The 57671-nt window shown below is 73.8% G+C and carries 47 protein-coding genes and 1 pseudogene; 36 read left to right on the top strand and 12 right to left on the bottom strand.

The window, feature by feature from the left end:
* Nucleotides 1–114 precede the first annotated feature (114 nt).
* The gene (locus ACIQIB_RS21280) at nt 115–795 is read right to left on the bottom strand and encodes a Tat pathway signal sequence domain protein (RefSeq protein WP_363612028.1); all 681 of its coding nucleotides are present in this window, start codon (nt 793–795) and stop codon (nt 115–117) included.
* A 463-nt stretch (nt 796–1258) separates the two neighbouring features.
* Here ACIQIB_RS21280 and ACIQIB_RS21275 point away from each other — a divergent pair, with 463 nt between their 5' ends.
* The 4 genes from ACIQIB_RS21275 (at nt 1259) to ACIQIB_RS21260 (ending at nt 5100) form a co-directional block, all read left to right on the top strand.
* Nucleotides 1259–1972, top strand: coding sequence for a TetR/AcrR family transcriptional regulator (locus ACIQIB_RS21275; protein WP_400759728.1), 714 nt, complete (start codon nt 1259–1261; stop codon nt 1970–1972).
* 181 nt (nt 1973–2153) lie between these two features.
* The gene (locus tag ACIQIB_RS21270; RefSeq protein ID WP_363612032.1) at nt 2154–2813 is read left to right on the top strand and encodes a DUF6230 family protein; all 660 of its coding nucleotides are present in this window, start codon (nt 2154–2156) and stop codon (nt 2811–2813) included.
* Nucleotides 2814–2992: 179 nt separating this feature from the next.
* Nucleotides 2993–3460 carry a DUF6114 domain-containing protein gene (locus tag ACIQIB_RS21265; protein WP_400759824.1) on the top strand — a complete coding sequence of 156 codons (468 nt, stop codon included), beginning with the start codon at nt 2993–2995 and terminating at the stop codon, nt 3458–3460.
* Between the two features lie 347 nt (nt 3461–3807).
* Nucleotides 3808–5100: a globin domain-containing protein gene (locus tag ACIQIB_RS21260; protein ID WP_400759725.1), complete on the top strand. Its 1293-nt coding sequence runs from the start codon at nt 3808–3810 to the stop codon at nt 5098–5100.
* Between the two features lie 39 nt (nt 5101–5139).
* Here ACIQIB_RS21260 and ACIQIB_RS21255 read toward each other — a convergent pair whose 3' ends face one another.
* From ACIQIB_RS21255 to ACIQIB_RS21245, 3 genes are all read right to left on the bottom strand, one after another.
* Nucleotides 5140–6588, bottom strand: a complete 1449-nt coding sequence (locus ACIQIB_RS21255; RefSeq protein ID WP_400759723.1) for a selenium-binding protein SBP56-related protein — start codon at nt 6586–6588, stop codon at nt 5140–5142.
* Between the two features lie 235 nt (nt 6589–6823).
* Nucleotides 6824–14389: a LamG-like jellyroll fold domain-containing protein gene (locus ACIQIB_RS21250; protein WP_400759721.1), complete on the bottom strand. Its 7566-nt coding sequence runs from the start codon at nt 14387–14389 to the stop codon at nt 6824–6826.
* A 548-nt stretch (nt 14390–14937) separates the two neighbouring features.
* A complete protein-coding gene (locus ACIQIB_RS21245) occupies nt 14938–15897 on the bottom strand; it encodes an alpha/beta hydrolase (RefSeq protein ID WP_363612040.1) in 960 nt (319 codons plus the stop codon).
* A 127-nt stretch (nt 15898–16024) separates the two neighbouring features.
* On the opposite strand from ACIQIB_RS21245, the gene ACIQIB_RS21240 reads away from it, so the two are divergent.
* From ACIQIB_RS21240 to ACIQIB_RS21190, 11 genes are all read left to right on the top strand, one after another.
* On the top strand, nt 16025–16153 hold the full coding sequence (locus ACIQIB_RS21240) for a hypothetical protein (RefSeq protein WP_400759719.1): 129 nt from the start codon (nt 16025–16027) through the stop codon (nt 16151–16153).
* A gap of 56 nt (nt 16154–16209) precedes the next feature.
* Nucleotides 16210–17004 (top strand): spermidine synthase, encoded by a 795-nt coding sequence (locus tag ACIQIB_RS21235; RefSeq protein WP_400759822.1) that lies wholly within the window; start codon nt 16210–16212, stop codon nt 17002–17004.
* Between the two features lie 151 nt (nt 17005–17155).
* Nucleotides 17156–17992: a class I SAM-dependent methyltransferase gene (locus ACIQIB_RS21230; RefSeq protein ID WP_363612042.1), complete on the top strand. Its 837-nt coding sequence runs from the start codon at nt 17156–17158 to the stop codon at nt 17990–17992.
* Between the two features lie 182 nt (nt 17993–18174).
* Nucleotides 18175–18438: a hypothetical protein gene (locus tag ACIQIB_RS21225; RefSeq protein ID WP_400655453.1), complete on the top strand. Its 264-nt coding sequence runs from the start codon at nt 18175–18177 to the stop codon at nt 18436–18438.
* 6 nt (nt 18439–18444) lie between these two features.
* A complete protein-coding gene (locus tag ACIQIB_RS21220) occupies nt 18445–19080 on the top strand; it encodes a SigE family RNA polymerase sigma factor (protein WP_363612046.1) in 636 nt (211 codons plus the stop codon).
* Nucleotides 19070–20281: a hypothetical protein gene (locus ACIQIB_RS21215; protein WP_400759716.1), complete on the top strand. Its 1212-nt coding sequence runs from the start codon at nt 19070–19072 to the stop codon at nt 20279–20281. The genes ACIQIB_RS21220 and ACIQIB_RS21215 overlap by 11 nt, the downstream gene beginning before the upstream one ends.
* A 365-nt stretch (nt 20282–20646) precedes the next feature.
* Nucleotides 20647–21333 (top strand): DedA family protein, encoded by a 687-nt coding sequence (locus ACIQIB_RS21210; RefSeq protein WP_363612050.1) that lies wholly within the window; start codon nt 20647–20649, stop codon nt 21331–21333.
* An 89-nt stretch (nt 21334–21422) separates the two neighbouring features.
* The gene (locus ACIQIB_RS21205) at nt 21423–22091 is read left to right on the top strand and encodes an O-methyltransferase (RefSeq protein ID WP_363612052.1); all 669 of its coding nucleotides are present in this window, start codon (nt 21423–21425) and stop codon (nt 22089–22091) included.
* A gap of 85 nt (nt 22092–22176) precedes the next feature.
* Nucleotides 22177–23076 (top strand): Gfo/Idh/MocA family protein, encoded by a 900-nt coding sequence (locus ACIQIB_RS21200; RefSeq protein WP_400759713.1) that lies wholly within the window; start codon nt 22177–22179, stop codon nt 23074–23076.
* A gap of 176 nt (nt 23077–23252) precedes the next feature.
* Nucleotides 23253–23936, top strand: coding sequence for a TetR/AcrR family transcriptional regulator (locus ACIQIB_RS21195; RefSeq protein WP_400759711.1), 684 nt, complete (start codon nt 23253–23255; stop codon nt 23934–23936).
* Nucleotides 23933–24718, top strand: a complete 786-nt coding sequence (locus ACIQIB_RS21190) for a carotenoid oxygenase family protein (protein ID WP_400759709.1) — start codon at nt 23933–23935, stop codon at nt 24716–24718. The genes ACIQIB_RS21195 and ACIQIB_RS21190 overlap by 4 nt, the downstream gene beginning before the upstream one ends.
* A gap of 22 nt (nt 24719–24740) precedes the next feature.
* On the opposite strand, the gene ACIQIB_RS21185 is transcribed toward ACIQIB_RS21190, so the two are convergent.
* Nucleotides 24741–25838 (bottom strand): hypothetical protein, encoded by a 1098-nt coding sequence (locus tag ACIQIB_RS21185; protein ID WP_400655465.1) that lies wholly within the window; start codon nt 25836–25838, stop codon nt 24741–24743.
* A 144-nt stretch (nt 25839–25982) separates the two neighbouring features.
* Between ACIQIB_RS21185 and ACIQIB_RS21180 the strand changes: the two genes are divergently transcribed.
* The 3 genes from ACIQIB_RS21180 (at nt 25983) to ACIQIB_RS21170 (ending at nt 29194) form a co-directional block, all read left to right on the top strand.
* The gene (locus tag ACIQIB_RS21180; protein WP_400759707.1) at nt 25983–27032 is read left to right on the top strand and encodes a phosphotransferase family protein; all 1050 of its coding nucleotides are present in this window, start codon (nt 25983–25985) and stop codon (nt 27030–27032) included.
* Nucleotides 27033–27035: 3 nt separating this feature from the next.
* Nucleotides 27036–28289 (top strand): acyl-CoA dehydrogenase family protein, encoded by a 1254-nt coding sequence (locus ACIQIB_RS21175; RefSeq protein ID WP_400655470.1) that lies wholly within the window; start codon nt 27036–27038, stop codon nt 28287–28289.
* 125 nt (nt 28290–28414) lie between these two features.
* Entirely contained in the window at nt 28415–29194 is a 780-nt protein-coding gene (locus ACIQIB_RS21170) for an SDR family NAD(P)-dependent oxidoreductase (protein ID WP_400759705.1), read from the top strand.
* Here ACIQIB_RS21170 and ACIQIB_RS21165 read toward each other — a convergent pair.
* Together ACIQIB_RS21165 and ACIQIB_RS21160 are read right to left on the bottom strand one after the other, a co-directional pair.
* Nucleotides 29167–29355, bottom strand: a complete 189-nt coding sequence (locus ACIQIB_RS21165; protein ID WP_400655475.1) for a hypothetical protein — start codon at nt 29353–29355, stop codon at nt 29167–29169. The two genes, ACIQIB_RS21170 and ACIQIB_RS21165, sit on opposite strands and share 28 nt — an antisense overlap.
* Nucleotides 29352–30110, bottom strand: a complete 759-nt coding sequence (locus tag ACIQIB_RS21160; protein ID WP_363612068.1) for an SDR family oxidoreductase — start codon at nt 30108–30110, stop codon at nt 29352–29354. The genes ACIQIB_RS21165 and ACIQIB_RS21160 overlap by 4 nt, the downstream gene beginning before the upstream one ends.
* A gap of 184 nt (nt 30111–30294) precedes the next feature.
* On the opposite strand from ACIQIB_RS21160, the gene ACIQIB_RS21155 reads away from it, so the two are divergent.
* The 5 genes from ACIQIB_RS21155 to ACIQIB_RS21135 all read left to right on the top strand — a co-directional run bounded on the left by ACIQIB_RS21155 (nt 30295) and on the right by ACIQIB_RS21135 (nt 37440).
* Nucleotides 30295–30927 carry a TetR/AcrR family transcriptional regulator gene (locus ACIQIB_RS21155; RefSeq protein ID WP_400759701.1) on the top strand — a complete coding sequence of 211 codons (633 nt, stop codon included), beginning with the start codon at nt 30295–30297 and terminating at the stop codon, nt 30925–30927.
* Nucleotides 30928–31296: 369 nt separating this feature from the next.
* Nucleotides 31297–31797: a GNAT family N-acetyltransferase gene (locus ACIQIB_RS21150; protein WP_363612116.1), complete on the top strand. Its 501-nt coding sequence runs from the start codon at nt 31297–31299 to the stop codon at nt 31795–31797.
* 139 nt (nt 31798–31936) lie between these two features.
* Complete coding sequence (locus ACIQIB_RS21145) at nt 31937–33208, top strand: RNA ligase family protein (protein ID WP_400759699.1); 1272 nt, start codon at nt 31937–31939, stop codon at nt 33206–33208.
* Between the two features lie 110 nt (nt 33209–33318).
* Nucleotides 33319–35046 (top strand): glycosyltransferase family 2 protein, encoded by a 1728-nt coding sequence (locus ACIQIB_RS21140; protein WP_400759697.1) that lies wholly within the window; start codon nt 33319–33321, stop codon nt 35044–35046.
* 165 nt (nt 35047–35211) lie between these two features.
* The gene (locus ACIQIB_RS21135) at nt 35212–37440 is read left to right on the top strand and encodes an acyltransferase family protein (RefSeq protein ID WP_363612076.1); all 2229 of its coding nucleotides are present in this window, start codon (nt 35212–35214) and stop codon (nt 37438–37440) included.
* 154 nt (nt 37441–37594) lie between these two features.
* Here ACIQIB_RS21135 and ACIQIB_RS21130 read toward each other — a convergent pair whose 3' ends face one another.
* Nucleotides 37595–38125, bottom strand: a complete 531-nt coding sequence (locus tag ACIQIB_RS21130; protein ID WP_400759695.1) for a hypothetical protein — start codon at nt 38123–38125, stop codon at nt 37595–37597.
* Nucleotides 38126–38465: 340 nt separating this feature from the next.
* Here ACIQIB_RS21130 and ACIQIB_RS21125 point away from each other — a divergent pair, with 340 nt between their 5' ends.
* From ACIQIB_RS21125 to ACIQIB_RS21095, 7 genes are all read left to right on the top strand, one after another.
* A complete protein-coding gene (locus ACIQIB_RS21125; protein WP_363612080.1) occupies nt 38466–38696 on the top strand; it encodes a hypothetical protein in 231 nt (76 codons plus the stop codon).
* A 143-nt stretch (nt 38697–38839) separates the two neighbouring features.
* The gene (locus tag ACIQIB_RS21120) at nt 38840–39487 is read left to right on the top strand and encodes a class I SAM-dependent methyltransferase (RefSeq protein WP_400759692.1); all 648 of its coding nucleotides are present in this window, start codon (nt 38840–38842) and stop codon (nt 39485–39487) included.
* A 199-nt stretch (nt 39488–39686) separates the two neighbouring features.
* Nucleotides 39687–41681 (top strand): glycerophosphodiester phosphodiesterase, encoded by a 1995-nt coding sequence (locus ACIQIB_RS21115; protein ID WP_400759690.1) that lies wholly within the window; start codon nt 39687–39689, stop codon nt 41679–41681.
* A 366-nt stretch (nt 41682–42047) separates the two neighbouring features.
* Nucleotides 42048–43283: an MFS transporter gene (locus ACIQIB_RS21110; protein ID WP_400759688.1), complete on the top strand. Its 1236-nt coding sequence runs from the start codon at nt 42048–42050 to the stop codon at nt 43281–43283.
* Between the two features lie 201 nt (nt 43284–43484).
* On the top strand, nt 43485–44162 hold the full coding sequence (locus ACIQIB_RS21105) for a DUF6308 family protein (RefSeq protein ID WP_400759685.1): 678 nt from the start codon (nt 43485–43487) through the stop codon (nt 44160–44162).
* Nucleotides 44163–44229: 67 nt separating this feature from the next.
* The gene (locus ACIQIB_RS21100; RefSeq protein ID WP_400759682.1) at nt 44230–45189 is read left to right on the top strand and encodes a D-2-hydroxyacid dehydrogenase family protein; all 960 of its coding nucleotides are present in this window, start codon (nt 44230–44232) and stop codon (nt 45187–45189) included.
* A gap of 50 nt (nt 45190–45239) precedes the next feature.
* The gene (locus ACIQIB_RS21095) at nt 45240–46331 is read left to right on the top strand and encodes a hypothetical protein (protein ID WP_400759681.1); all 1092 of its coding nucleotides are present in this window, start codon (nt 45240–45242) and stop codon (nt 46329–46331) included.
* A 66-nt stretch (nt 46332–46397) separates the two neighbouring features.
* Here ACIQIB_RS21095 and ACIQIB_RS21090 read toward each other — a convergent pair whose 3' ends face one another.
* Nucleotides 46398–47990: a M4 family metallopeptidase gene (locus ACIQIB_RS21090; protein WP_400759678.1), complete on the bottom strand. Its 1593-nt coding sequence runs from the start codon at nt 47988–47990 to the stop codon at nt 46398–46400.
* 156 nt (nt 47991–48146) lie between these two features.
* Here ACIQIB_RS21090 and ACIQIB_RS21085 point away from each other — a divergent pair, with 156 nt between their 5' ends.
* The 5 genes from ACIQIB_RS21085 (at nt 48147) to efeU (ending at nt 53390) form a co-directional block, all read left to right on the top strand.
* Entirely contained in the window at nt 48147–48548 is a 402-nt protein-coding gene (locus ACIQIB_RS21085; RefSeq protein WP_400759675.1) for a GNAT family N-acetyltransferase, read from the top strand.
* Between the two features lie 248 nt (nt 48549–48796).
* The gene (locus tag ACIQIB_RS21080; RefSeq protein ID WP_363612098.1) at nt 48797–49621 is read left to right on the top strand and encodes an ATP-binding cassette domain-containing protein; all 825 of its coding nucleotides are present in this window, start codon (nt 48797–48799) and stop codon (nt 49619–49621) included.
* A 263-nt stretch (nt 49622–49884) separates the two neighbouring features.
* Nucleotides 49885–51030: an iron uptake system protein EfeO gene (gene efeO, locus ACIQIB_RS21075; protein ID WP_363612100.1), complete on the top strand. Its 1146-nt coding sequence runs from the start codon at nt 49885–49887 to the stop codon at nt 51028–51030.
* A 134-nt stretch (nt 51031–51164) separates the two neighbouring features.
* Nucleotides 51165–52490 carry an iron uptake transporter deferrochelatase/peroxidase subunit gene (gene efeB, locus ACIQIB_RS21070; protein WP_363612102.1) on the top strand — a complete coding sequence of 442 codons (1326 nt, stop codon included), beginning with the start codon at nt 51165–51167 and terminating at the stop codon, nt 52488–52490.
* Nucleotides 52491–52538: 48 nt separating this feature from the next.
* Nucleotides 52539–53390, top strand: a complete 852-nt coding sequence (gene efeU, locus ACIQIB_RS21065; protein ID WP_363612104.1) for an iron uptake transporter permease EfeU — start codon at nt 52539–52541, stop codon at nt 53388–53390.
* Nucleotides 53391–53473: 83 nt separating this feature from the next.
* On the opposite strand, the gene ACIQIB_RS21060 is transcribed toward efeU, so the two are convergent.
* The gene (locus tag ACIQIB_RS21060; protein ID WP_363612106.1) at nt 53474–53752 is read right to left on the bottom strand and encodes a hypothetical protein; all 279 of its coding nucleotides are present in this window, start codon (nt 53750–53752) and stop codon (nt 53474–53476) included.
* Between the two features lie 374 nt (nt 53753–54126).
* Between ACIQIB_RS21060 and ACIQIB_RS21055 the strand changes: the two genes are divergently transcribed.
* Complete coding sequence (locus ACIQIB_RS21055; RefSeq protein ID WP_363612108.1) at nt 54127–54774, top strand: HNH endonuclease family protein; 648 nt, start codon at nt 54127–54129, stop codon at nt 54772–54774.
* Nucleotides 54775–54868: 94 nt separating this feature from the next.
* Here the strand turns inward: ACIQIB_RS21055 and ACIQIB_RS21050 are convergent, their stop codons facing one another.
* On the bottom strand, nt 54869–57427 hold the full coding sequence (locus ACIQIB_RS21050; RefSeq protein ID WP_363612110.1) for an FtsX-like permease family protein: 2559 nt from the start codon (nt 57425–57427) through the stop codon (nt 54869–54871).
* 83 nt (nt 57428–57510) lie between these two features.
* Nucleotides 57511–57671, bottom strand: a pseudogene (locus ACIQIB_RS21045) (ABC transporter ATP-binding protein); the annotation flags it as partial.

The following is a 57671-nucleotide window of genomic DNA, read 5'->3' as shown; positions in this document are numbered from 1 at the left end:
GGGGGGGGGGGGGGGCGGGGGCCCCGCCCCCCCCGCCCGGCGCGGGCCGCCCGCCGCCCCCCCCCCCCCCCGCCGCTCGGTCCGTTTCGGTCCGCTACCGCTTTCCGGGGAGGGTCAGTTGACCCAGATGGGCGGGTTGCCCGGGCGGGAGATGTCGAGGACTTGCCCGTAGGTGGCGGTGAAGTAGCCGGCGGCGAAGCAGGTGCTGGGGCCGGAGTACTTGCTGAAGGCCTGGGAGGCGAAGCCGATGGTGTTGCCGGTGTTGTTGGTGGTGCCGGAGAGGCTGCCGGGCGCGCGGTAGACGCAGGTGATGGTGCCGAGGATGGTGTTCAGCACCATGGTGGTCTGGATCGGCGCGGCCGCGCTGGACGGGCTGAGCGTCACGGGGTTGCCCGCGGCGTCGCTCACCGAGTTGGTGAACGGCAGGTTGTTGACCGTGATGCTCTGCACGCCGGTGAGGCCGAGCACGTTGGACGTGCAGGAGGCGAAGGTCTGGCTGTTGAGCTGCTCGGTGGCGACGCCCGGCGCGGCCGGGTTGGCGGTGACGGTCGCGGAGAAGGAGGAGCCGGCGCACTTGATGCCGCTCGTCCCGGTCGCGCTGGAGTAGAAGCTGGCGTAGGTGCCGGGGACCAGGTTGGCGCTGAGGACGTCGCCGACGGGGACGTCGGTTCCGGCCGAGCCGGCACCGCCGTAGGTCAGCACGGCGGAGCCGGCGGCCTGGGCGGGGGTGACGGCGGCGGTGGCCAGGGCCACGGCGGCCAGGGCTGCGGTACCGAGGGTGCGGCGGATGCGCATGAGGGTGTGCCTCTCTCCGTGAGGAGCCGGGTGGGGTGCCCGCCGGAACGCGTGGAGGTGCGCGCGGACGTGGGCGGGGGGCGCGCCGACGTGAGCACGACGTGAGCACGGCGGGTGCGGTGCGGGTGTGCGTCGTTCGTGCGTCGTTCGTGCGCCGGACGGGCGTTGGGCGTGCGGCACGGTGGACGGCGACTCGGCGGGCCCGGCGCCACGGGCCCGCCCGTACGGCGAGAAGGTGCTGGCGGTGCAGGAAGGTGCAGGAAGGTGCAGAGAGGTGCGAGGTGGTGCGGGGAGTGCGGTGGGGGTGCACGTCGACGGCTGCCACCGCCGGGTATGCGTTCGCCGTACTGAACAGCCGGAACGCGTGGAGGTTTCCGGCGGCTCGTCGCCGTCCGATTGGAAACCTGCGAGTGTTGTAAACCAGCCCCTGCTTCAATGTCAAGGCAGAGAACAGGAGTTGGCCATGGACCTGAACACCGTCCGGAGTGACGGGACGCCGCTGCTGCCCGGTGCCCGCACCGGGCGTGACCCGGCCCGGTCGATCAAGCGAGGCCCGAGCCGGCTGCCGCCGGACGTGGTCGCCGCCACCCAGCGGGAGCGCCTGCTCGACGGCCTGGTCCACACCGTCGCCGAACACGGCTACCAGCGCGCCACGGTGAGCGACATCTGCCGCGCCGCCGGGGTGACCAGGCCGGTCTTCTACGAGCTGTTCAGCGGCAAGGAGGATGCCTTCCTGGCCGCCCACCGGCACGGCACCGGTGTGGTGATCCGGCGGATGGCGGCCGCCTTCGCGGCGGCGCCCGACTGGTGCTCCGGCATCCGTGAGGCGCTGCGCGCGATGCTCTACCTGCTCGCCGGCGTACCGGCGTTCGCCACCATGGCGGTGATCGAGATCGACGCCGTCGGCCCGGCCGGGCGTCGCGAGCGCGACCAACTCCTCACCCGATTCCGGGCGTTCTTCGCCGAGGTGCCACAACCTCCGGGCGGGGTACCGGTGGAGGCGTTGGTGGATGCGGTGGTCGGCGGTGTCTACAGCGCGCTCCACCGCCGCATCGATGCCGACCGGACGGATGAACTCCCTGATCTGCTACCGGCCTTGAGTCTGTTCTGCCTGGCGACCTTCCTCGGGCCGGCCGAGGCCGCCCGGCGGCTGGGCGGTGCCGTCGGCGGACGATGATCCTTCGTGCACCCGTATTGACCCGTCGGATACCGGGCAGTAGCTTCCCAGTTACCCAACTGCGGTCCGTCCGGCCCGCCCCGCTGCCGAGGGGCGTCCGAACCGGTCGGGCCCGCAGAACGCTGTCCGCGCCAGGACAACGTGCCAGTGCCTGCCCATCCCACTCATCGAGGGAGCACACATGGCCACGTCCGAGGACGCAGCCCCCACGCCCGAAACCGCCGGGACGCCCGCCGGGACACCTGCCGGGTCCAGAGGCCGGGTCCGGCTGCGGCGTACGGCCCTGATGGCGGTACCCGCCGTCGTTGCCGGCGCCGTGCTGATGACCCTCACCGCGCAGGGTGTACTCGCCGCCCAGTTCTCCATCTCCGGAATGCCGTTCACCGTCACCGCCGACAGCCTCGACGGTGTGGGCTTCGAACAGTTCGGCAGCCTGGACCACATGATCGACGACAGCCCGAACGCCGGGGACACCGGCGGGCAGGTCCTGGTCGCGGTCTCGGCGATCAAGAACGCCTCGCTCACCAAGCTCTGCCAGAGCGTCGACCTCGGCGGCATCAACCTGCTGATCAAGGCCGGCGACGCGGGCACCCCCGTCACCGCCACCGACCTCACCACCGACTCGGACCTGTTCTCCGGTGACGCGTCGTTCACCAACATCGAGATCGGCGGCGACGCCAGCACCTACACCAAGGCCGGGGTCAAGGGCCTGCCGGGTGTGTTCGGGCAGCAGGCCGACACCGTCACCGTCCACAACCTGCGCCAGCACAACTATGCCACCACCGCAGGGGCGTTCAGGCTGCCCAACCTGCGGCTGAGCTTCAGCTCGGAGGGCTGCTGACGGTGTCCGATCCCGTACCCGACGGCGCGGTGCCCGGTGCGGCCGAGGCCGTCGAGCCGGTGGTTCCGGTGCCTGACGCCGCCGTGCCCGAAGCCGTCGTGCCTGAAGCCGCCGTGCCGAGCGCTGTCGTGCCGAGCGCCACCGTGCCGGGTGTCGCCGGTGCCGAGGCCGTCGAGCCGGTGGCCGTCGAGCCCGGGGCCCCGGCGTCCGCTGGGGCCCCGGCCGGCCGAACGGGCTGGCGTGGCTGGCGGGGCCGGCGGCCGTTCTGGGGCGGTCTGCTGGTGCTGCTGGGCGGCGCCGAGATCCTCTTCACCTTGCGGGCCCCGCTGCCCGTCGTCCTGCACATCGGGATGCAGGGGCTGACCGGCTACCTGGTACCGGCCCTGATGGTGGTCTGCGGCGCGCTGATCCTGTTCAACCCGGCCCAGCGGCTGTTCTACTCGGTCCTCGCCGTGCTGAGCTCGCTGGCCAGCTGGATGACCTCCAACCTGGGCGGCTTCCTGCTCGGCATGCTCATCGGTGTGGTCGGCAGCTGCCTGGCCTTCGGCTGGCTGCCCGACCAGCCCCCGCGCCGCCGCCGGCTTCGGCGCGCCGCGCGCGGCAAGACCGCCGGACCGGCCGAGGTGGGGCCGCCGGCCAGGGCCTGAGCTCCGGCCCCGGCGTCACCCGGCCCCGGCGGGCGACGCGGGCCGGAACCCGACGCGGCGCCCCGCCGCCGGTGATGGGAGAGCACCGGCGGCGGGGCGCCGTACCGGGCGGCGGCCTCCGCCGGCCCGCCCCCAAGGGGCCGTGGGTCCTCACCACGAGCCCCCCGTTGGGCCGGTGGTCCCGGTCTTCCCGGGACCACCGGCCCTTCTCCGGGCGGTGCGGGCGGCCGTTTACTGGACCTGTCAGCCCCAGGGCCCGACCCTGCCCGGAACCGGTCCGGAAGTGGACGGCGAACATGAACATCCGCTTTCCAGAAGGTGTCTGATGAATGGTTAGGCTGCTGGCCATGGAGATCACCAGCACCACCACCGAGTACGACCGGTTGATCGCGCGCCACCACGCCATGCGCCTTCGCCGGCAGATCCTCGCGCCGGCGTCGTCCTTCCAGACCGGGCCGGACCAGTCGGCGCCCGCCGGCCCCACCGGCGACCCGGCCGGACCGCAGGGCGGCTACCCGGACGGCTTCGACGCGGCCGCCGACCAGCGGCTGATCCTGGACACCCTCGGGCTGGTGACCCCGCTCGCCGACCTGATCGACCACCTCTACGCGTTCATGTTCCGGCGCCGGCCCTACCTGCGCTCGCTCTTCCCCGAGTCCATGGAGTTCCAGCAGACCCATCTGGAACGGATGTTCAACCACCTGATCGATCACCTCGACCGCCCCGCCCAGCTCGCCGCCACCCTCAGCCAGCTCGGCCGCGACCACCGCAAACTGGGCGTCCGCCCGGTCCACTACGAGGCCTTCGAGGAAGCGTTGTGCCAGGCGATCCGCCACCGCGCCGGCGCCCGGTGGAGCGATGGCCTGGAGGCCGCCTGGATCCGGATGCTGCGCTTCGCCGTCCGGGCGATGGTGGTCGGCGCCGAGTCCGCGCTCACCGAACCCCCGTACTGGCACGCGGTCGTGGTCGGCCACGAACGCCGCCGCCCCGACCTGGCCGTGCTGCGCGTGCGGACCGGCGAGCCCTACCCCTACCGGGCCGGCCAGTACGGCACCGTGGAGCACCCGCGGCTCCCGCACACCTGGCGGCAGTACTCGATGGGCTGCGCCCCGCGCGAGGACAACGAGGTGGAGTTCCACGTCCGCCGCACCGGCCCGGGCGGGGTCAGCGAGGCACTGGTCGAGCGCACCGCCGTCGGCGACGAGCTGCGCCTGGGCCCGCCGCGCGGCACGCTGATGCCCGAGGACGACACCCGCGATCTGCTGCTGGTGGCCGGCGGCACCGGGCTCGCCCCGATGAAGGCGATCGTCGAGGAGCTGGTCGAGCACCGCCCGCGTGGCCGCCGGGTCCATCTGTTCGTCGGCGCCCGGGACCGGGCCGATCTGTACGACTGGCCGGACCTCTCCGAACTGGTCGGCCGCAAGCCCTGGTTGGAGCTGATCCCGGTCGCCGACGGCGGCCCCCGCCCGGGCGGGGGCTCACGGCTCGCCGACGCGGTGAGCCACAGCGGCGACTGGGCGGACCACCTCGCCTGCGTCAGCGGCCCGGCCGGGATGGTGGACGAGGTCCGCACCCGCCTGGTCGCCGCCGGCCTGCCCGCCGCGCACGTCCACCACGACCCGGTGCTGGGGCGGGTCTGACGCACCCGCGCGGCGAGCCGCCGCGGCGCCGAGGGTTTGTTACCGGTAGCAGTACGAGTCCGAGGAGGCGTCGCCGCCCGCGAGGTGGGTCTGGTGCACCCGCAGGCCCCGGAACTCGTCGCCGTGCGGGAAGAAGCGGTGGTCGACCGAGAGCCCGCCCGCGTCGGTGTCGGCGTCCAGCTTGATGATCCACGGCTCGATGCCGTCCGGGTAGAACTGGTCGTCCCACGAGCCGTACAGCGAGTTGGTGAGGTAGAGCCGCCGTCCGTCCCGGCTGATCTCGACCATCTGCGGCCCGCCGCTCAGCGGGCGTCCGGGCTCGGCCGGGTGCGGCGTCCTGGCCGTCACCCCGCCGAGTCGTACCGAGCCCGCCAGCCGCGGGTGGAACGGGTCCGACACGTCGTACTGGAACAGCTCGCCGGTGCCCCAGGCCGAGACGTACAGCCAGCGGTCGTCCACCGACAGGTTGATGTCGGTCACCAGCGGTGGCACGGCTCCGAAGGGCTGCAGGGCCGGCGGCAGGTCCTCGGCCTTCGCCGGCTCGGCCGGAATGTCGATCACCTTGCGCGCGGTGAACGCCGCGCCGTCCCGGTACCAGAGCCAGACCGAGGAGGAGAGGTCCTCGACGTTGGTTACCACCCCGGCGAACCCCCACTCGGCCTGCGGGTCGTGGGCCGGCCGCAGCTCCAGCACCATCTGGTACTGGTCACCGAGGTCGATCCGCTGGAGGTGGCGCCCCGAGTCCAGCTCCCAGAAGTGCAGCGCGTGCCCGTACTTGCGGCCCAGCAGCAGCTCCGGGACGACCCCGTCCTCGACCATCCACGGGGTTCCCCACTCGCTGGTGATGCCCACGTTGGTCCCCAGGTGCCACCACACGTCGTAGGCGAAGTGCTGCGGCCCGCGCTCCGTCTCCCACGCGCGCAGCACGTCGAAGGTGGTGTGGTCGAGCAGCGCCACCCCGCCCGGCCCGTCGGAACCGTCCGAGCCGTCCGGGCCGTTCGCGCCCGCCGCCCCGCCGAGGCAGGAGAGGAACACGCCGTCCGGCCCGCAGTGCAGCGTGTGCGGACGCGAGTAGCCCGCTCTGGCCGCCAGCTCCTCGGCCTGGACGGTCTTGACCAGCCGGGGCCGCACCGGGTCCGGCCGGATGTCCATCACATGCAGCCGGGACGAGCGCAGCCCGGGCAGCAGCAGGTAGCGCCGCTCCGGGTTCTCGTGGCAGGCGTGCGCGAGCGCGCTGGAGCAGGCGTTCCAGCCGAAGTGGTGCAGTTCGTCGCCCAGCCCCGGCAGTTCCGAGAAGTTCAGCACCCGGCCGTAGCTCGGCGAGTCCGGGTCGGTGTCGACGGTGATCAGCGCGTCCGGCCGCTGCGCGGACCGGTCGAACCCGGCGACGTACGCCAGCTTCTCCGGTGGCGCGGCGATCGCCTCGGCGGGGGTGCGGTAGAGGGACGGATCGGTGTGGCCGGCCTGCGGCTCGTGACCGTGTGGCATGCGGACTCCTCAACTCGCCTTGCTGGCACAGGGAGTGACAGTGGTCCGGGTAGCGTTCCACAGGAACACGGGCGCACAGCAGGCGCACGGGGAGCGGGGGAGGGGTGGCGCGACCGGCCGCCGGATTCGGGCGCGGGGCCAGGACGGGCTGCGGGGCCCGCTCGCAGGGGGCGCTCGTACCGGTGTGCGGTCCCGGGGTCCGCGGGGGCGCCCCGGGACCGCACACCGGAGGTGCTCAGCCCTCCACGCCGTAGTACTGCGCGAGGAAGCTGATCACCTCGGCCGCGTGCGGCAGCAGTTCGGGCAGCTGGGCGGCGAGGGCGGCGCGGGTGGCCTCGGCCAGCTCGGGCAGGCCGGTGGCGGCGCCCTTCACATACGGGTCCAGACGGCGGACGAGTTCGTAGTTGCTCTCCACGTCCACGTCGTGCATGGCCTTCTCCAGCGCCGGAGCCCCGGCCGGAGGCACCGCGGGCAGCACCCGGCTGACGAAGGTGACCCGGTGCAGCACCCGCCAGCACGGCGGCTTGCGGTCCGACTGGCGGGCCTGGCGCAGCGCCGCCGCGTCGGGGTCGCCGCCGTTCTCCAGCCAGCGCGGGTCGACCACCTTGTGGAAGAAGGTGTCGAAGTGCTCGCTGTCCTCGCCCAGGTAGAAGCTGAGGAAGCGGTAGGCGTCCACCTTGCCGGGGACCTTGACGGGTTGCCCGTCCTGGTCGAAGACGGGCTTGCGGTCCTGGTCGTAGCGCTGGAGGTCGCCGGCGGGGGCGACTTCCACGTTCAGTCCGAAGGAACGGGTGGCCTCCTTGCCGCGGGCCCGGGTGGCGGTCATCCCGCCGCCGACGGAGGCGTCCAGCTGGGCGCCGATGCCGATGCCGGCGATCCGGAAGGAGGTGCCGATCGAGGTGCCGACCGAGCCCGACAGGGAGTAGGAGCCCGCGGTGGTCTCGCTGACCACGTCGGTGGTCTCGGTGGTCTCGGCGAAGAAGCCGCCGGCGGCCGTCCAGACGTAGGTGTTGACCAGGTCCCGGCGGGAGAAGCCCTGGCCGGTGGCGCTGCCCGTGGTCTCCCGCCGCTGGGCCGGGGAGGCGTCGGCGCCGATCGCGCCGCCGAGCACCCGTCCGGCCCGCTGCGCGGTCGGGTCCGGGGCGTGGGTCTCGGTGGAGACGGTGTCGTAGTAGCTGTGCAGGCGCTGCTGGTCACGCTGGATGCGGCGCTTGAGCGCGTACGCCTCGCGGGGCTTGAAGTAGCTGTACTCGCCCCGCTCACGGGTGCCCTGGTAGTCGGGGTCGGCGACCTTGCCGCGTTCGTTGAAGCCGACGGTGCCGTCCAGGGTGCCCTGCTTGGTGTAGCGGGGGTTGATCGGGAACGGGATGACGTTCCAGTCCCTGGGGATGTCCGGGTTCGGCTGGATGCGGTAGGCCACCAGTGCCCCGCTGTGCGCCAGGCGCAGGGCGAAGACGTCGGCGGTCTGCGACTGCACCACGGCGAAGCCGGTGTTGGCCGGGACGTAGCGGCGGCCGGTGGTGGGGTTGAGGAGCCGGCCCGGGTCCTCCCAGTGGCCGGTGAGCGAGACCTTGGTGGTGCGGGCGGTGTTCTCGCCCTGGGAGACGGAGGTCTCCTCGGCCCAGCTGTTGGAGAACTCCAGGTTGCCTCGCACGCCCGCGGAGACCCCGCCCTTGGCGATGGCCTTGGCGATGCCGAAGCCGAGCGGGGCGGTGATCATCCAGATGTCGACGTCCACCTCGTTGGACAGGGCGAAGCCGAAGGCGGCGTCCACGCTGCGCTCCTTGGCCGACGACAGCGAACGCACCACCTGCTCGGCCTCGGTCAGCTGGACCGAGGAGGCCCCCTCGAAGGTGTCGCTGCCGGGGTCGGTGAGCCCGGCGGTGAGGTTCTCCGAGGGCACCGGCGGCGCGCCCTCCACGTAGCCGACGAGCTGCGGGTCGAACTGGATCTGACTGACCCACTCGCTCACCAGCTCGCCGACCTTGTAACCGGTGACCAGGTGCCAGCGTCCGTCCCGCAGATAGCTGTAGGCGCGCTTGAGGACACCGAACGCCTCGCCGCGGGCGCCGTACTGCATGTCGGCGTACTCGGCCACCGCCGGGGCGGCGGTGACGGTCTCGTGGAACGGGGTGCGCATCCCGGCCAGCGCCGAGCGGACCTGCGCGGTGTCGGTGGAGACCGGCGCGCTGGAGAGGACCGTGCGCGGACGGGTCGCCTCGGCACCGAGGCGCAGGTGGTTGCCGCGCAGGCCGTCGTCGCGGACCTGGGCGACATCCGGTTCGGTGGAGTCCCGGTCGAACGGCCAGTAGGCGACCAGGTCCTCCTTCTCCCCCTTGAGCCGGGTGAAGAGGTTGTCCAGCAGCTGCTCGTGGGTGCGGGCGGTGCGCCAGATCCGCACCTCCTCCAGAACGCCGTTGAAGGACTCGGTGGCCTTGCCGCCCTTGAGCAGCGCACCAAGGCTGAGCTGGGCGTCGCCGGCGTCGGCGAAGGCGGCGGTGTCGGGGGCGCCCGGGTCGCCGGCCGGGTCGCAGGCCACCGCGACGCCGTTGCGGTAGAGCCGGAAGACGCTGCCGCGCGGGTCGGGGTTGCGCACCCAGCGGGCGCCGCGCAGCCGGGCGGGGTGCGATCCGGTGGCATCGGCCGCCGTGCCACCGGCGTTCTCCTCGAAACGCCAGTGCGCGACCAGACCCCGGTCGCGGGCGGTGACGGGGGTGCCGAGCCGGGCGGCATCGCGGGCGGCGCCCCAGATCCGGACCTCGGCGAGCACACCGGTCAACCGCTGGACGACGGAGCCTTCGCGGGCCCGGCCGAGCTCCAGCGGCGCGTCGTTGCCGCGCGGGCCCGGACCTTCGTAGCGGGCCGCGCCGATCTCCCGGCCGTCCAGGTGGAAGCGGATGTCCTGCCATTCGCGGACGGTGACCGACTCGACCAGTTCCACGCTCTGGGTGACCGGCTTGCCGTCGGCCCCCACCGCGCTGATCTGGCGGGTGCCCTTCTGCTCCTGCATCGAGCGCCCGCTCTTGCGGACCACCGCGATCCGGTGGAACGTCCCGGCCTTGACGCCCTCGGTGGAGGTGAAGCGCACGGCCCGGCCGTCCGGCTCCTCGAAGGCGAACTCCAGCCGGCCGTCCGGCAGCACCGCCAGCCGGTAGGGGACGCTGCCGCCCGCGCCGTCGGTCATCCGGCCCTTGGAGAGCAGACCCTGGGTCTCGCCGAGCCGCTCCAGACGGGCGAACACCTCCAGCGTCAGGTCGTCGGCGATGTCCAGGGCGTCGTCGTCGGCGACCTCCAGGTAGGCCTCGCCGTCCAGCTGGACGGCCCAGGACTGCTGGTAGGCGGCGGCGAAGTGGCTCCACTCGCGCAGCGGGAAGGTCTCCCGGCTGACCACCCGGCGGTCGCCGACGGTGGCGACGGCCCAGTAGCGGCCGTTCTCGATCGGCGACAGCGCGGGCACCGGGCCCGGCCTGCCGCGCAGTTCGGCGTGCCGCTTGTTGCCGGAGCGGTCGGTCAGGACGGGCTGCGCGCCGGGCGCCGGGGCGGAGTGGACCCAGTAGCCGAGCAGTCCGGTCTCGGCGCCGGTGAGCCGGCGCTTCATCGCGGCGCGCAGGTCGTCGCCGCCGCGCGCCCGGGACCAGAGCCTGACCTCGTCCACCTGGACGGAGGCGAATCCGGTGGGCTGGAAGGGCACCTGGGCGAGGGAGAGCCGCCCCTGGCCCTGGTAGGGGGCGCTCGCGGTGCGGCGGGCGATCTCCTGGCCGTCCCGGTAGACCACCTGCTGGCGGGTGCCGCGCTCGAAGACGCAGGCCCAGTGGTGCCACTGGGTGTCGCCGAACCGCTGGGTGGTGTCCAGGTCGTCGCCGTAGAAGGCGAAGGTGAACTTGCCGTTGTCGCGGAACCCGATGTGCAGGCTCTCGTTGTTGCGCCCCTGGTCACCGCTGTGCCCCAGGACGAAGTGCGAGCGTTCGTCGACGGCGGTGCGGCGGGCCCAGAACTCGACGGTGAAGTCGCCGTCGCCGAACCCGAAGGCGCCGGGCACCACGGCGGCGGCGCTCACCCCGTCGTAGGCCAGCGCGGAGGCGGCGGGGCCGCCGAGCAGTCCCAGACCGTACGGAGTGTCCCCGGCGTTGGCGTGCACCACACGCACCGGGCCCTCGACCCGCTCGGGGTTGACCCAGGCCTCCACGGTGAGGTCGCCGGGGGTGGCGGCCCTGGCCGGCTGTTCGGCGGGCAGGGAGAGGAATCGCCCCCGGCCGTCGAAGGCGTAGGCGCGGCCCGGCATGTCGGCGCGCCAGCGGCCGCCGTGGCCGCGCAGCAGATCGGCGGCGGTGCCGACCGGGATCTCGGCCAGGGTGCCGGGGTCGACGGTGACCAGCCGGGAGCCCGCGGAGAGCGCCACACCGGGCCGGGAGTCGGTGGACCAGCGGTGGTCGTAGCGCACCCGCAGCACGCTCATGCCCGGCTTCAGCAGGGTCGGGTCCGCGCCCGCGCCCAGCCGCAGCGACTTGCTGCCGGTGGGGTGGCTGCCCTCGAAACGGAAGCCGTGGCCGCCGACGGTGACGAAACCGGGGCCGGTGAGCGGGGCGAGGGTGCCCTCGCTGAACTGCACCACGTCGCCGTCGATCCGCAGCACGGTGCCGATCGGCACGGGCTGTTCGGCGGCGCCGTTGACCACGGCGGCGAAGTCCTCGGCCCGCCGGGGCAGGTGGGACCACTGCTCGCTCTGCCCGTCCTGGCTGATGGTCAGGCTGACCTGCGCCGGGTTGTCCCCGGCCCCGACGGTGATCTCCACGGTGGCCAGGTCGGTGGCCGCGTCGCGGGCGGTGAAGGCCACCGCCGTGCCGCCGGAGGCCAGCTGCCGGGAGGAGCGCAGCACCTGGGCGTCGTAGTAGCCGGCGAAGAACTGGCCGTTGGCGCCCCGGAAGTAGAGCACCACGCTGCCGGTGGCGCTGTCCAGCAGGAACGGGCGGTCGGCGCCGCGGGCGAAGGCGAGCAGCGCGCCGGAGCTGCTGAGCCCGGTGCGGTCCACGGCGAGCCGGGGCATCGGGAGGGCGATGTCGTCGGAGCCGCGCACCCCGCCGGTGAGCCGGCCCAGTTCCTCCCGCTTGGCGGCCAGCAGGGCCTGGCGGGCCGGCAGGTCGCGGCGGTGGCGGCCGAGCGCCTCCTGCTTGCCGGCGAGGGTCAGCAGCCGGTTGTCGAGCTCCAGGATCTCCTGGTTCCGCTGGTCGGCGGTGGCTCCGGGCCTGCCGGAGGCGCCGTCCCGCTCCAGGACGACGACGCCCTCGCCGGAGGCGTTCGCCGTCCCGTAGTCGTACTGCACGATGCGGTCGCCCTGGCTGTCCCGGGCGGCGACCAGCTTCCCGCTGCGGCGGACCACCAGGCCGCGGCCGTTCCAGGTGTCCAGCGCGAAGTGGGTGGCGTCGTTGTCGGCCTCCCGGCGGTACTGGATCAGCGGGGTGTCGTTGTCGGTCTTGCCGCCGGAGAGGTTCATGTCCAGACCGGAGTTGACGTTCCGCAGGAAGTAGCAGGTGACGCCGTTGAGGTTGGTGCCGGTGGGCTCGAAGGTCCACAGCGCGGAGGCGGCCGTCCGGTTGGCGGTGCGGATCAGCGGGGCCGTCGCGTCCCTGCGGTCGCTCTCCACCGCGAGGTACTGGTCCTTGCCGTCCTTGGGCAGCTTGAAGCGCAGCCGGTAGCGCCAGAGGGTGGGATCGTCCTCCTGGCCGGCCCTCAGCGCGGCGCGCCGGCGCTCCAGCTCCGGGATCTCGGCCGTCTCCTGCTGGAGGCGGGTGATCTCCGCCTCGGAGCCGGCCACGTCCCGGACCAGCCGGGCCACCTGGGCGTCCAGGTCGCCGACCGCGTCCACGGTGCCGCTGGACTCGGGGGCGGCGAGCACCGGCAGGGTCAGCTGGTCCGGGATCTCGGCCAGGCGGCCGTCCCGCCCGACGCCCAGGTCGAGGGTGGCGAGGTAGGCCTCGTCGGTGGCCTGGCCGCTCACCGGGTCGGGCCCGCCGGTGGCGCAGGCGAGCAGCACCCGGGCCTGGCGCTTGACGGGCCTGGCCGTGCCGTCGTACCCGGCGGGCGCGGTCTCCTGCTGGTGGTGCAGTACGGCGGAGAGACCGGAGACCACGCGGCGCCCGGTGAGGGCGAAGCTGTCGCGGCGCACCCCGGGGTTCTCGCCGATCGGGGCCTCGGAGGTGATCCAGGCCGGACCGCCGCGCAGGGCGGCGTGCCGGGCGTTGTCGGTCTGGTCGTACAGCTTGTCGCCCAGGCCCTCGTCGAAGCGGTAGTAGACGGCCAGACCCGGCTCGTTGCCGATCAGGCGGCGGTTGCGGTCGGCGGCGATCTCCTCGCCGCCGCGGGGGCGGTTCCAGACCCGGACCTCGTCCAGCTCGGCGCGGCCGTACGAGCCGAGGGCGCGCCCCAGGGTCAGCGGGCCGAGACCGGCGTACGGCATCTCGGTGGTCCGGCGGCCGAGTTCGACGCCGTCGCGGTAGACGATCTGCTCGCGGGTGGCGCGGACGAAGACGCAGGCCCAGTGGTGCCAGTCGGTGTCGGTGGTGCGCTGAGCGGTGTTCAGGTCGTCGGCGTAGAAGGCGAAGGCGAAGGTGTCGTCCGAGCGGAAGCCGATGTGCAGGCTGCGCAACCGGGCACCGGCGGCGGCGCCGTGCCCGACCAGGAAGTCCTCGCGGCCGCCGGTCGCGGTGCGCCTGGCCCAGAACTCCACCGTGAAGTCGGAGTCGGCGAGCTGGAGGGCGGTGCCCGGAAGCTCGGCCACGTCGTCGGCGCCGTCGAAGCGCAGGGCCGTCTCGGCGTGGCCGCTCCCGCTCACCACAGGTACCAGCGGCCGGCCGGTGAACGGGCAGCTGCCGGGGGCGGATTCGTGGACGGCGTCGCGGTAGCGCTCGTCGGGGCTGGTCCAGGCCTGCGAGCCCTGGGTGTTGAACAGGCCGTCGCGGCCGCGCTCGACGCTGAAGCCGTCGATCCGCCCGGTGGCGTCGTTGTGCGCGAAGAGCTGCCAGCGCTCCCGGCCGTGCACCGCGGTGGGCACCAGCAGCGCGGTGAACCGGCCGCCGGAGAGGTTGCGGACGAAGGACAGCTCCTGGGTGGGCTCGTGGAACGCCCGGCCCTCCATGTCCCGGGTGCCGAGGCTGTCCTTGGCGGAGTCGGGACGGCCCTTGTGGCGGCTGCGCCGGTAGCGGACCTCCAGCACCGGCTTCAACTCGCCGCCGGTCAGCACGAAACGGTCGCAGAGCAGGGTGGCATCGACCACCGCGGCCCTGGCCCCGCCGGTGCCGATGAGGTAGTCGCTGCGCGCCGGTTCGGCCGAGGACGAGCTGCCGTCGGCCAGCCGGAAGACCATGTCCTGGTGGTCGGCCCGGACGGACTGGCGCAGGACGTACAGGTGGGTGCCGTCGGAGACGACGTGGAACGGCGCGGCGGCACCGAGCCGGGCCGTGCTGGACAGGAAGGCGTCCAGCTCGTCCTCGTCGAGCCGCTCGGCCCGGTCCGCCTCGACCCGGCCGCCGCGCTTGACGGCGGGCATCCGGACCGCTCCGGCGACGGCGTAGCCGACCCGGGCGATCTCGCCGGGGAAGCGCAGCGGCAGCGGGTTCTCCGACCAGTAGGCCGCGTCGGCCTCCCCGCGCGCCTCGTCGTGCTGCGACAGGTCCAGCACCGTGTAGACGATGCGCCGTTGATCGTCCATCGCGAACGCGACCGTGCTGCCCTGGTGCCGCACGGTCGTCGTGTGCACGTAGGCGCGGTCACTGTAGACCTTCGCCAGATGCTGAATCTCCGTCAAGCCTGCCACCTCACCGATAATCGACCGCAGCACGGCGCTGACAGCCGCATGATCAATACGGAACGTGGTCACGTTTTCACTTGGAGCGATGGCCGGGCAAGATATTTTTCCGTCAGCCCAGGTCGAGATCTCCCGCGTTTCCGCCAGGCATCCCGCGCTGCTCCGGGTCCGCGCGCCACGGCCGGTCCCGGGCGGCGCGGCGCTGCCGCGGGGCGCCGGGAGGTGTGCGCCCCGGTGGCGTGGCGTGGGGGAACCGGTGAGGTCAGCGGCCCGGTGCGGGTCGACGGGCGGTGCGGCCGGGCGGCCCTCCCCGGCCCGGCGCCGTGCCGCGGGAGGGCGCCGGGCCGGCCTTCCGGGGGTGTCCGCGAGGCCGCCCGGCGGTCCGACAGGTGGGACGGTGGCCGAAAAGCGGATGCTCGCGCGAGCGCGTCGTTCACCCGGGAGTGTGGTCCGGCCGTGCTGGCGGTGGTAGCGGGGCGTGACCGGCCGCCGGTCCCGGGTGCCGCTCGCCGGGGGGGCGGGATCCTCTCCCGCCCCCGGCCGGGGACCTACCCGGGCAGCCCCGGGAAGTAGGCGCCCGTCCAGCGGTCGAGCTCGGTGAAGACCTCGGTCCGGGCGGCCTCGCCGGACAGGACGAGGTCGTGCATACCGCCCTTGATCCGGACGGTGGTGACATGGCGGCCCAGGCGCGGGCCGACGGCCGCGATGTCGTCGGCGCGCAGCACGGCGTCGGCGTGGTGCAGTGCGGCGTGCCACTTGCTGGTGGCGACGGAGGCGGTGGAGGCCATCAGCAGCACGGGGCAGTCGATCACGAGGCCGCGGCCGACCCGCCGCTGCCCGCGCTGGACGGCGGCGAGCCAGCCGGCGTACAGCGGGAAGCCCTCGGCGGGCTTGAGGCGCAGGTCGAAGTCCCACTCGCCGCGGTGGTCGCGGTGCAGGCTGTGCACGTAGTGCGGGTTGAGCGCGCTGGGCAGCACCCGGGTGGGGGCGATCCGCCCGATCGCCTCGACGGCGGGCCCGCCGAGGGTGCGGACGGCCGGGGCGGCGGGCATCGCCAGGAACGGGCTGTTCAGGAAGAGGCCGTCCACCAGCCCGCGCCCGGACCGCCGGGAGGCCCAGAGCGAGGCGATCAGCCCGCCGGTGGAGTGCCCGTTGACCAGCAGCCGGGAGTGGCCGTCGACGTCCCGGATGATCCGGACCGCCTCGTCCAGCTCCTCGTCGTAGGCGGCGAGGTCGAGAATGAGGTTCGGCGACTGGTGCGGGCGCAGCGAGCGGCCGTACTTGCGCAGGTCCAGGGCGTAGAAGGAGAAGCCCGCCGCGACGAAGTGGTCGGCGAGATTGGTCTGGAAGAAGTAGTCGGTGTAGCCGTGGATGTAGAGCACGGCCCGCTCCGAGCCGGGCACCAGCCGCCTGACCAGGGTCGCGCTGACGGCGCCCTCCTCGTCGGGGGTGAGCGGAAGCTCGGCCGCCTCGTAGGGGGCACCCAGGATGTCTTCTTGGAACTCCACGTCCGCCGCACCCAATCTCTGCTCTGACCTGCCGTGACCGGATCCATAATCCGCCGGGGCACCGACGATACCGGCCGGTAGCCGGCGGCGTGGCACCGGCGCCGGACCAGGGGCCTATGCTGCCGACATGCCGCGAAACGCCGTCGCGGGGAGCCGCCGCCCGCCGACTCCCCGCCCATCACCCCTGGTCACCGCCGTGCGGGCCGCCCGCTCCGGCGCCTCCGTCGGACCCGCCGCCCTCCCGGAGGCGGAGTGACCGCGCCGGAGCCCGTGCCGGTCGCCCGCACGACCGACCTCGGCCGGGCCAGGCTGATGCCCGACATCGACCACGACGGCGGCTGGCTGCTCACCCTGGACGACACCCCGCAGTCCTACGTGGACCTCGGCGACCCCACCCACCTCGAATTCGAGTACACCCAGCGGATCGGCCACCTCGTCGACGCCCTGGCCCCCGCCGGCCGGCCGCTCGACGCGCTCCACCTCGGCGGCGGCGCCCTCACCGTCCCCCGCTACCTCGCCGCCACCCGCCCCGGCTCGCGCCAGCACGTGGTCGAGGTGGACGGCCCGCTGCTCGCCCTGGTCGAGGAGCACCTGCCCTGGCAGGGCCCGGGCGTGGACATCACGGCCACGGTCGGCGACGCCCGGGCGGCGCTCGCGGACCTGCCCGCCGCCTCCCTGGACCTCGTGGTCGCCGACGTGTTCCACGGCTCCCGCACCCCCGCACACCTCACCTCGGTCGAGTTCCTCCGCCTGGCGGCCGCCGTGCTGCGCCCCGACGGCTGCTACGCCGCCAACCTGGCGGACGGCCCGCCGCTGGCCTTCGCCCGGGCCCAGGCCGCGACGCTGCGCGCGGTCTTCCCGCAGACCTGCCTGATCGCCGAACCGCCGGTGCTGCGTGGCCGCCGCTACGGCAACATCCTGCTGGTCGGCTCCGCCCGGCCGCTCCCGGTGGCCGATCTCGGCCGTCGGCTGGCCGCCGACATCTTCCCGGCCCGGCTCACCGACGGCGCCGACCTCGCGGCCTTCACCGGCCGCACCCCGGCGGTCACCGACGCCACCGCCCGGCCCTCCCCGCCACCGCCGGACGGTGCGTTCAGCGTCGGGTGAGCGCGGGGGAGCCGGGGGAGTGCCCGGCCCGGCGCGCGCCCGCGTCCCGGGGCGCTGACACGGCGCGCCGCGTGGCCGCGCGCCGGGTTTGCCCGCCGGGGGTGTCAGAATCGGCGGGTCCATGGCAGGACCACCTCCGAGGGAGCGAGTGATGAGCAGCGTGGAGCGGCCCGAGCTGGAGGCGGTACCGGAGACGGCGCTGTGGACGCTGTGGCACCGGGCGGTGGAGGCCCAGCGGCCCGACACGGTGCTCCCGGACCCGAAGGCCGTCGAGCTCGTGGAGCGGATCGACTACCCGTTCGCGGAGCGGTTCGGCCACGGCGCGCTCCTCTCCCAGCTCCAGGCACTGCGGGCGGCCTGCTTCGACCGCGAGGTGGCCGACTTCCTGGCCCGGGAGCCGCGCGGCACCGTCGTCTGCCTCGGGGAGGGGCTGGAGACCCAGTACTGGCGGGTCGACAACGGCAGGGCCCAGTGGCTCACCGTTGACCTGCCCGAGGCGGTGGCGTTGCGCGAGGAACTGCTGCCGCCCGGGCCGCGGCAGCGCTATCTGGCCGCCGACGCCACCGAGCTGGGCTGGACCGAGGAGGTGGACCGCAACCATGGGGTACTGGTCACCGCGCAGGGCCTGCTGATGTACCTCCAGCCGGCCCAGGTACGGACCTTGATCGCGGGCTGTGCCGAGCGGTTCCCGGGCGGCTCCCTGGTACTGGACGCCGTGCCGCGCTGGTTCAGCCGACTCACCCTGAGCGGAAAGATGCGCAGCCACGACTACCAGGCGCCCCCGATGCCATGGGCGATGGACGCGGGTGAGCGGGACAAGCTCCGCACCGCCGGTCCGGCGGTGGCCGCGGTACGGGACGTCCGGCCGACCGGCGGGCGCGGGCTGGTCGGCGCCCTGTTGCCGCTCGCGCTCACCGTCCCGCCGCTGGCCACCCGTCGCCCCTCGGTCACCGTCCTGGACTTCGCCGAGCGGCCCGAGCGGTCGTAACCGGCGGGCCGGCGCGCGCGGATCCCGTTCCCACGCGCGAGGCTTCCACCAGAGGCGGCGGCCAGGACCCGGCCGCCGACCGGATCCGGTGTGTCGCCACGGACCGTGACCTGCCCACCGCCGGGCCGTCGGACCGGTCATCGGTGACAACTACGACGTCAGGTACCCCCAGGAGTCCGGCAGTGGGTGCCCTGCACCACATCTTCGTTCAGCCCGTTGACGCCGGCGCCGAACTCGTGGCCGACATCGGTGCTGCCTGCGGAGGCGCACTGCGTCGAGTCGATCACGAGTTCGTGGGCTGGGCCGCGAAGGTCGGCGGCAGGACCGGATCGAAGATCTGGCCGCCCGCGACGACGCGTGGCTGGGCCGGGTTCCAGCGGGGGCGGGGCGGAGGTGTGAACTTCCTTCCACCGGTGTGCCACATGACCGTCGGTCAACGGCGTTAGAAGAGCATGGATCACACAACGAGCGCCGAGCAGCCGGCCGAGCCGGTGCCGCCCGACTTCCCGGCCTTCGCCGCGTCCAGGGGGCGGCATCTGCTGCGTACTGCCTTCCTGCTCACCGGCGGTGACGCCCACCTGGCCGAGGACCTCGTCCAGGAGGCGCTTGGGCGGATCTTCGTGAGGTGGCGCAAGGTCGTTCGGCTCGACAACCCGAGCGGTTACGCCCAGACCGTGCTGGTCAACACCTTCCTGTCGTACCGCAGGCGGCGCAGCAGTTCGGAGCGGGTGACCAGCACCTTCCCGGAGATCGCCGTGGACGGGCCGGACCCGGCGCTGCGGCTGACGCTGCTGCGGGCGCTGGGCGGGATACCGGCGCAGGACCGCGCGGTGCTGGTCCTGCGGTTCTGGGAGGACCGCAGTGTGGAGGAGACGGCCGCCGTGCTGCAGCTGAGCAGTGCGGCGGTGCGCTCGCGCAGCAGCCGGGCGCTGGCCCGGATGCGCGCGGCCCTCGGCGACAGTCTCGGCGATGACGACAACGACGGCGGCAACAGCGATGGCCCCGGCCGCGGCCCGGCTCCGGCCGGGGCCGGTCGTGCGGCAACGGACTCCACCAGCGAGAAGGCGGTGCACGGCCATGTCCTTTGAAGACGACTTCGCCCTGGCCCTGCGCGGCGCGGCGGCCTTGGCGCCGGAATCGGCGCTGCACACGCTCGCCGCCGATGCCGAGCGGCGCGGCCGGCGCCGGCGCAACCAGCGGCGGGCGGTGCTGGCCAGTGGGCTGGCGGTCGCGGTCCTGGCCGCCGGAAGCTTCGCGGCATTCGGCGGCGGCATCGGGGCGGACGCGGCCCGGCCGGCCGTCGAGCCGGTGCGGCCGATGACCTCCGAGGAGGTGGTGGAGCTGATCACCTCGCTGCTTCCGCAGGGGAAGGTCCGGGTCACATACGCAGAGACGCCCGGCGTGCCCGGTCCGACCGGGGACAGGTACCGGACCGACGGCGGCCTCTTCTACGACGACGGCAAGGGGGAGAGCGCCATGTCCTACACCGTCGACCGGACCGAGCTGACCCCGGGCGCGGCCGCCGTCTGCATGGATCCGTTCAACGGGCCGCAGGACTCCTGCGAGCGCACGATCGCCCCGGACGGTTCCGCGCTGGTGATCGACAAGCTGCGGGACCCGAACAACGAGGGCCGCCGGGAGTGGCGCGCGACCTGGGCGGCGGCGGACGGCCGCCGGGTGCAGATCATCGAGCACAGCGAGGAGTCGGTCACACCCGCCCGGGAGGACCCGCCGCTCGACGCCGACCAACTGCGCGCCCTGGTCACCGCACCCGCCTGGGAACGGCTCTTCGACGCGCTGCCGGCGCGGGACAACCCGCCCGGGCCGCCGGCTCCCGAGCCCGGCCCGAAGGCGGAGGAACTGCTCGCGACGCTCGTCCCGCTGCTGCCGCCGGGCGCCGTGCCGTCCGGACACGAGGGCGGGAGCGGACCGCACCTCACGGTGACGTACGAGGGTCGCACCAGCATGCTCGCGGTGAGCGTCACCGAGCCGGGCCGGCGGGGCATCGAGGACAAGGAGTACGCCGAGTCGACGGGCTCGGCCGGGCCGCTGGCGGTGAGGGAGCGGCGGGCCGACGGCAGCACCGTCGTCACCAACAGCTTTGGGAACGGCAAGACGGCGGTCGACACGGTCCTGCACTGGTCGGCCGCGGTCTACTACCCGGACGGCCGAAAGGTCGAGATCAACGAGTGGAACGGCGAGAACGGGTACACCGCCCGCCCCGGGACACCGGCGCTCAGCCTTGAGCAGCTCAAGGTGATCGCCACCGCCCCGGCCTGGCGGCCCTGACCCACCGGCTCCCACCCCCCCGCATACCACGGGGGTGGGAGCCGGATCGGCTCTCCGGGCGCCCGGTCGGCCACCGGGGGCGATGTCGCGGCGGCGCACCGGGTCCCGGCGCGATTCCCGCCTCCTGCGCTTCGCCGGACCCGAACCGGTCTGAGCTGCGCAGACCCGAACCGGGCGGCTGGAACCATGGCGGGTCGCCGTACGTCGTAATCGGGGGTTGTCGGCCGGGGGGACAGGCCGCCCGGCACGTTAGGCTGCCCTTTCGGGGAGCGGCCTGGTGCCGCCATCGGATCATTGTCGAGACCACCGGCCGGGCGTCGGTTCGTTCTGCCGCGAAGTCTCGTCCTGCCACGGAGGTACTGGCCTTGCACATCGACGCCTGGATCGAGAGCGTCCCACCGGGCGCGGTGTACGCCCTGGTCGCGCTGATCATCGGGCTGGAGTCCCTGGGCATCCCGCTGCCCGGCGAGATCGCGCTGGTGTCGGCGGCGCTGCTGTCCGCACGGGGCGTGGTCAGCCCGGTCTGGGTGGCCGTCTGCGCGATCCTGGGGGCGATCATCGGCGACTCGATCGGCTACTCGATCGGCCGCAAGGGGGGCAAGCCGCTGTTCGAGAAGCTCGGGCGGAAGTTCCCCAGGCACTTCGGCCCAGACCATCTGGCCAGCGCCGAGCGCTCGTTCCAGAAGTGGGGCATGTGGGCGGTCTTCTTCGGCCGCTTCATCGCCCTGCTGCGCATCTTCGCCGGGCCGCTCGCGGGCGCGCTGAAGATGCCGTACTGGAAGTTCCTGATCGCCAACGTGCTGGGCGGCGTGGTCTGGGCCGGCGGCACCACGCTGCTGGTGTACCAGGTCGGCAAGGTCGCCGAGCAGTGGCTGTCGCGGTTCTCGTGGGTCGGTCTGCTGCTGGCCGCGGCCGGCGGCGCCTTCTCGGCGTGGCTGATGAAGCGCCGGGCCGCCAAGGCCCGCGCCGCGCACGAGGCCGAGGACGCCGCCGCGGCCGAGTCCGCCGCCGCGGAGTCCGAGTCCGCGCCCGCCGTGCGCGCGGCGGACTGACGAGCCGCCGCCGAGGGGTTGTCGGCACGCCGGGATAGCATCGGGGACTGTCCCGGCGGTGACCGACAACCCGGCAGGTGGAGGACGGTATGACCCAGCAGACGTGGAACGCGGTGGACGCGTACTTCGCGGAGCGTCTGGTCGGCGACGACCCGGTGCTGGACGCGGCGGTGGCCGCCGCCGACGAGGCCGGCCTGCCGCACATCGCGGTCGCGCCCAACCAGGGCAAGCTGCTGCACCTGCTGGCCCTCACCCAGGGCGCCCGGCGGATCCTGGAGGTCGGCACGCTCGGCGGCTACAGCGCGATCTGGCTGGGCCGCGCGCTGCCCGCCGACGGCACGCTGATCACCCTGGAGATCGACCCGAAGCACGCCGGGGTCGCCCGGGGGAACCTCGCCCGGGCCGGTCTGGACAAGGTCGCCGAGGTTCGGCTGGGCCCCGCCGCCGACTCGCTCGCCGCGCTGGTGGCGGACGGCGCCGAGCCGTTCGACCTGGTCTTCATCGACGCGGACAAGCGGGGCAACCCGGAGTACTTCGCGTGGGCGCTGAAGCTGACCCGGCCGGGCTCGCTGATCATCGTCGACAACGTGGTGCGCGGCGGTGCCGTCGCCGACGCGGCGAGCACCGACCCGTCGGTCGTCGGCACCCGGCGGCTGCACGACCTGATCGCGGCCGAGCCGCGGGTCTCCGGAACGTCCGTGCAGACGGTCGGCGGCAAGGGCTACGACGGCTTCACGCTGGTTCGCGTGCAGCGCTGAACCACCGGGGCCGGGGCCCGGGGACGGGATCCCGGGTGGGGTGGGAATCCCGGGGGGTGAGGACCAGAGCAAGGAGCGAGGAAACGTGCGGATCGGACTGCTGGGCACCGGCCCCTGGGCGGAACGGGTGCACGCACCCGTACTGGCGGAGCACCCCGGGTGGGAGTTCGCGGGAGTCTGGGGCCGCCGCCCCGAGGCGGCCGCCGCGCTCGGCGAGGCGCACGGCGTTCCCGGGTACCCCGACCTCGACCGGCTGCTCGCCGAGGTCGACGCCGTCTCCATCGCGCTGCCCCCGGCCGTCCAGGCCGACCTCGCGGTGCGCGCCGCAGAGGCAGGCTGCCACCTGCTGCTGGACAAGCCGGTCGCGCTGACCGTGCCCGACGCCCGGCGGGTGGTCCGGGCGGTGGAGGCCAACGAGGTGGCCTCGGTGGTCTTCTTCACCGTCCGCTTCGGCGGCGACCAGATGCCGTGGATCGAGAAGCAGGCCGCCGTCGGTAGCTGGTTCACCGCCCGCTCCGACTGGCTCGGCTCGGTCTTCGCCCCCGGCAGCAGCAGCCCGTACGCGGCCTCGCCGTGGCGGCAGGAGAAGGGCGCCCTCTGGGACGTCGGCCCGCACGCGCTCTCCGTCCTGCTGCCGGTGATGGGCGACGCCACCCAGGTGACGGCCGTGTCCGGCCCACTGGACACCCTCCACCTCGTCCTGCGGCACACCGGCGGCGCGTCCAGCACCCTCGCCCTCAGCCTGACCGCTCCGCTCGCCGCCGGCGGCACCGGCATGGAACTGCGCGGTACCAGCGGCGTCGTCCAGCTGCCGGAACGCGGCGAAGGCCCGATCCGCGCCCTCCACCGGGCTCTCGACGCCCTGCGGGACAGCGCCCGCACCGGTGAGCGGCACGCCTGTGACGCCGCCTTCGGCCTGCGGGTGGTGGAGATCCTGGCCGCCGCCGAGCGCTCCCTCGCCACGGGGGGTCCGACCGAGGTCTGATCCCCGGGCCGCCGGGTGTTCGAGCCTCGGCGGTCGTACGGCAGCGGGGCCCGCACCGACCGGACAGCGTCCGACCGGTGCGGGCCCCGCTGCCGTGTCAGGGTCCTTTCGGCTGGGCGGAGTTGGTTCTGCGGCGGGCCTGGTAACAACGTTACCCATCAGATACGGTGTTACCCATGAGCGCGCTCTACCAGGACGCCCTGCGGCGCGGTCAGGAGGCCGCGCGCGCCGCGATCCTCGACCGCGCGATCGCCCTGCTGGTCGAGGAGGGGTCCGCCGCGCTGACCATGCGGCGGATCGCCACCGAGATCGGTGCGTCGACCAAAGTCCTCTACACCATGTTCGGCGGCAAGGACGGGCTGGCCGACGCCCTGTACCGGGAGGGGTTCGCCCGGCTCCGCCGGGCCCAGGAGCGCGTCCCGCGCACCGCCGACCCGCTGGCCCACCTCGACCACCTCGGCACCGCCTACCGGCGGCACGCGCTGGCCGAACCCGCCTACTACCGGGTCATGTTCGAACAGGCCGTTCCCGGCTACCGGCCGAGCGCCGAGGCCCTGGCGGTGGCCGCGACCGCCTTCGACACCTCCGTGGCGGCCGTGGCCGCCTGCATCGAGGCCGGCGTCTTCCGCCCCGGCGACGCCCAGGAGATCTCGAAGCTCCTCTGGGCCGCCGCGCACGGGGCGGTGAGCCTGGAACTCGCCGGCCACTTCCCGCCGGACACCGCGGCCCGGTACTACGAGGCGCTGATGACGGCGGTGGGCCACGCCTTCCTCGCCCAGCCGGCTCCCATGACCGGCCAGGGCACGACCGGCCAGGGCACGACCGGCCAGGGCACGACCGACCAAGGACGGAACGCATGACCACGTCACTGACGTCCAACCGCTATCTGTCGGGCAGCTTCGCACCCGTCACCGAGGAGGTCACCGCCTACGACCTGCCCGTCACCGGCCGGATACCGGCCCATCTCAGCGGCCGCTATCTGCGCACCGGCCCCAACCCGCTGGGTGTCGAGGACGCCGCCGCGCACATCTGGACCCTCGGCGAGGGCATGGTGCACGGCGTGCGCATCCGCGACGGCCGCGCCGAGTGGTACCGCAACCGCTGGGTCCGCTCCGCCTCGGTCGCCGACCGGCTCGGCGAACCGCGCCGCGGCGCCCCCGTCGACGAGCGGACGGACTTCGCCCCGAACGTCCAGGTGGCCGGGCTGGCCGGCCGCACCTTCGCCCTCATCGAGGGCGGGCTGAAGCCGTACGAACTCACCTACGAGCTCGACACGGTCGGCCCCTGCGACCTCGGTGCGACGCCCGCGGTGCCCGCCGGCCCCCGGGACAGCCGGCCGGACGAGGGCTTCAGCAGCGCGCTGCTCAAGCACGACCTGCTCCGAGGCGCCACCGAGGCACACGAGTTCGGGCGGTTCGGAGCCGTCGGGGAGGGCGTGTTCGTCCCTGCCGAGTCGTCCGCCGCCGAGGACGACGGGTACGTCACGGCCTACGCCCACAACCCCGAGCGCGGCGCAGCCGACCTGGTCATCCTCGCCGCCCAGGACTTCACCGGCGAACCGCTCGCCCGCGTCCACCTGCCCGTCCGCGTCCCGCTCGGTCTGCACGGCAACTGGGTCCCGGACGACCGGTCGACCGGCTGAGCGCGGGCCCGCCCGCCGGCCGTCACGCCCCGCCGTCCGGAGGCGGGCGGCGGTCGGTGGGGCGGGCCGGGGGGATGGCGGCGGTGCGGAAGTCGCGGGGGCCGGTCCACAGGGCGGGCACGGCGTCGCTGCGGCGGGCCAGTTCGTAGGCCAGCGCCTCGTAGTTGACCCGCCAGCCGTGGAAGTGCGGCCAGGCCTCGGCGGCCGGGCGCTCGCGGGGGAAGCCGGCGGCGGTGATCATCGAGACGGCCGCGTCGAACTCGGCGAAGGTCAGGAGTACCGGGGTGTCCGGCGTCGGGTCCGGGTCGAAGCCGACCCGCAGTGAGCGGGCGATGTCGCGCATCGCCGTGAACCCGGCCCGCAGCACCAGCCTGGCCTCCGGCGGCGCGGAGTCCGGGGAGACCGCCAGGTGGATCGCGGCCGCGTCCATCACCGTGACCAGGCCCACCACCCAGCTGCGGTGCGGCCGCGGGGAGCGGAAGGAGAGCAGCACCGGGTAGTTGGAGTGGCTCTCGCCGATGTCGGCGGCCAGCCGCTCCCAGTCGCGGTACAGCTGGGGGAGCGCCGTCTCGGTGTCCACCAGCCACTGCCGTGCCAGCAGTTCCGGCCCCCAGGCGGGTTCCCCGGCCCGGGACTGCAGCAGGGTCACCTCCACCTCGCGCCGGTTGTACGCGGCGTAGAGGGTCGGCAGATAGGCGATCTGCAGGGCGATCACCAGCGGCCCGCTGGCGGCGGCCAGGAAGTCCAGCGCGGACAGGTGCAGCCGCTCCCCGCTCGCGAAGCCCAGCGTGAAGAGGCTGGAACCGGCCTCCCGGAACGACACCGCCCAGTTCAGCTCCGAGATGCCGTGCAGCAGCAGGGTGTACGCCAGCAGCATCGAGCTCAGCCACACCGCGAGCATGCCCAGCAGGATCAGCGGCGCCAGCCAGGTCTGCGCCCGGTCCTGCGCGTGGTAGGTGCCGAACGGCGCTGCGGACAGCCGCAGCAGCGTCCGCAGCCCCCACCAGAGCCGGTACGCCAGCGCGGAGTACAGACCGCGCGGGACGACCAGGGTGCGCAGGATGCTGGCGATGGTGAGCAGCAGGATCAGCACGCCGGCCAGGGTGTGGATCAGCCTCATGACGCCATTGTGGCGGCCGGACGGGGTGGCGGCGGCGCGGGCCCGGCGGGCGGCGCCGGAGCGCCGGGGCATTGACAGGGCGCGGCACCCGGTTGAATGCTAAGCAAGCGCTTAGTCAGCCACCCCGGACCCAGGAGCGAGCCCATGCCCGACACCCCCGCCGACCCGCCCGGCCTGGACCTCGCCCGGCTCCGCGCCCATCTCGACCGCGCGCTGCCCGGCACCGTCCAGGGGCCGCTGCGGGCCGAGTTGATCGAGGGCGGCCGCTCCAACCTCACCTACCGCCTCACCGACGGCACCTCCCGCTGGGTGCTGCGCCGCCCGCCGCTCGGGCACGTCCTCGCCACCGCGCACGACATGGGCCGCGAGCACCGGGTGATGACCGCCCTGCGCGACACCGGCGTCCCCGTCCCCGCCACCCTGCTGCTGGACCGGGGGACGGACGTGCTCGGCGCGCCCTGGTACCTGATGGAGCACGTCCCCGGGACGGCGCACCGCGACGCGGCCGCCCTCGGCGTCCTCGGGGAGCAGCGCGTCCACGCCCTCGGCCACCGCCTGGCCGACACCCTCGCCACCCTGCACCGGATCGACCCGGCCGCCGTCGGACTCGCCGACTTCGGCCGCCCCGAGGGCTACCTGGAGCGCCAGCTGCGCCGCTGGTCCACCCAGCTGGAGGCCTCCCGCAGCCGTGAACTGCCCGGCGTCGACCGCCTGCACGGCCTGCTCGCCGAACGGCTGCCCGCCTCCCCGGCGCCCGCCCTGGTCCACGGCGACTACCGGCTCGACAACGTGCTGGTGGACTCCTCGGACCGGTCCGGCGACACCATCACCGCCGTCCTGGACTGGGAGATGTCCACTCTGGGTGACCCGCTCACCGACGTCGGCCTGCTGGTGATGTACACCGAGCTCGCCGGCGTCGGCGGCGGCATCATCCCCTCCGCCGCCACCGCCCCCGGCTTCCCGGCCGCCGGGGAACTGGTCGCCCGGTACGCGGAGAACACCGGCCGCGACGCCGCCGACCTCCACTGGTACGTCGCCTTCGCGTCCTTCAAGCTCGCCGTGGTCGCCGAGGGCATCCACTACCGCTACCGGCAGGGCCGCACCCTGGGCACCGGCTTCGAACGGGCGGGCGAGATGGCACCCGTCCTCGCCGAACACGGCCTCACCACCCTCGACGCCCTCAAGGAGCGCTGACCGATGGACTTCGCCCACGACGCCCGGACGCTCGAACTGCGCGAGCGGCTGCTGGCCTTCATGGACCAGCACGTTCATCCCGCCGAACCCGTCCTGGAGGCCCAGCTCGCCGATCCGGCCCGCGCCCCCTGGGCCGTTCCGCCGATCGTCGCCGACCTCCGGACCGAGGCGCGCGAACAGGGCCTCTGGAACCTTTTTCTGTCACAGCAGCACAGCCTGCCCGGCAGCGAGGGCGCCGGCCTCACCAACCTCCAGTACGCGCCGCTCGCCGAGATCACCGGACGCAGCCCCCAGCTCGCGCCGCCCGCCCTCAACTGCGCCGCGCCCGACACCGGCAACATGGAACTCCTCGCCCAGTTCGGCACCGCCGAGCAGCGCGAGCGCTGGCTGCGCCCCCTCCTCGCCGCCGAGATCCGCTCCGCCTTCGCGATGACCGAGCCCGACGTCGCCTCCTCCGATGCCGCCAACATCGCCACCCGGATCCGGCGCGACGGGGACACGTACGTCGTCGACGGGCGCAAGTGGTACATCACCGGGGCGATGAACCCGGAGTGCCGGATCCTCATCGTCATGGGCCTGACCGACCCCGCCGCCGAGCCGCACCGGCGGCAGAGCATGATCCTCGTCCCGCGCGACACCCCCGGCGTCACGGTGCGGCGCGGCATGAAGGTCTTCGGCTACGACGACGCCGACCACGGCGGCCACGCCGAGATCCACTTCGACGGCGTCAGGGTCCCCGCCGCCAACCTGATCGGCGAGGAGGGCTCCGGCTTCGCCATCGCCCAGGCCCGGCTCGGGCCCGGCCGGATCCACCACTGCATGCGGGCCATCGGCATCGCCGAGCGCGCCGTCGAGCTGATGTGCCGACGCACCCTGGAGCGGGTCGCCTTCGGCCGTCCGCTCGCCGACCAGGGCGTCGTCCAGGACTGGATCGCCGAGTCCCGGGTGCGGATCGAGCAGCTGCGGCTGCTGGTGCTCAAGACCGCCTGGCTGATGGACACCGTCGGCAACCGCGGCGCGCACACCGAGATCCAGGCCATCAAGATCGCCACCCCGCGCACCGTCGAGTGGATCCTCGACAAGGCCGTCCAGGCGCACGGCGCCGCCGGGGTCAGCCAGGACACCCCGCTCGCCCAGCTCTGGGCCGGGAACCGCACGCTGCGCCTGGCCGACGGGCCGGACGAGGTGCACAAGCGCTCGCTCGCCCGGCGCGAGCTGCGGCGCCACCGGGAGGGGGCCGCGGAGGGGGGCCGGTAGGGAGGAGCTGGAAGGGGGCCGTGTGCCCGGAGCCGTACTGCCGAAGCCGCCCGGCTTCGGCGGTACTCGTCCTGGGCTGAACCGTTCCCGGATCCGACCGGGACAGCGCGAGGGGAGGGGCGATCATGGGTGAACTGGACGGCAGGACCGCACTGGTGACGGGTGGTTCGCGCGGGATCGGGCGCGCGGTCGCCCTGCGGCTCGCCGCCGAGGGGGCGCTGGTCGCGGTCCACTACGGCGGCAACGACGCGGCCGCCGCGGAGGCGGTGGCGCTGATCGCCGGGGCCGGCGGGCGGGCGTTCGCGGTGCGGGCCCGGTTCGGCGAGAGCGGCGGGGTGGACCGGTTGTTCGAGGGGCTCACCGCCGGGCTGGCGGAGCACGGCGCGGACGGCCTGGACATCCTGGTCAACAACGCGGGCATCCACTCGGTCAGTTCGATCGGGCAGCTCACCGAGGAGGAGTTCGAGCGGCTGCTGGCGGTCAACGTGAGCGCGCCGGTCTTCGTGGTCCAGCGGGCGCTGCCGCTGTTGCGGGACGGCGGGCGGATCGTCAGCATCGGCTCGGCGGCCACCCGGATCGCGGCCGCCGGCCAGATCGGCTACACCGTCACCAAGGCGGCGCTGGCGGCCCTCGGCCCGTCGCTCGCCAACGAACTGGGCCGGCGCGGGATCACCGTGAACACGGTCGCCCCCGGGGTGGTGCGGACCGACATGATCGCCGGCTACACCTCGGCTCCCGAGGCGATGGCCGGACTCGAGTCGATCACCGCGCTCGGACGGATCGGCGAGCCGGAGGACATCGCGGACGTGGTGGGCTTCCTGGCCGGTCCGCAGGGGCGCTGGGTGACCGGCCAGACCATCGACGTCTCCGGCGGCACCTACCTCGGACCGATCACGGCCGGGTGATCCCCGCCGGCAAGGGCCACCGCTCCGCCGGACTCGGCCGGGCCCAGCGCCGTCGGTGCCGGCAGCGCCTCGCCGACCGCGCCGGCGCCGGTGACCGCCGTGCCCTGGCCGGTGAAGCCGCCGGCCGGGCCGTCCGCCCCGGAGCTCCGGTCGGTGCTCACAGGCCGCCGCCGAGGGTGACACCGCCGTCCACCACCAGGGTCTGGCCGGTGATCCAGGCGGCGTCCGAGGAGAGCAGGAAGGCGACCGCGCCCGCGACGTCCTCCGGCACTCCGAGCCGCCCGAGCGGGTACGCGGCGGCGACCTGTTCCTCCCGGCCCTCGTAGAGCGCCTCGGCGAACCGCGTCTTGACCACGGCGGGCGCGACGGCGTTGACCCGGATCCCCTGGCCGCCGAGTTCGGCGGCGAGTTCGGCGGTCAGCCGGATCAGCGCGGCCTTGCTCACCCCGTACAGGCCGATGCCGAGCGAGGCGCGGATGCCCGCGACGGACGCCACGTTGACCACCGAGCCGCCGTGCTCGCCCATCCAGGCGGCGTGGGCGCGGCGGGTCCAGGCGAGCGGGGCCAGCACGTTGACGGCCAGGATCTTGGCGGCGACGGCGTCGTCGGTGGCCAGCACCGGGCCGTGGACGGGGTTGATCCCGGTGTTGTTGACCAGGTGGTCGAGCCGTCCGAAGGCCTCCATCGTGCGGGCGACGGCCTCCTCCTGGTGGGCCGGGTCGTCGGCCTTGCCGGCGATGCCGATCGCGACGTCGGGCCCGCCCAGGTCGCGGACGGCCTCGGCGAGCGGTTCGGGGGTACGGGCGGTCAGGCAGACCTTCGCCCCCCGGGCGACCAGCTCGCGCGCGATCCCGAGGCCGATGCCCCGGCTGGATCCGGTGACGACGGCCACCTGGCCCTTGAAGGAGTGCACCACGGAGGGTCCTTTCGCACGCGGTCGACGGAGTCGGCGGTTCGGCGAGGGGTGGGGCGCGGGCCGGGCCCGGTGGCCTGGCGTGACTAAGCGCTTGCTCAGCATGCGGTCGGTGCGGGACGCTGTCAACAGTCCGCCGGGGCGTCCGGCCGGAACGTCTGTACGAGTCTTCTGCGAGGATGACGCCATGACGAGCACGCCCATCGCCGACCTCTGGCCCGCCCTGCCCGGCGGCCCCGACGCCCGCCCCGAGGCGGCCTACCGGCTGATCCAGGCGGCCGTCGAATCGTTCGCCGAGCGCGGCTTCCACGCCACCACCACCCGGGACATCGCCACCGCCGCCGGGATGAGCCCGGCCGCGCTGTACATCCACTACCCGTCGAAGGCCGCCCTGCTGGCCGAGATCAGCCGGGCCGGGCACGCGGCCACGCTGGCGCTGGTCCGGGCGGCGGCGGCCGGCGAGGGGGGCCCGGTGGCACGGATGCGGCGGCTGGTGGAGGAGTTCACGGCCTGGCACGCCCGGGCGCGGACGGTCGGCCGGGTGGTCAACTACGAACTGCACGCGCTGCCCGAGGACGCCTACGCGGTGGTCGCGGCGCTCCGGCTGGACATCGAGCGCGAGGTCAGCGCGATCATCGGGGCGGGCGTCGAGGCCGGGGTCTTCCAGGTCGCCGGGGTGCGGACGGCGGCCCGCGCCGTCACCTCGCTGGGCATCGACGTCTCCCGCTGGTACACCGACCGCAGCAGCGAGACACCGGAGGAACTCGGCCGTCGGTACGGCGAGTTGGTGCTGCGGATGCTGGGCGCCCGGGTGGCCTGAGCGGCGGCGCGGGCAGATCGTGGCACCGCGTCGGGTGCGATCGGCCAGGGCGGTGGCCTGCCCTGTCTTCCCGGCCGCCTCCTGAACCGCCGTCACGGGGCCGGGCCGGTCCCTGCCGGATCCGTGCTCCGCCCCCGGCCTCTCGGATCCGGCCCGCGGTGCCGCTGAGCTGCTGTGGCACGATTCCTGAGGGCCGACATCCGTGCGGCCGCCGCACCACCGAGGAAGGGGACCGCCGTGCCCGAGACCACCCGAGACGCCCAGCCCGCCACCGACCTGTCGGAGGCGGTCCGGCCCGCCGACCGGGGCGACGCCGCCGCGCCCGCCGCCGTCGCCCCGGTCGGCGGGCCCGCCTTCCGCCCGGCGACCCTGGCCGATGTGCCCGCCCTGGTCGAACTCGTCGAGTCCGCCTACCGGGGCGACGCCAGCCGGGCCGGCTGGACCACCGAGGCCGACCTGCTGGAGGGGCAGCGGACCGACGCCGAGGGCGTCACCGCCGCGATCACCCACCCGGACGGCGTCGTCCTGATCGCCGAGCAGGACGGTGAACTGCTGGCCTGCTGCCAGCTGGAACGCCGGGGCGAGCGCGCCTACTTCGGCATGTTCTCGGTGCGCCCCGGCCGCCAGGGCGGCGGCCTCGGCCGGGCCGTTCTCACGGAGGCCGAGCGGGTCGCGGGGGAGTGGGGCGCCGCCGAGCTGGAGATGACGGTGATCGAGCAGCGGTCCGACCTGATCGCCTGGTACGAGCGCCGGGGCTTCCACCGCACCGGTGTCCACACCCCGTTCCCGTACGGCGACGAGCGCTTCGGCATCCCGCTCCGGCCCGACCTGCGGTTCGAGACGCTGACCAAGTCCGTGGCCGGGCGCTGAGGGGCCGCGGACCGGCCCGCTCCCGGCCGCCCCGGCCCGGGGCGGCCGGGTCCTGGGCCGTCCTCCCGCCGCCCGCCGGCCCGACGCGGGCGGCCAAATTCCGTTGCCCGCCGCCGGGCGTGCGGCGGATGATCCTCTGATGTCCGATATCGCATCCCAGCCCCCCGCCCTGCTGCCCTACCCCAAGATCCCCGCCGGCGGACGGCTCGGCGGCTTCGCGGTCCGGGAATGGGTCGCCGCCGAGAAGGTGCACGGAGCGCACTTCGCCGTTGTCTGCGATCGCTCCGGAGTCCGTCCGGCCAAACGGCGCGAGCTGCTGGGCGACGAACTGCTCGACGGTTTCTTCGGCGTCAGCAGGATCTGGCCCGCGCTGGCCGTGGCCGCGGCCCGCTTCGCCGCGGTACTGCGCACGGCCCGGGGCGGGGCACCTGGCGAACCCGGCGGCGCGACGGACGCGGACGGCGACGACGCGGTGGTGACCATCTACGGCGAACTGGCCGGCGGCCGTTACCCGCACCCGGACGTTCCCGCGGAGCCCGGAAGCGAGCCGGTGCAGACCGGGGTGTGGTACGCGCCGGGCCTGCACTGGCTGCTCTTCGACGCCCATGTCGCCACCGCCTCCGGCGACCGCCGCTGGATCTCCGACCGTTCCCTTCGCCGAGCCGCCGCCGCGGCGGGGCTCACCTGCGTGCCCGCACTCGGGCACGGTCCGCTGAACACGCTGCAGCAGCTGCCGAGCGCATTCCGCACCAAGGTCCCCGCCGCCCTCGGACTGCCCGAACTGGACGACAACCTCGCCGAAGGCTACGTCCTCAAGCCGGCCGGGGAGTGGCACGAGACCGACACCCCGGAGGCCGAAAACCGCCCGGTCGCCAAGGTGAAGCAGCCCGCGTTCGCGGAGGACGCGCGCTACAACGGCGCACGGCCCTACCTGCCACCGCCGCACGGTGTGACCGGGGTGCCCGCCTGGCTCCTGATCGAAGCCACGGCCCTGCTCACCCCGGCCCGCGCCGCCGCGGCGGTCAGCAAACTCGGCCCCGCCACCCCCGCGGCCGTGGTGGCCGCCGAAATCGCCCAGGACGCCAGGGAGGAGATCGCCTCGGCCATCGGGGGCCTGGAGGAGGCGCCCGCCCGGTCCCTGGAACAGGCACTGCTCCCGGGCGCCCGCACCCTCGCCCTGCTGGACGCCGCCGACCGCCGCACGGGCGGTGAGCGCCGCGGACAGCACCGCCAACGGGGTGGCGGCACCGTTGACGAACCGTCACGACCCGCGCGTTCGGATGATCGTGCGGGGAATGGCGGCGATCCCCCGCGCCCACCGACGAGTTCGCCCGAACCCCCGACCAGCACTCGGACACTTGTGCGGACTGATCCACTCCTGTGTGATCATGACGGACCGTCAAAGTCCTGACCTGCGGCAATGTGCAGATGTCATACCTTGTTAACGATTGGTCTAGGCCAATATGAGAGGCTGACGGCAGAACGGCCACGTCCCGTCCCAGCCCAGGGGGCTATCTCCGCATGCCCGTACTCCATGGCACCGCCATGCCCGCATCCGACACCGGTCCGCGCCGGATACCCGCGGACCCGTCCCTGCGACTGCCCAGTCCGCCCGACGACGAGGAGCTCTACTGGTACTTCGGCCCGCAGCGCCGCTGGGTGCTGCTCTGCGCCACCCTCTCCTACGCCGGAGCCACCGCCACGCTCGGCCTGTTCGCGCTCAGCCGCCCGCTGCTCTGGCCGTTCCTGCTGCTGACCGTGCTCAACGCCGTCACCTGGCTGCTCTCCCTCACCGACGGCCAGCGCTCGCGCCGCTTCACCCGTGACTCGCACGACCTGCTGCTGGGCGCCTGGCGGCCCGCCCGGTGCCCCGGTGTCGACGTGCTGCTGCCGACCGCCGGCGAACCGCTCGCCGTCCTCGACAACGCCTACCGCCACACCGCCGCCGTCCGCTGGCCCGGCCGGCTGACCGTCCTGGTGCTCGACGACGCGGACCGCCCCGAGGTGCGCGAACTCGCCGAGTCGTACGGCTTCCAGTACCGAGCCCGTCCCGACCGCGGCCGGTTCAAGAAGGCCGGCAACCTCAACCACGGCCTCGCCGAGGGCAACGGCGACATCATCGCCGTCCTCGACGCCGACTTCTGCCCGCGCCCCGACTTCCTGCACCACCTGGTGCCCTACCTCGACAACCCCGAGGTCGGCATCGTGCAGAGCCCGCAGTGCTTCGACACCGACCCCGACATGTCGTGGCTGGAGCGGGCCGCCGGCGCCACCCAGGAGATCTTCTACCGCTGGATCCAGCCCTCCCGGGACGCCCAGGACGGCACCGTCTGCTGCGGCACCAACGCGCTCTACCGGCGCGCCGCCCTGGAACGGGTCGGCGGCTTCGCGGAGATCGACCACAGCGAGGACCTCTACACCGGCCTCTCGCTGGCCCGCGCCGGCTGGACCACCCGCTACGTCCCCGCGCTGGTCGCCAAGGGCATGTCGCCGACCGGACTGCCCGCCTTCATCAGCCAGCAGTACCGCTGGTGCCTCGGCTCGCTCGCGCTGGTCCGTGACCCGGGCTTCCGCCGCGGCCCGCTCTCCCGCTCCGCCCGGCTCTGCTTCTGGAACGGCATCCTCGGCTACCTCACCAGCGCGGTGAACGTCTTCGCCATCCCGCTGCCGGCGCTGATCATGCTGTTCTTCGCCCCCTCCGAGATCGAGCCCTGGCAGGTCCTGCCGTTCCTGCCGCCGATCTGGGTCGCGCTGGTGCTGCTGCCCGCGATGTCCCGCACCCGGTGGCGATTCGAGGTCACCCGGGTCCAACTCCTCGGCGGGCTCTGCCACGTGGTCGCCATCGCGCACGCGCTGCGCCGCCGCAGCGCCGACTGGGTGCCCACCGGCGCGGTGTCGGGCGGCAGTTCACTGGCCCGGACGGTCGCCCGGATCGGCGTCGGCTGGCTCGGCTTCGTCATCCTCGCCGGGATCGCAGGTCTCGCCCGGGCCGTCGCGCTGCGCGGCTGGCAGCCGTACTGGGCGCTGATCGCACTGCTCTCGCTGACCGCCTACACCATGATCCCGCTCATCCGGTCCCTGTGGCCCCTGCTGCGCGGTGGCGACGGAGCCGCCGTGGCCGAGGTCGCCCCGCCCGTCCGGCGCAGCTCCGACCTGTGCTTCGGCCGGGCGGAGGCGGTGGCCGTCACCGCCGTGCTGCTGCTCTGCGGGCTGCTGGCGTCCGGCTGGGCCGACCCCCTGATGTTCTGACCGGCCCTCGCCCCCCGGTTCCTCCCGCTTCACCTTCCCTCTGCTCCACCCTCCCTCTGCTCCACCTTCCTTGCGCGTCGCCCCACCGGCGCGGACCCGCCGCCCGGCCGCCCCATCGGCCCGGCAGCCCCGACCACCGCTGCCAGCCCTGCAAGGAGCACCGCCGTGTCAACGGCCGTACCACCGTCGAGCGCCGAGCCGTCGAGCGCCGAGCCGTCGAACCCACCGCAGTCGGCGGACGCCGTCCTGCCGGACGTCGTGCTGTCGACCGCCGTCCTGTCGAGCGCCGCCCCGTCGGGTGACGTGCTACCGGACACCGTGCGCATCGACCGCGCACCCGACCCCGGCCACCGGACCGCCCTGGCGGCGCCACCGGCCGAGGAACCACGCAAGCGGGCGGCCTTCCGCCCCGACATCGAGGGCGTGCGCGGCATCGCCGTGCTGTCCGTCCTCGCCTTCCACGCCTCCGTCCCCGCCTTCACCGGCGGCTACGTCGGCGTCGACATCTTCTTCGTCATCTCCGGCTTTCTCATCACCGGGCTGCTGCTCGGCCGGCCCATCGGCCTCTGGGACTTCGCCGCGCGCCGAGCCCGCCGCATCCTGCCCGCCGCCGCCGTCGTCCTGGTCGCCACCGCGCTCGCCGGCGGCGCCCTGCTCGACCCGCTGCGCGGCACCGACCTCGCCCGCGACCTGATCGCCGCCGCCGGGCAGTTCGCCAACTGGCGGTTCGTCGGCCAGCAGACCGACTACCTCGCCGCCGAACGCGACCCCAGCCCACTCCAGCACTTCTGGTCGCTCGGCGTGGAGAACCAGTTCTACCTGCTCTGGGGCGTCCTGTTGCTCGGTCTGGTCCGCTACCTCCGGGGCCGCCGCCGCACCACCGCGATCACCCTCGCGACCGTCGCCATCGGCGCCGTCTCGCTGCTGCTCTGCATCCGCTGGACGGCCGGCTCGGCGCCACTGGGCTACTTCTCCACCGCCAGCCGCCTCTGGGAGTTCGCGGCCGGCGCCTGCGCCGCCCTGCTCGGCTCCGCCCTCGCCGCCCGGCTGTCGAACGGCGGCCGCGCCGCGGGCCCGGCCGACCGGGCACTGCGGTTGCTCGGCTGGGGCGGCGCGGCGGCGGTCGTCGTCGCGGTCTTCCACTACGACCGCAACACGCCCTTCCCCGGCAGCGCCGCCCTGCTGCCGGTGCTCGGCACCGCCGCCGTCCTGCTCGCCGGCCCGGCGCACCGCGCACTCGGTGCCACCGACGTCGGCCGGCTGCTCTCCGTCCGCCCGCTGCGCGCCGCCGGCCGGCTCTCCTACGCCTGGTACCTGTGGCACTGGCCGGTGCTGACCATCGCCCAGGCCAGGTACGGCAGCCTGCCGTGGACCACCCTGGTCGCGCTCACCGCCGCCAGCGCCCTGCCGGCCTGGCTCACCATGCGGCTGGTGGAGCAGCCGCTGCGCTACGGCAGCAGCCCGGCGCCGCGCCGGGGCCTCGCCGTCGGTGCCAGCGCACTGGTCATCCCGCTGATCGCCGGGCTGACCCTGGGCGGCGGCACCGTCCGGGCCCTGGGCACGGCCGAGGCGTCCACCGTCGCCCCGGCCGGTGCGGTGGAGGGCCCCGACCTGCTCGCCCCCGGCGTCCGGGTGCTCAGCCTGACGCCCTCGCTGGCCCGGGCCCGGGAGGACTTCCCGCCCGGCAGGGGCTGCGAGATCGCGCTCGGCGCCGACAGCAGCCCGCGCTGCCTGTTCGGCACCGAGGACAGCCCGGACCGGATCGTCCTGATCGGCGACTCGCACGCGGGCCAGTGGATCTCGGGCGCGCTCGCCCTGGCCGAGCAGCGGCACTGGGCGCTGGAGGTGCTGGTCAAGCCCGGCTGCCCGCTGGCCACCCTGACCGTGCGCAACAACGTCCTCGGCCGCACCTTCGACGAGTGCGACCGCTGGCGCGAGAACACCTTCACCCGGCTGGCCACCGGGCCCAAGCCGCGGCTGATCCTGATGGCCGGCCTCAACCGGTACGGCAGCCAGGAGGAGCGCGCCACCGGCTGGACCCGCACCCTGGACCGCCTCACCGCCACCGGCGCCCCACTCGCCTACCTGGGCGACACGCCGATGCCCGGCAAGGACATCCCGACCTGCCTCGCCGCCTCGGACGGGCGTTCCGACGCCTGCTTCTTCCCGCGCGAGACGGCCTTCGAGCGTGACCCGCTGATCGACGGCGGACTCGCCGAGCGCTACCGGGTCCGGGTGCTGGACCTCGGCCCGCTGCTCTGCCCGGGCACCGGCCCGGACTGCCCCGCGGTGCTGGAGGGCGTGGTGCTCTACCGCGACACCGGGCACATCACCGACACGCTGGCCCGGGTGCTGGCGCCCCGGCTGGACCGGGGGCTGCTGCCGGCCGGGTGAGCCGAGCCGCGCCGCGCCGACCGGCCGACGGCGGCCCGTCCCCGAACCCCGGGGGCGGGCCGCCGTCCGTTCGGGCCCCACGGGCGTCGCGGGCGCCCCCGAACCCGTCGGCACTCGGCCCCGGGCGGGCCCGCGCGGCCGGTGGCCGCCGCGCTCAGCCGTAGACGCTGTGGCAGAGCCGGGACTGCTCCGAGCCGGGCTTCCAGCGGCCGAGGCGCTCCGCCTGGTCGCAGACCGTGCCCGCCCCCGAGCCCGCACCCGCGCCCTGGCCGCCGCCCGGCTTGCCGGCACCCGCACCGTTCGCCGGGGCAGCCTGGGCCGCCGAGGCCGCCGAGGCCGCGGGGGTGGGCGCGGACGCACCGGCGGCGCCGGTGCCGTGGGACGGCGACGGGTGGGGCGTCCGGCCCGGCTTCGGCCGGGCGCTCGCGGAGCGGTCCGGTCCGGAGGGCGTGGCGTTCGACGCCGGGGCGGCCGGTGCCGCCCCGAGGTCGGCCGTTCCGGCGCCGAGCGAGGTCGGGGCGTTCTCCGGCGAGGGTGACGGTGTGGCGGACACCAGCCGCGGCGACACCGGCAGCAGCGCGGGCGCCGCGGACCCGGACGGCGAGGGCGAGGCCTCCGGGACCGGCACCGCCCCGGACAGTTCCTCGTCCGATCCCGGTCCGCACATCACCAGCACGGTCGCCATCACCGCGAGGGTTCCGATGGCCGACGCGCCCCACACCCGGCGCGAGCGCCGGGGCGGTGCGGGCGGGCGCGGCGTGGGTGGCGGCACCGCGGATGCCCCCAGCGGCGGGGGCTGCCACGCCTGTTGCGGCCACTGCCATTGCTGTGCGTGCGTCGGTTGCCCGCTCATCGTCTTGTCCTCCTGCCGCCGAACCCCCCACCGAACCGTGTGCAGTGCTCAACGAGCGTTCCGCCGTCGGGATATGACCCGGAAGAGGGTTCTCCGAGGCCCGCCCGGTCGGCCGTACGCTGCCTGCCGTACCCCGGGTGCGGAGCCCGGGAGCCGACCACATGCTGAGGACATGGAAACCAACAGCACGACGAAGCCCCTGGTCGAGGTGGCCGAGTTCCGTACCGACAGCCGCTACCGCCTGGTGTACTTCGAGGGCCACGGCTGGGAACCCCTGGCGCCGGAGGAGTTCGAGCCCCGGATCCGGCAGCTCTTCCCGGATCTCGACGCGCACGACCCCGTCCGGGTCCACTGGGCCGACCGTCCCTGGGAGTGGCCCGCCTGGCACCCCGGCGAGGCCTGAGCGCTCCGGCCGGGCGCCGGCGGCGCGGGCCCTTCGGCGGGCGCTTGCCCACCTGCGACCGGGTCCTCCTTCCGGGCGACCCGGACCGGCGGTCACCTGGGGGAGAATCGTCCCGACCGCCCGTACCACGCCCCGGAGGAACCGTGAACCAGCTCGCGAGCACCGCCGGTTACGGGGAGGAGGCCGAGCGGCTCGCCGTGCAGTACGAGAGCGTGACGTTCGCCGAGGTCCACCGAGAGGTGCTGCACCTCGTCCCCGAGCCGCCGAGCGCCGTTCTGGACATCGGTGCCGGCACCGGGCGGGACGCGGCCGCGCTCGCCGGGCTCGGCCACCGGGTCGTCGCCGCCGAACCCACGGCGGAACTGCGCGGTATCGGCCACCGCCTCCACGCCGGACGCGGCATCCGCTGGGTGGACGACGCGCTGCCCTCGCTGCCCGTCCTCGGCGGCGGGCGCGAGCGCTTCGACCTGATCCTGCTGACCGCCGTCTGGATGCATCTGGCCGACCGGGAGCGGCCGTTGGCGATGGACGCGATCGCCGGGCTGCTCGCTCCGGCCGGGCGCGTCCTGCTTTCCCTGCGGCACGGGCCCGTTCCGGCCGGACGCCGGATGTTCGACGTCCCGGCGGACGAGACGGTGGCGCTGGCCCGGGCCCGCGGGCTGGAGCTGCTGCACCGTGCGGAGCGCGGGGACCTGCACGGCCGGGCCGGTGTGCGGTGGAGCATGCTCGCGTTCCAGCGGGCGAGCGGGGCGAGCGGGGTGCGGCGGGCCGATCCGTCGGCGTCGCGCTGAGTTCCCGCGGCCCGGGCCGGCAACCGGACGGCCCGGCGGCCGCGTCCTCGTCCGCGAGGCTCGCGCCCGGTGCCGTATGGAAGCGAACCGGCCAGATACCGCAAGGAATTCGCCATCGACGCGAATCGCACCCCCAATGGTCATGGACGGTTTTCGGAGCCGTGGCTTCCGGTTCGATCGCCATCCCTAGCGTGCGGGCATGACACAGAGTCACCACCCCAGCCCCGTCGGCGCGCACGCCGAGCTCCCCCCGGTCCACCTCGGGCGCCAGCCCGTCCGCCGGGCCACCGGCCGGACGGCCCGTCGGACCTCCGCCCTGGTCGCCGCCGTGGCCGCGGTCGCCGCCCTCGGCCTCACCACCGTCGCGCTGAGTGCGCCGGCCGCGGTGTCCGCGACGACCGCGGCGGCCGCGCAGGCCCCCGGCGAGGTCGTCGTCTCCGAGGACTTCTCCGGCTCCGGCCTCCCGGCCGGCTGGAACGCCGTCGAGGGTGACTGGAAGGTGGAGAACGGCCGACTGGTCGGCAGCTCCGCCAACTCCGGCCAGCAGAGCCGGATCACCTTCGGCCGCCACCTGGACGACTTCCGCTTCGAGGCCACCGCCCGCTTCGAGAGCGTCCAGGACACCGCCCGCTGGACGGCGCTCGGCCTGGACGTCCCGGCGAGCGGCTCGACCCCCTGGTCGATCGCCACCATGCGCACCGGCACCACGGCCGCCAACGGCCTGGAGTTCGCGCAGCGGAGCACCGGCAACGCCTGGAACGTCACCAACACCGGCTCCGCCCCGTCCGCCGCGGGCACCGGCCGCGATGTGCGGATCGCCGTCGAGGTGCACGGCACCAGCGCCCGCTGGATCTTCGAGGGCAAGGAGGTGCTGCGCACCACCCAGGTCGCCCGCAGCGCGGACGGCGGCCAGGCGCTGGTGGTGAACGGCGCGAAGGTGTCGTTCGACGACATCAGGGTCACCGCGCTCGCGCCCGGCGCCTGGATACGCCCGGCGGGCTCGCCGCTGACGGTGTTCGCCCACCGCGGCGCCTCCTCGGCCGCCCCGGAGAACACCCTGGTCTCGGACGAGATCGCCCGGCGCGGCGGCGCGGAGTGGATCGAGAACGACGTCCAGCCCAGCAAGGACGGCGTGCCGTACGTGCTGCACGACGACACCGTCGACCGCACCACCAACGGCAAGGGCCGGATCCGCGATCTGACGGCCGCGCAGATCGACGCGCTGGACGCGGGCTCCTGGTTCGGTCCGGCGTACACGGGCACCCGGGTCCCGACCCTGGCCGCCCAGCTCGACGACCTGCGCACCCGTGGCGGCAACCTGCTGCTGGAGATCAAGGGCCAGCACAGCCGCGACGAGGTGGCCCGGATCGTCAAGGAGGTGCGCGACCACGGCATGACCGGCCGTGTCTTCGTCCAGAGCTTCGAGGTGGACGCGCTGCGCTACACCCGCGAGCTGGCACCGGAGCTGCCGCTCGGTCTGCTCCGCGGTGACCTGGACGCCGACCCGGTGGCGATCTCCAGGGAGCTGGGGCTGGCCGCCTACAACCCGTCGGACGGCGGTCTGTCGGCGCGCGCCGGCGTGGTGAAGGACCTGCACGCCGCCGGGGTCGCGGTGAACGTCTGGACGGTCGACGCGGCCGCCCGCTGGAAGGCGCTGGAGGCCGCCGGGGTGGACGGCGTCATCACCAACCGCCCGGCCGAGCTGTCCGGTTGGAACTCCGCCTGGCTGCAGGGCGGCGCCGTGGCGCCGCCGGCCGCGCCGAAGGTGGAGATCACCTCGCCGGTGGCCGGTGCCACTCTGGACCGTGCCCAGCAGCCGGTCACCGCCGTGCAGGCGACCGGTGCGGAGACGGTCCGGCTGACCCTGGACGGCAAGGAGATCCCGGCGGGCGCCCCGCTGGACACCGCCACCCTGGCCCTGGGCAAGCACACCCTGCGCGCCGAGGCCACCGGCCCCGGCGGCAGCGCCCAGGCCACCGCGGAGTTCACCGTCGCCGCCACGCCGACCGGCCTGGCCTCGCTGATCCTCACCTCGGGCGCGGACCGCAACGCGGTGGCCACGCTGACCGTGATGCTCGGTCAGGGCCAGTACCAGCCGCTGGCGAACTGGGCCGAGAACCAGGCCGGCCGGACCGTTCCGGCCGACCGGGCGCAGCTGATCGCGGCCGACGCCCGGGCCCTCGGCCGGAGCTGATCCGCCGATCGTCCGACCCCCTGTGCGACGGGCTCCCGTGCCACCCGGCACGGGAGCCCGTCGCGCGCGTGCGATCCATCAGGTTGTCTGAGGAGTTAGGTAGCCCTTAGGGTGCCGGTGGAACCGTTGAGCGCGGGCCTGGGGTCACACATGTCAGACAAGCGGACAGGTGTGCCCCGGTGCGGCGCCGACGGATCCGGCCATGACCGGTGACCCATGACCGGTGACTCATGCCCCGTGACCACGACCTGCGATCCACGGCTCATGACCACGCTCCCCGGCCGGAGAGCCAAGGCCCGGGGGCAATTCCCGGACCCGGACCCGGACCCAAGACACCAGACCCAAGCGCCAGAGAAGGGCACGCCCGTGAAGAAGGGCCAACTGGGGTTCCTGACCTCGACCCATGCCGTGAACGACCTCTACCAGGGTTTCGTCCCGGCACTCCTGCCGTACCTCGCCTCCGAGCGTCACTACAGCTACGCCGCCACCACCGGTATCACCCTGGCGGCCACCGGGCTGTCGAGCGTGGTGCAGCCGGTGTTCGGCGTGGTCGCCGACCAGCGGTACCGGGGGTGGCTGATCCCGGCGGGCTTCCTGGTCGCGGCGGCCGGGATCGCGCTCGCGGGGGTGAGCGGCAGCTATCCGCTGACCTGGCTCGCGGTGGCGCTCTCCGGCATCGGGGTGGCGGCGTACCACCCGCCGGCGACCAGCGCGGCCCGTGCGGCGGGCGGCAGTTCGCAGCAGGCGATGAGCTGGTTCTCGGTGGGCGGCACGGTGGGCGGGTCGCTGGCGCCGCCGCTGGTCACGCTGGTCGTGGGGGCCACCGGGCTGTCGGGCGCGTGGCTGCTCGCGACGCCCGCCGCGGTGATGGCGGCGCTCTGGGCGCTCAGCGGCCCGTGGATGCGGCTGCGCGGGTACGAGCCCGCCCGGCCGCTGGTGCGGGCCAGCGGGGCCGGGGGACGGCAGGCGGTGCACCGGGACGACTGGCGGGCGTTCGGGCGGCTCGCCGCCACCACCGTCGGCTGGTCGGTGCCGTATGTGACGACGACGTCCTTCCTCTCCCTCTACATCAGCCGCGACCTGGGCGGCTCGGGCGCGGTCGCGGCGCTGGCGCTCACCGCCTTCACCGCGGCGGGCGCGGTCGGCACCCTCCTGGGCGGCTGGCTGGGTGACCGGTGGGGGCGGCTGGTGCCGGTGCGGATCGGGTACCTGGCGGCGCTGCCCGCGCTGGGCGCGCTGATCCTGGCGCCCGGTGCGGGGGTGGCGCTGGTGTGCGCGCTGCTGTTCGGGCTGGCGATGTTCCTGCCGTTCGCGCCGCAGGTGACGCTGGCCCAGGACTATCTGCCGAACCGGCCCGGTACGGCGAGCGGGGTGACGCTGGGGCTGGCGATGTCGGTGGGCGGGCTGCTCTCTCCGCTGTTCGGGATGCTGGCCGACGCCCGGGGGCTGACGGTGACGCTGACCGGGATGCTCGCCGTCCTGGCCGTCGGCTGCGTCCTCGCGCTGCGGCTGCGGGACCGGGATCTCTCGGCGGAGGCGGTCGGCGCCGTCCCCGAGGACGGGCGCGAGCCGCTGGCCGGCAGCGCGGTCTCCGACGGCTGAGTCCGGCGGCTGAGTCACGGGGCCGAGTCCGGCGGGCGGTGCCGGGCACCGCCGGCGGCGCCGGCCGGCCGGGGGAGAACGGGCCCTGAGCTGTTCGGACATGAAGTGGAACACCCGTGCCGGACACCGGAATCGACTGGAACGATTCCCCGCGCCGCGCGCCTGGCGGGAATTGTCGGACACGCCCTACGATTCGCCGTCATGAACCAGAGCATCAGCGTGGGCGGCCACCGGATATCCGTGGCCGAGGCCGCCAAGTGGGTCCGCGCCTACTTCGACGAGCAGGCGAACACCACCGCCGCCGCCAAGGGCGGCAAGCCCTTCGCCTACCCCGTGTACGACCGGATGGACACCGGCAGCGGGCCGGACGGACTCAACGACGGCGACCTGCTCGCCCCGCTGCTCCTCAATGTGGCGCCGAGCATCGCGGCCGTCTTCAACCTGCGGGCCGTCCGCCCGGAGCTGGAGGCGGCCCTGGCCCGCATCCCCCGGGACCTCACCCTCCAGGAGGCGGTGGCCCGGGGCGCCCACCGCGAGCTGATCGAACCACTGGTCGGCGTGCTGGACCGGGCCGCAGGGGTGCGCGGAGTCCAGGGCACGATCCTGATGAAGATCCTGCACCGCAAGCGCCCGCTGTTCCTCCCGCTCTACGACACCCAGGTCTACGCCTGCTACTGCGGCGCCGCCGAGGAGTTCCCGATCAAGCCCGAAACCGGGCGCGGCTGGGCCGAGTTCTTCTGTCGGCTGGCCGAGGCCATGGCCCACGACCTCGACCGCCAGGCCGGGCAGTGGGCGGTGCTCGCGGCGGCCGCCCCGGCCGACGTGTCACCGCTGCGTGTCCTCGACGTGGTCGCCTGGCACCTCGGCAAGCCGGAGTAGCGGGGCCACCGTCTCCGTGTGCGCCCCGGCCGGGCCGGCGGCCGGGGCCGTCTGCGAGAGTGCGGGCATGAAACTTCGCTGCGCCGTTCTCGACGACTTCCAGGGTGTCGCCACGAGCATCGTCGACTGGTCACCGGTCGCCGACCGGGTGGCGGTGACCGCCTTCCGTGAGCACTTCGGCTCGGAGGACGAACTGGCCGAGGCCGTCGCCGACTTCGACATCATCGTCACCCTGCGCGAGCGGGTGGCGTTCCCCGCCTCGCTGTTCGCCAGGCTGCCCCGGCTCAGGCTGCTCGTCGCCTCGGGCATGCGGAACTCGGTGATCGACCACGCGGCCGCCCGCGAGCACGGGGTGACGGTCTGCGGCACCGCCAGCTCCGCGACCCCGCCGGTGGAGCTGACCTGGGCGCTGCTGCTCGGCCTCGCCCGGGGCATCGTGCCGGAGAGCACGGCGCTGCGCGCCGGCGGCCCCTGGCAGAGCACCGTCGGCGCCGACCTGGCCGGGCGGCAGCTGGGGCTGCTCGGCCTCGGGAAGATCGGCAGCCTGGTCGCCCGGGTCGGCCTCGCCTTCGGCATGGAGGTGGTCGCCTGGAGCCAGAACCTCACCGGCGAACGGGCCGCCGAGGTCGGTGTGCTCAAGGCCGCGTCCAAGGAGGAGTTGTTCGGCGGCAGCGACTTCGTCTCCGTGCACCTCGCCCTGGGCGAGCGCACCCGGGGCCTGGTCGGCGCGGCCGAACTCGCCCTGATGAAGTCCGAGGCCTATCTGGTCAACACCTCCCGCGCGGTCATCGTCGACCAGGACGCCCTGCTCGCCGCCCTCACCGAGGGCCGGATCGCGGGCGCGGCCGTGGACGTCTTCGACATCGAGCCGCTCCCCGCCGACCACCCGCTGCGCACCGCCCCGCGCCTGCTGGCGACCCCGCACCTCGGCTATGTCTCGCGGGACAACTACCGGACGTACTACGGTCAGGCGGTCGAGTCCATCGCGGCGTTCCTGGCCGGCGCGCCGATCCGCCGACTGGGCTGACACGCCGGAAGGTGCGCCGTCCGGGGCAACGGCCCCCGCATACTGGCCGCGTGACGAGCCGAGACGGGGTGCGCGGGGCGGGCGGCGGACTGCCGGGCCGCCGGGGACTGCTGCTGGCGGGCGCCTCCGCCGTGCTGCTCGGCTCGGCCGGCTGTTCGAGTAGTGGCGTCAGGCGGGAGACAGCAACGGCGAGTTCGGCCGGGCAACCGGCGCAGTCAGGGCAACCAGGACAGCCAGGGCAGACCGGTCCGGCCGGCACCACCCCGGAGGCGACGGCCGCGCCCTCGGCCCCGACCGGTACCCCCACCGCACTGCCCCGGCCGCAGCCCTGGCAGCCCGGCCCGTCCGACGTGCAGCCGGACGTCAAGCGCCGGGCCGTCGAACTGGTCACCGCCATCGGCTCCTGGCCGGCCGGCGGCCAGGGGGCGGACGCGGCGAAGGCACGGGTGGCGGCGCTGGGGCTGCCCCCTGGCCTGGTGGACCAGGCCGGCCCGCTCGCCCCGGCGGCCGACGAGGCCGCGCTGGAGGTGATCGTCGCCCAGTACGGCGGCATCCTCGCCGGTTCTGCGAGCGTGCTGGTGGTCTGCCGGCAGTGGACCCGAGGGCCGGACGGCTCCGTCGTGGAGGGCGGGACCAGCGTCGACGTCCGGCTGAGCCGCGCACAGCCCCGCTGGACCGTCACCGACCTGCTCCCGGGCGATCCGGGGGCCCCCGCCGCCGCGCCCTCGCCCGCCGTCGGCCAGGTGCTGGCCCAGCCGAGGATCCAGCTGCCGCCCGAGGCCGCCGCCGACCTGCGCAGCGGCACCGTGCACGACAGCGTGCCGCGGGCGATGCTCCAGCTGGCGGGCGGCTACCAGCTGTACGTCAGCGTGGTGCGGTCCGGCCACCCGCTGGACGTGTTCGGCACCACCCGGCCCAGTGACCACCCGCGCGGGCGGGCCTTCGACGTCTGGCGGATCGACGGCCGGGCGGTGGTCGATCCGGCGACCCCGCGTCAGCTGATCGAGTCCTTCATGCGGGACGCGGCGGCGGCCGGCTCCTACAACGTGGGCGGTCCGATCGCGCTGTCGGGCGGTGCCGGCAACCAGTTCTTCACCGACGACACCCACCACGACCATGTGCACATCGGGTTCACGTCCTGACAGCGGCCGTGACGTGAGCGGCCCGCCGCCGGGGCGACGGGCCGCTCGCAGGACTCACGGGACGGCTCAGCCGACCGAGACGGCGCTCCAGGCGGCGGCGACCGCCTTGTACTCGGTGCTGTTGAGGCCGTAGAGGTCCTTGGCCGCGCTGAGGGTCGCGGTGCGGGCGCCCTTGTAGTTGGTGGTGGACGTCATGTAGACGGTCAGGGCGCGGTACCAGATCCTGGCGACCTTCTGGTTGCCGATGCCGGCCACCGTGGAGCCGTTGCAGGTGGGGCTGTTGTAGGTGTAGCCGTTGATGGTCCTGGTGCCGCTGCCCTCGCTGGCGAGGTAGAACCAGTGGTTGCCGACGCCGGAGGAGTTGTGGACGTCGAGCTGCCCGACCTTGCTGGTCCAGCAGTCGGCGGACCGGCCGTCGAGCGAGGGCTTGTCGAAGCGGCGCAGCCACGGCGGGGTGGACTGGTCGCTGAAGAGGTAGTCCGGGGTGTCGATCGGGTTGTTGGCGTACCACTCGACCATGGTGCCGAGGATGTCGCTGGTGGCCTCGTTGAGGCCGCCGGACTCGCCGCTGTAGCGGAGGTTGGCGGTGGCGCTGGTGACGCCGTGGGTCATCTCGTGGCCCATGGTGTCGAGGTCGACCTGCTCGGGGTCGGTGGTGCCGTCGCCGTCGCCGGTCATCATGCAGAAGCAGTCGTCGGACCACTGGGCGTTGTCCCAGTTGGTGCCGACGTGCACGAAGACGGTGGCGCCCTTGCCGTCGTTCTTGATGCCGTTCCGGCCGAAGGTGTTCTTGTAGTAGTCGTACGTCCAGGCGGTGTTGGCGTGGGCGTCGACGGCGGCGGTGGCGCGGTTGGTGGAGAACTTCCTGCCGTCGCCCCAGACGTTGGTGGTGCTGGTGAACGCCGTTCCGGAGCTCGCGGTGAGCAGGTTGGCCGAGACGTTCTTGGCGTCCTTGGTGATGTGTCCGCGCACCGGGTCGGTCAGGGTGTAGCCGCCGGACTTCTGGGTGGTGTCGATGGTGATGTCGCCGGTGTACTCGGAGTGGCCGGTGCCACTGGCCCGGTGCTCGGAGTCGTAGGCCTCGATCTGCTCGCCGGTGGTGGCGTCGGTGACGACGACCCGCCCGGTGGGCTCGCCGTGCTCGCCGGCGCCCTTGACGGTGGTGCGCCAGGCCAGCCGGGGCGTGCCGTCGGCGGCCCAGACGACCAGCTCAGGGGTGCTGGTCGCGTTGACGACGCCGGGGGCGGCCTGGAGCGCGCGGCCGGCGGTGGCCTGCGCGGGGACGCTGGGGACGGTGGACGTCACGGCGGCATCGTGGGCGGCGGCGTGGGAGGAGTCCTTGAGCCGGCCGCGCGCGTCCTGGTGCACCACCAGGTCGCCGCCGACGACGGGCAGTCCCTGGAAGGTGCGGTCGAAGCGGACGTGCTGGGTGCCGTCGGCGTCGAGGACGACGTCCTTGACCACGAGGGCCTGGCCGTCGCCGAAGCCGAACACCCCTGCGTTGTGGGCGACGTTGGCCCGGGCCCGGTCGATCGCCGCGGCCCGGTCGGTGGGGGCGGCGGCGGCCGAGCCGGCCTGGACGGTGGTGGCGACGAGGGCGGCGGTGGCCGCTACGGCCGCGGCCGCGAGGTAGCGGCGGCGAGAGGAGGTGGGGCTCACTCTGACTCCAGTCGGGGTAGCTGCAGGGAAGGAGCTGCGACTGAGATTGACGGTGGGCAGTCAGATTGAGCTAGGGGTAGGGTCGGATCTTGACCAATTCGTGTCCTGTACTGATCAAATCTGATCAAAGGTGAGGCTCTGTTCTACGATCGCGCGGTGACGATCACATACCTGTGGCGCGGCGCCTTCGATGACGACGAGGTCGGCGCGCTGCATGCCGAGGCCTTCGGCCACCCCGTCGTCCCGTCCGGGTGGCGGGCCCGGCTGGAGCGGCACAGCCTCGGCTGGGTCTGCGCCCGGCGGGCCGGCGACCGCGCGCTGGCGGGCTTCGTCAACGTGGCCTGGGACGGCGGCGGGCACGCGTTCGTCCTGGACACCGCGGTCGCGGCGGCGGTGCGGCGCTCGGGCGTCGGCGCGCGGCTGGTGGCCGCCGCCGCCGAGGGGGCCCGGGCGGCCGGCTGCGACTGGCTCCACGTGGACTTCGAGGAGCACCTGCGCCCGTTCTACCTGGACGCCTGCGGATTCCGCCCGACGGAGGCCGGGCTCATCCGGCTCTGAGCCGCCCCCGGTCCGCCGTCGGGCACCCCGCGCCGGGGGGAGCCGGCGCGGGTCCTGGCCCGATCCAGTCGCCAACCGGCAAGCGCCGCCCGGGTTCTGCACCCGGGCGCCCCGTCCACACCTCGGACGCCCCCGGCCGTCGCCGCGCCGACGGTTGTACCGTGCAGGTGGACGGTCGGCGCCTGCCCGCCCGGTGCGGCGCCGCGCCCGCACCCTGCCAGGAGCCAGCCACCGGAGGCCCGTCACCCATGAGCACGTCCACCCCCCTGCCCGACGGTCCACTGCTGCGTACCAAGGACGTGGACGTCGTCCGCGACGGACGCCACCTGCTGCGCGGGATCACCCTCGCCATCCAGCCGGGCGAGCACTGGGCCCTGCTCGGTGCCAACGGCGCCGGCAAGTCCACCCTGCTCGGTCTGCTCGGCGCGGTCTCGCACCCGACCCGGGGCGAGGTGGACGTGCTCGGCCGCCGGCTCGGCCGGGTGGACATCCGCGACCTGCGTGCCCACCTCGGGCACGTCAACCCGCGCCACCCGCTGCGCTCGCCGCTGACCGTGCGCGAGGTGGTGCTCACCGGCCTCACCAACAGCATCGAGCCGGACCTGCACCGCAAGCCCGGACCCGAGGCCCTGGACCGGGTCGAGCAGCTGATCGAGACCCTCGGTATGACCGCGATCGCCGAGTCCCCCTGGACCACCCTCTCCCAGGGCGAGCGCGGCCGGGCCCTGATCGCCCGCGCCCTGATGCCCAGCCCCCGCCTGCTGCTGCTCGACGAGCCCGCCACCGGGCTGGACCTGACCGCCCGCGAGCAACTGCTCGACAGCCTCGACCTGTTGCGCCACCAGCACCCCGAGCTGGCCAGCGTGCTGGTCACGCACCACCTGGAGGAGCTGCCGGAGAGCACCACGCACGCGCTGCTGCTGCGCGGCGGCGAGTGCGTCGCCGCCGGTCCGGTCGACGAGGTGATGACCACCGAGCTGATCAGCGCCTGCTTCGGCCACCCGATCCGGATCAGCCGGCACGAGGGCCGCTGGACCGCCCGCGCGGCCACCCGGCGCACCCCGCTCCGGTGAGGCTCGTCGCCCGGTGACCGGTTCTGGTCCTCCGGGGGTTCCGGGCCGGTGGTGGTCGGTAGGCTGACGACCCGCTCGGCGCAAGGGGAGGCGGGGCCTGCGGCGGACCGTGGTGCGTCGCAGGTGGGGGCCGGTGTAGACGGCCAAAAAAGATATCCCTAAGGTATGCCTTAGCTAAGTGGGTGGGGGCACCGGTGGCTCCGGTGCCATTACCCACGCTCAGCCCTGCCCCGGTACCGCCTGCCCTTCCCGTTGGAGCCTTCATGTCCGCCCGTCGTTCCACCGCAGCCACGCTGCTCACCCTCGCTGTGGCAACCGCCGCTCTGGCCGGCTGCTCGCAGAAGAAGGACGACAAGGCATCCTCCGACGCCGTCAAGGTGAACGCCACCGACTCCGCCTGCGAGGTCTCCAAGACGACCTTCCCGGCCGGCCACGTCGTGATCGACATCACCAACAAGGGCTCGAAGACCACCGAGGTCTACGTCTACGGCGACGGCGACAAGATCATCACGGAGCGCGAGAACATCGGCCCCGGCACCAAGGCGACGATCAACGCCGAGATCAAGGCCGGTTCGTACGAGGTCGCCTGCAAGCCGGGCATGGTCGGCGACGGCATCCGCCAGAAGATCACCGTCACCGGGGACGGCGCCACCGCCGCCGCCTCGGCCGACCCGCGCCTGGTCTCCGCCGTCGCCGCCTACCGCACGTACGCCCAGGAGCAGGCCGACGCCACCATCCCGGCCGTCGAGGCCTTCGCCGCCGCGATCAAGGCCGGCGACCTGGAGAAGGCCAAGTCGCTGTACGCGCCGTCGCGCACCGGCTGGGAGCGCACCGAGCCGGTCGCCGAGAGCTTCGGGGACGTCGACCCGAAGACCGACACCCGCGAGGACAAGCTGGAGCCCGGCCAGCAGTGGACCGGCTGGCACAAGCTGGAGAAGTCGCTCTGGGCCGATGCGAAGATCGGCGACGAGGAGAAGACGCTCGCCGACCAGCTGGTCAACGACCTGAAGGACTGGCAGAAGAAGATCCCCGAGGCCGAGATCACCGCGACCAGCATGGCCAACGGTGCCAAGGAGCTGCTGGACGAGGTCGCCACCAACAAGATCACCGGCGAGGAGGACCGCTACAGCCACACCGACCTGGCCGACTTCGCCGCCAACGTCGAGGGCGCGGAGAAGGCCTACGAACTGCTGAAGCCGGTCGCCGCGGAGAAGGACGCCGAGCTGGCGAAGACCCTGGACGCCGAGTTCGAATCGATCCAGGCGCTGCTCGCCAGGTACAAGCAGGCCGACGGCACCTACACCTCCTACGACAAGGTCACCGAGGCCGAGCGCAAGACCTTCTCCGACGCGGTGAACTCGCTGGGCGAGCCGCTGTCGAAGCTGGCCGCCGCCGTGGTCGTCAAGTAACGCGCACCCGTCAGCCGGCTCGCCAGAGCCGCCGGTACCACCTCGTCACAAGTACCACCTCGTCACACCGCCGTGGCGGCCCCAGCGGCCGCCACGGCATCCGTGAGTCAGCACAGAGAAGGGCCCGCCCGCCGATGGACGTCGAGAACGAGCAGCAGAACGGGACGCCGGCCGGTACCGACGCCACCGCCACCACCAGTGCGCAGCGCGACGCCGCCCGCAGCCCGATCAGCCGCCGTGCCGTCATCGGCTGGGCCGGCGCCGGGGTGGCCCTCGGCGCGGCCGGGGTGGGCTCGGTCGCCGCCGCGACCCGCCAGGACGACGACGCCCCGGCGCAGGCCGCCGCGGGCGGGGACATCCCGTTCTACGGCGAGCACCAGTCGGGCATCTCCACGCCGGTCCAGGACCGGCTGCACTTCGCCGCCTTCGACGTCTCCGCCACGGCCACCCGCGACTCGCTGGTGAAGATGCTCAAGGAGTGGACCAAGGCCGCCGCCGCGATGACCGGCGGCCGTGACGTCGGTACCGGCGCCGTCAGCGGTCTGCCCGAGGCGCCGCCGGACGACACCGGCGAGGCCCTCGGCCTGCCAGCCTCCCGGCTCACCCTCACCATAGGCTTCGGTCCCACCCTGTTCGAGAAGGACGGTGTGGACCGCTTCGGCCTGCGGGCCAAGCGCCCCGAGGCCCTGATCGACCTGCCGAACTTCAAGGGCGACAAGCTCGATCCGCAGCGCAGCGGCGGCGACCTCTGCGTCCAGGCCTGCGCCGACGACCCGCAGGTCGCCGTGCACGCGATCCGCAACCTGGCCCGGATCGGGATGGGCACGGTCAACATCCGCTGGTCGCAGCTCGGCTTCGGCAAGACCTCCTCCACCACCCCGGACGCCCAGACCCCGCGCAACCTGCTCGGCTTCAAGGACGGCACCCACAACATCGCGGGCACCGACACCGCCCGGCTCGCCGAGCACGTCTGGGCCGGCCCGGGGGACGGTCCGGAGTGGATGACCGGCGGCTCGTACCTGGTCGCCCGGCGGATCCGGATGCACGTCGAGACCTGGGACCGCACCTCCCTCAAGGAGCAGGAGGACGTCTTCGGCCGGACCAAGGGCGAGGGCGCGCCGTACGGCAAGGCCAAGGAGCACGACGCGCCGGACCTCAAGGCGATGCCGGCCGACTCGCACGTGGCCCTGGCCCACCCGGACGCCAACAACGGCCTGATGATCCTGCGCCGCGGTTTCTCCTTCACCGACGGCACCGACGGCCTCGGCCGCCTGGACGCCGGCCTGTTCTTCCTCGCCTACCAGCGCGACAGCCGCAAGGCGTTCGTCCCGCTCCAGCAGCGGCTCGCCGCCAGCGACAAGCTCAACGAGTACATCCAGCACGTCGGCTCCGCCCACTTCGCCTGCCCGGCGGGCGTCCGCAAGCCCGGTGAGTGGTGGGGCCAGGCCCTCTTCGGCTGATCCCCGCCCGACCCGTACGTACCACCTCTTCACCCCCCAGGAGCCAGCGTGTTCGGCAACTACCTGATCGGCCTGCGCGAGGGCCTCGAAGCCAGTCTCGTCGTCTGCATTCTGATCGCCTATCTGGTCAAGACCGGCCGCCGGGACAAGCTTCCGCCGGTCTGGGCGGGCATCGCAGCCGCGGTCGTCCTCAGCATGGTGTTCGGCGCCGTGCTGCAGTACGGCTCGACCCAGCTGACCTTCGAGGCCCAGGAGGCGCTCGGCGGTTCGCTGTCGATCATCGCCGTCGGCCTGGTCACCTGGATGGTGTTCTGGATGCGCCGCACCGCCCGCCATCTGAAGACCGAGCTGCACGGCAAGCTCGACGCGGCCCTCGCCATGGGTACGGTCGCGCTGGTGGTCACCTCCTTCCTGGCGGTCGGCCGCGAGGGTCTGGAGACGGCGCTGTTCATCTGGTCGGCGGTGCAGGCCACCAACGACGGCTACAACCCGATCATCGGTGCGGCGCTGGGCCTGCTCACCTCGGTGGTGCTCGGCTGGCTGTTCTACCGCGGCGCGCTGAAGATCAACCTGGCGAAGTTCTTCACCTGGACCGGCGCCATGCTGGTCGTCGTCGCGGCCGGCGTGCTCGCGTACGGCGTGCACGACCTGCAGGAGGCCGGCTGGCTCGGCGGCCTGCACAACGTGGCCTTCGACATCAGCAGCACCATCCCCAAGGACAGCTGGTACGGCACCCTGCTGAAGGGCGTGTTCAACTTCCAGCCGGACCCGACGGTGCTCCAGCTCGTGGTCTGGGCGCTCTACCTCGTCCCGACGCTGGCGATCTTCCTCGGCGTCTTCGGCGGCAAGCCGGCCAAGCCCGTCACCCCGGGCGCCGGCTCCGCCAGGCCGGCCGCCTGACCGGCCCGCACCCCAGGACCAGCCTCCCGCCCCGCCCGGCCACCCGCCGGGCGGGGCGGTTCGCGTTCGGCGGCAGGTGCCCGCTACCGGCCGTTGCGGTAACTCGCCATCACCACCAGGAAGACGATGAAACCGATGACGCCGAGGACGATCGGCCAGGCCCGGATCTCCTGCTGGAAGTCGCCCGCGCCGTGCGACTCGGACAGGTGCTGCTCCGCCTTGGCCCGCGCGAACGTCCCGGCGCGCTTGCGGTAGCCGCAGCTGTCGCAGACCACGTACCGCTGGTTGTTCCCGCCGTGGGTGATCCGCATCGTGTGCTGGTGCCCGTCCGGGCCGTCGCCCGTGATCCTGCTCGTCTCCATACCGGACCCCCTGTCGTTCCCCATTGCTCCGTATCGGAACATCGTCGCACGTGCCACCGACAACCGGCCCAGGGGGAGGGGGCGTTCACGGCGGATCGCCGCCCCGGAGGCGTGACCCGGCCGAGGCCGTGCCGGCCACCCCGGCGGTCGCCCAACTGCCGCTTTCCGGAGCGGGGTTCACCACCGGCTCGCGCCAACCGCCCAGCCGGGGCGTGGTGTTCGCGGCGCCGTGGGGCCGGACCGGAACTGAGGGCCGGTCAAAAGTTCACCTCCAGGGTCTACCCGCGTAAACCGGCGAGCGTCATGCTGGTTGCCAGCCCGGGCCGCTCCGCCCGGGGGCTTCCGCCTGCCCTCACCGATTCTGGAGTCCCCGCATGCCTGCGATACGTCCGCTCCACCGTGCCCTGGTGGCCGCCGTCGGCGCCCTGCTGCTGCTCGCCGCCACGCTGCTGGCCGGCGCCGGCAGCGCCCAGGCCGCCCTCCCGAGCCCCGTCTCGGCCGCCACCGCCCGTACCTACCTGGCCTCCATGGCGGCCATCGCGGAGTCGCACGCCGACAGCTACGACCGTGCGCTGTTCCCGCACTGGATCACCATCTCCGGTACCTGCGACACCCGTGAGACGGTCCTCAAGCGCGACGGCTCCGGCGTGGTGACCAACGCCAGCTGTGCCGCCGTCAGCGGCAGCTGGGTCTCGGTGTACGACAACGCCACCACCTCCAACGCCTCCTCCTTCGACATCGACCACCTGGTGCCGCTCGCCGAGGCCTGGCGCTCCGGCGCCTGGGCCTGGACGACGGACCAGCGCAAGGCCTTCGCCAACGACCTCACCCGCCCCCAGCTGCTCGCCGTCTCCGCGAGCTCCAACCGTTCCAAGGGCGACCAGGACCCGGCCCACTGGCTGCCCCAGGCGTCCTACCGGTGCACCTACGCCCGTGCCTGGGTGCAGGTGAAGTACTTCTACGGCCTGACCGTCGACAGCGCCGAGAAGAGCGCCCTCACCGGCATCCTCAACGGCTGCTGAGGAAACGTTCCCTCCGTACGCCGGAGCCCCGGCCGCCAGGACTCGGGTGAATCGAGTCCGCTGCGGCCGGGGCTCCGGCGCTTCGCGCGGTCGGCTACGCGCCCTTGATCGCGCCCAGGATGTCCAGGCGGGACGCCCGGCGGGCCGGCCAGACGGCGGCCAGCAGGCCGATCAGGGCGGCGCCGATCAGGAAGCCCACGATCTGCACCGGCGGCACCACGGTCGTGATGTTCTTGATGCTGTCCGCCAGCGTGCGGTTGCCCGCCCAGGCGACCACGATGCCGAGCAGCACACCGACCACGCCGCCGAACAGCGCGATCATCAGCGACTCCAGCCGGACCATCCGGCCGATGCCGCGGCGGTCCAGACCGATCGCCCGCAGCATGCCGATCTCCCGCCGGCGCTCGAACACCGACATCGCCATGGTGTTCACCACGCCGAGCACCGCGATCACCACGGACATGCCCAGCAGCCCGTACATCATGTTCAGCACGGCGGTGACCATCTGACTGGTCTCCGCCTTGATGTCCTTCTCACCCTTGACCGCGATCAGCGGATTGCCGCCGGTCGCGTCCCGCAGCGCCTGCTTCAGCGCGGCGTCGGCACCGTTGGCGCCCTTGACGAGGACCTTGGTCAGACCGGAGCCGGCCGAGGCGTGCGGGCCGACCACGGCGTCGGGGGCGATCATGCCGGCCAGCACGGTGTTGGCCTCCAGCACGCCGCCGACCGTCAGCGAGCCCTTCACACCGTCGGGGTAGGTGACGGCCAGGGTGTCGCCCACCTTGAGGCCGTTGTGCTCCGCGGAGCCCGAGCTGATCAGCAGCTTGCCCTGCTTCAGGGCGTCCGCCGAACCGTCCGTGACCTTGACGGTGGCCAGCTGGTCGATCGTCGTGGCGTCGACGCCGGTCAGCCACTCGGTGCCGTCGTCGGTCTCGACCGACACGCTGCGCATCACGCTCATGGCGGTGACGCCGGGCGCCTTGGCGATCTGGGTGGCGACCTCGGGGGAGAGCGTCGAGAAGTTCTGCATGGCGACCGTGTAGTCGGCCTTCATGTCGATCGCGGTGGCCTCGTCCACGGCCTTGCTCACCGAGGCGCCGACCACGGTCAGCGCGGTGATCAGGGTGACGCCGATGGTCAGCGCCGAGGCGGTGGCGGCGGTGCGGCGCGGGTTGCGGACGGCGTTCTCCTGGGCCAGCTTGCCCGGGGTGCCGTACAGCCTGCGCAGGGCCGGGGCGAGCAGCGTGATCAGCGGCCGGGACAGCAGCGGGGTCAGCACGAAGACGCCGATCATCAGCGCACCCGCGCCGAGGCCGACCAGACCGACCGCCTTGGCCGCGGAGCCGGCCAGCAGACCGCCGACGCCGACCGCGGCGAAGAGGAGGCCGATCGCGTTGCGCACCCGCAGGCTCTTGTGCGAGGCGGGCTGCTCGACCGAGCTCATCGCGGCCACCGGGGCGATCCGGGAGGCCCGGCGGGCCGGCAGCCAGGCGGCCAGCACCGTCACCACGACCCCGACGCCGACCGAGGCGATCACGGTGGACGGGCCGATCACCAGCGGACCGTCCGGCAGACCCGCGTCCAGCGGGCCGTTCAGCAGCGACTGCAGGCCCGCGGCGATGCCGATGCCGGCGAGCAGGCCGGCCAGCGAGGAGACCAGGCCCACCAGCAGCGCCTCGATCAGCACGGACCGGGTGACCTGCTTGCGGCTGGCACCGACGGCGCGCAGCAGCGCGAGTTCCTTGGTGCGCTGGGCGACCAGCATGGTGAAGGTGTTGGCGATGATGAAGATGCCGACGAACAGCGAGATGGCGGCGAACACCAGCAGTGCCCTGCCCAGGCCCTTGGTGCCCTCGGCGATCATCCGGTCCTGCTCGTCGGCCAGTTCACGGCCGGTCTTCGCCTCGATCGAGTCATTGCCCTGCGGGACGGTCTGCCGCACGGCGGCGAGCAGCGCGCTGTCGTCCGCGCCGGGCTTGCCCTTGACGTCGATCTCGGCGAACCGGCCGGGGGCCAGGTAGAGCTGCTGGGCGGTCGCGGTGTCGAAGGCGGCGAGCGAGCCGCCGGAGAGCACCCGCGGGTCGTTGGCGTGCAGCGTGCCGGTGAGCTTCAGCTCCATCACCGGGCCGTTGACGGCCACCCGGACGGTGTCGCCGACGTTGAAGCCGCCCTTCTCGGCGGTCTTGGTGTCCAGGGCCACCTCGCCGGAGGTGCGCGGGCCGCGCCCGTCCACCAGCGGGTAGCGCGGGTCGGTGCCGTCGGCGCCGGGCACGAAGTTGGTGCCGGTGGTGGTGAAGCCGTTGCCGATCAGGGCGCCGTTCCGGTCGGCGATGCCGGCGAAGCCGCTGACCACGCCGCGCGCCTCGGCGGCGCCGGGCAGTGCCGCGATCGCCTTGCGCGTCTCCTCGTTCAGGGTGGGCCCGCCGGTCGCCTTGGCGCCGCGGTCGTAGCCCCGGACGACGGCGTCGCGGTCGCTGACCGTGACGGCTATGTCGGTGTAGCTCTTGGCGCTCTGGGACCTGAGCGCGTTGCCGAGGGTGTCGGTGAAGACGAGGGTGCCGGCCACGAAGGCGGTGCCCAGCATGACGGCGAGGGTCGTCATCAGCAGCCGGGCTTTGTGGGCCAGCACATTGCGCAGTGCGGTGCGGTACATGAGGGAGTGTCAGTCCTGAGGTGTCTGGGGGCGGCCGGAACGGGGTCGGAGCCCGGACGGGTGGGTGCGGGGGCCGGCCGGCTCTAGCTGGTGCGGCCCTTGGCGTCGAAGCGGCGCATGCGGTCCAGGACGGTGTCGGCGGTGGGGTTGACGAGTTCGTCGACGATGCGGCCGTCGGCGAGGAAGACGACGCGGTCGGCGTAGGCGGCGGCGACGGGGTCGTGGGTGACCATGACGACGGTCT

This window comes from Kitasatospora sp. NPDC092286, from assembly GCF_044755565.1.
Lineage (GTDB): Bacteria > Actinomycetota > Actinomycetes > Streptomycetales > Streptomycetaceae > Kitasatospora.
The sequence above is the reverse complement of the archived record's forward strand: the minus strand, read 5'-3'. Positions and strand labels throughout refer to the sequence as shown.

Excerpts from the sequence above, each read along its gene's own strand:
- ACIQIB_RS21280 (WP_363612028.1), bottom strand. The coding sequence starts at position 795 with ATGCGCATCCGCCGCACCCTCGGTACCGCAGCCCTGGCCGCCGTGGCC.
- ACIQIB_RS21275 (WP_400759728.1), top strand. The coding sequence starts at position 1,259 with ATGGACCTGAACACCGTCCGGAGTGACGGGACGCCGCTGCTGCCCGGT.
- ACIQIB_RS21270 (WP_363612032.1), top strand. The coding sequence starts at position 2,154 with ATGGCCACGTCCGAGGACGCAGCCCCCACGCCCGAAACCGCCGGGACG.
- ACIQIB_RS21260 (WP_400759725.1), top strand. The coding sequence starts at position 3,808 with ATGGAGATCACCAGCACCACCACCGAGTACGACCGGTTGATCGCGCGC.
- ACIQIB_RS21255 (WP_400759723.1), bottom strand. The coding sequence starts at position 6,588 with ATGCCACACGGTCACGAGCCGCAGGCCGGCCACACCGATCCGTCCCTC.
- ACIQIB_RS21240 (WP_400759719.1), top strand. The coding sequence starts at position 16,025 with ATGCCGCGAAACGCCGTCGCGGGGAGCCGCCGCCCGCCGACTCCCCGC.
- ACIQIB_RS21235 (WP_400759822.1), top strand. The coding sequence starts at position 16,210 with ATGCCCGACATCGACCACGACGGCGGCTGGCTGCTCACCCTGGACGAC.
- ACIQIB_RS21230 (WP_363612042.1), top strand. The coding sequence starts at position 17,156 with ATGAGCAGCGTGGAGCGGCCCGAGCTGGAGGCGGTACCGGAGACGGCG.
- ACIQIB_RS21220 (WP_363612046.1), top strand. The coding sequence starts at position 18,445 with ATGGATCACACAACGAGCGCCGAGCAGCCGGCCGAGCCGGTGCCGCCC.
- ACIQIB_RS21215 (WP_400759716.1), top strand. The coding sequence starts at position 19,070 with ATGTCCTTTGAAGACGACTTCGCCCTGGCCCTGCGCGGCGCGGCGGCC.
- ACIQIB_RS21205 (WP_363612052.1), top strand. The coding sequence starts at position 21,423 with ATGACCCAGCAGACGTGGAACGCGGTGGACGCGTACTTCGCGGAGCGT.
- ACIQIB_RS21195 (WP_400759711.1), top strand. The coding sequence starts at position 23,253 with ATGAGCGCGCTCTACCAGGACGCCCTGCGGCGCGGTCAGGAGGCCGCG.
- ACIQIB_RS21190 (WP_400759709.1), top strand. The coding sequence starts at position 23,933 with ATGACCACGTCACTGACGTCCAACCGCTATCTGTCGGGCAGCTTCGCA.
- ACIQIB_RS21185 (WP_400655465.1), bottom strand. The coding sequence starts at position 25,838 with ATGAGGCTGATCCACACCCTGGCCGGCGTGCTGATCCTGCTGCTCACC.
- ACIQIB_RS21180 (WP_400759707.1), top strand. The coding sequence starts at position 25,983 with ATGCCCGACACCCCCGCCGACCCGCCCGGCCTGGACCTCGCCCGGCTC.
- ACIQIB_RS21175 (WP_400655470.1), top strand. The coding sequence starts at position 27,036 with ATGGACTTCGCCCACGACGCCCGGACGCTCGAACTGCGCGAGCGGCTG.
- ACIQIB_RS21170 (WP_400759705.1), top strand. The coding sequence starts at position 28,415 with ATGGGTGAACTGGACGGCAGGACCGCACTGGTGACGGGTGGTTCGCGC.
- ACIQIB_RS21155 (WP_400759701.1), top strand. The coding sequence starts at position 30,295 with ATGACGAGCACGCCCATCGCCGACCTCTGGCCCGCCCTGCCCGGCGGC.
- ACIQIB_RS21145 (WP_400759699.1), top strand. The coding sequence starts at position 31,937 with ATGTCCGATATCGCATCCCAGCCCCCCGCCCTGCTGCCCTACCCCAAG.
- ACIQIB_RS21140 (WP_400759697.1), top strand. The coding sequence starts at position 33,319 with ATGCCCGTACTCCATGGCACCGCCATGCCCGCATCCGACACCGGTCCG.
- ACIQIB_RS21130 (WP_400759695.1), bottom strand. The coding sequence starts at position 38,125 with ATGGCGACCGTGCTGGTGATGTGCGGACCGGGATCGGACGAGGAACTG.
- ACIQIB_RS21125 (WP_363612080.1), top strand. The coding sequence starts at position 38,466 with ATGGAAACCAACAGCACGACGAAGCCCCTGGTCGAGGTGGCCGAGTTC.
- ACIQIB_RS21115 (WP_400759690.1), top strand. The coding sequence starts at position 39,687 with ATGACACAGAGTCACCACCCCAGCCCCGTCGGCGCGCACGCCGAGCTC.
- ACIQIB_RS21105 (WP_400759685.1), top strand. The coding sequence starts at position 43,485 with ATGAACCAGAGCATCAGCGTGGGCGGCCACCGGATATCCGTGGCCGAG.
- ACIQIB_RS21100 (WP_400759682.1), top strand. The coding sequence starts at position 44,230 with ATGAAACTTCGCTGCGCCGTTCTCGACGACTTCCAGGGTGTCGCCACG.
- ACIQIB_RS21080 (WP_363612098.1), top strand. The coding sequence starts at position 48,797 with ATGAGCACGTCCACCCCCCTGCCCGACGGTCCACTGCTGCGTACCAAG.
- efeO (WP_363612100.1), top strand. The coding sequence starts at position 49,885 with ATGTCCGCCCGTCGTTCCACCGCAGCCACGCTGCTCACCCTCGCTGTG.
- efeB (WP_363612102.1), top strand. The coding sequence starts at position 51,165 with ATGGACGTCGAGAACGAGCAGCAGAACGGGACGCCGGCCGGTACCGAC.
- ACIQIB_RS21060 (WP_363612106.1), bottom strand. The coding sequence starts at position 53,752 with ATGGAGACGAGCAGGATCACGGGCGACGGCCCGGACGGGCACCAGCAC.
- ACIQIB_RS21055 (WP_363612108.1), top strand. The coding sequence starts at position 54,127 with ATGCCTGCGATACGTCCGCTCCACCGTGCCCTGGTGGCCGCCGTCGGC.
- ACIQIB_RS21050 (WP_363612110.1), bottom strand. The coding sequence starts at position 57,427 with ATGTACCGCACCGCACTGCGCAATGTGCTGGCCCACAAAGCCCGGCTG.